Origin of the sequence: Escherichia albertii NBRC 107761 = DSM 17582 (genome assembly GCF_000759775.1) — a bacterium.
GTDB lineage: Bacteria > Pseudomonadota > Gammaproteobacteria > Enterobacterales > Enterobacteriaceae > Escherichia > Escherichia albertii.
Map to the genome: position 1 here is coordinate 1 of NZ_BBMY01000026.1, position 45,394 is coordinate 45,394.

Annotated in this window: 37 protein-coding genes and 16 pseudogenes; 17 read left to right on the forward strand and 36 right to left on the reverse strand. The window is 39.8% G+C overall.

The features are described from left to right. Both EA14781_RS06890 and EA14781_RS06895 read left to right on the forward strand, forming a co-directional pair. On the forward strand, window positions 1-260 hold a 260-nt coding region (locus EA14781_RS06890), incomplete at its 5' end, for an integrase core domain-containing protein (RefSeq protein WP_042335475.1). Between the two features lie 9 nt (window positions 261-269). Then, window positions 270-407, forward strand: a pseudogene (locus EA14781_RS06895) (protein RepA); the annotation flags it as partial. A gap of 242 nt (window positions 408-649) precedes the next feature. Here the strand turns inward: EA14781_RS06895 and EA14781_RS06900 are convergent. Together EA14781_RS06900 and EA14781_RS25380 are read right to left on the reverse strand one after the other, a co-directional pair. Then, window positions 650-1,390, reverse strand: a complete 741-nt coding sequence (locus EA14781_RS06900; protein ID WP_001066936.1) for a tyrosine-type recombinase/integrase — start codon at window positions 1,388-1,390, stop codon at window positions 650-652. 162 nt (window positions 1,391-1,552) lie between these two features. Next, window positions 1,553-1,627, reverse strand: a pseudogene (locus tag EA14781_RS25380) (serine/threonine protein kinase); the annotation flags it as partial. A 520-nt stretch (window positions 1,628-2,147) separates the two neighbouring features. Here EA14781_RS25380 and EA14781_RS06910 point away from each other — a divergent pair. After that, a pseudogene (locus EA14781_RS06910) lies at window positions 2,148-2,429 on the forward strand (IS481 family transposase); the annotation flags it as partial. Window positions 2,430-2,610: 181 nt separating this feature from the next. Here EA14781_RS06910 and EA14781_RS06915 read toward each other — a convergent pair. After that, window positions 2,611-2,802, reverse strand: a pseudogene (locus EA14781_RS06915) (IS91 family transposase); the annotation flags it as partial. A 125-nt stretch (window positions 2,803-2,927) separates the two neighbouring features. Here EA14781_RS06915 and EA14781_RS26150 point away from each other — a divergent pair. Then, a pseudogene (locus EA14781_RS26150) lies at window positions 2,928-3,338 on the forward strand (Tn3 family transposase); the annotation flags it as partial. A 297-nt stretch (window positions 3,339-3,635) separates the two neighbouring features. On the opposite strand, the gene EA14781_RS06925 reads toward EA14781_RS26150, so the two are convergent. The 17 genes from EA14781_RS06925 to EA14781_RS26055 all read right to left on the reverse strand — a co-directional run bounded on the left by EA14781_RS06925 (window position 3,636) and on the right by EA14781_RS26055 (window position 17,568). Continuing rightward, the gene (locus tag EA14781_RS06925) at window positions 3,636-4,256 is read right to left on the reverse strand and encodes a prepilin-type N-terminal cleavage/methylation domain-containing protein (RefSeq protein ID WP_002460910.1); all 621 of its coding nucleotides are present in this window, start codon (window positions 4,254-4,256) and stop codon (window positions 3,636-3,638) included. Window positions 4,257-4,985: 729 nt separating this feature from the next. Further along, window positions 4,986-5,225: a hypothetical protein gene (locus EA14781_RS25175; protein ID WP_000877929.1), complete on the reverse strand. Its 240-nt coding sequence runs from the start codon at window positions 5,223-5,225 to the stop codon at window positions 4,986-4,988. 428 nt (window positions 5,226-5,653) lie between these two features. Continuing rightward, window positions 5,654-6,085 (reverse strand): lytic transglycosylase domain-containing protein, encoded by a 432-nt coding sequence (locus EA14781_RS06940; protein ID WP_000903813.1) that lies wholly within the window; start codon window positions 6,083-6,085, stop codon window positions 5,654-5,656. Next, the gene (locus EA14781_RS22865) at window positions 6,064-6,825 is read right to left on the reverse strand and encodes a prepilin peptidase (RefSeq protein WP_000569540.1); all 762 of its coding nucleotides are present in this window, start codon (window positions 6,823-6,825) and stop codon (window positions 6,064-6,066) included. Before EA14781_RS22865 ends, EA14781_RS06940 begins: the two co-directional genes overlap by 22 nt. Window positions 6,826-6,827: 2 nt before the next feature. Further along, window positions 6,828-7,784, reverse strand: coding sequence for an ATPase, T2SS/T4P/T4SS family (locus EA14781_RS06945; RefSeq protein WP_000377351.1), 957 nt, complete (start codon window positions 7,782-7,784; stop codon window positions 6,828-6,830). Between the two features lie 11 nt (window positions 7,785-7,795). Continuing rightward, window positions 7,796-8,872 carry a type II secretion system F family protein gene (locus EA14781_RS06950; RefSeq protein WP_000517006.1) on the reverse strand — a complete coding sequence of 359 codons (1,077 nt, stop codon included), beginning with the start codon at window positions 8,870-8,872 and terminating at the stop codon, window positions 7,796-7,798. A 6-nt stretch (window positions 8,873-8,878) separates the two neighbouring features. After that, entirely contained in the window at window positions 8,879-10,474 is a 1,596-nt protein-coding gene (locus EA14781_RS06955) for a GspE/PulE family protein (protein ID WP_000550607.1), read from the reverse strand. Window positions 10,475-10,477: 3 nt separating this feature from the next. Then, window positions 10,478-10,966 carry a hypothetical protein gene (locus EA14781_RS06960; RefSeq protein WP_000248231.1) on the reverse strand — a complete coding sequence of 163 codons (489 nt, stop codon included), beginning with the start codon at window positions 10,964-10,966 and terminating at the stop codon, window positions 10,478-10,480. Further along, complete coding sequence (locus EA14781_RS06965) at window positions 10,941-12,167, reverse strand: type 4b pilus protein PilO2 (protein WP_000134689.1); 1,227 nt, start codon at window positions 12,165-12,167, stop codon at window positions 10,941-10,943. The genes EA14781_RS06960 and EA14781_RS06965 overlap by 26 nt, the downstream gene beginning before the upstream one ends. Then, window positions 12,164-13,801, reverse strand: coding sequence for a secretin GspD/PilQ domain-containing protein (locus tag EA14781_RS06970; RefSeq protein ID WP_001252694.1), 1,638 nt, complete (start codon window positions 13,799-13,801; stop codon window positions 12,164-12,166). Before EA14781_RS06970 ends, EA14781_RS06965 begins: the two co-directional genes overlap by 4 nt. Window positions 13,802-13,807: 6 nt before the next feature. Continuing rightward, window positions 13,808-14,206 carry a TcpQ domain-containing protein gene (locus EA14781_RS25970; protein WP_274541326.1) on the reverse strand — a complete coding sequence of 133 codons (399 nt, stop codon included), beginning with the start codon at window positions 14,204-14,206 and terminating at the stop codon, window positions 13,808-13,810. 54 nt (window positions 14,207-14,260) lie between these two features. Next, complete coding sequence (locus EA14781_RS06980; RefSeq protein ID WP_000550485.1) at window positions 14,261-14,857, reverse strand: type 4 pilus major pilin; 597 nt, start codon at window positions 14,855-14,857, stop codon at window positions 14,261-14,263. A gap of 501 nt (window positions 14,858-15,358) precedes the next feature. Further along, window positions 15,359-15,817: a hypothetical protein gene (locus EA14781_RS06985; RefSeq protein WP_000965488.1), complete on the reverse strand. Its 459-nt coding sequence runs from the start codon at window positions 15,815-15,817 to the stop codon at window positions 15,359-15,361. A 4-nt stretch (window positions 15,818-15,821) separates the two neighbouring features. After that, entirely contained in the window at window positions 15,822-16,244 is a 423-nt protein-coding gene (locus EA14781_RS25180) for a hypothetical protein (protein WP_001041494.1), read from the reverse strand. Then, the gene (locus EA14781_RS06995) at window positions 16,241-16,831 is read right to left on the reverse strand and encodes a hypothetical protein (protein WP_002460897.1); all 591 of its coding nucleotides are present in this window, start codon (window positions 16,829-16,831) and stop codon (window positions 16,241-16,243) included. Before EA14781_RS06995 ends, EA14781_RS25180 begins: the two co-directional genes overlap by 4 nt. After that, window positions 16,773-17,282 (reverse strand): type IV pilus modification PilV family protein, encoded by a 510-nt coding sequence (locus EA14781_RS07000; RefSeq protein ID WP_129560742.1) that lies wholly within the window; start codon window positions 17,280-17,282, stop codon window positions 16,773-16,775. The genes EA14781_RS06995 and EA14781_RS07000 overlap by 59 nt, the downstream gene beginning before the upstream one ends. A gap of 88 nt (window positions 17,283-17,370) precedes the next feature. After that, window positions 17,371-17,568: an ANR family transcriptional regulator gene (locus EA14781_RS26055; RefSeq protein ID WP_123058242.1), complete on the reverse strand. Its 198-nt coding sequence runs from the start codon at window positions 17,566-17,568 to the stop codon at window positions 17,371-17,373. A gap of 305 nt (window positions 17,569-17,873) precedes the next feature. On the opposite strand from EA14781_RS26055, the gene EA14781_RS07005 reads away from it, so the two are divergent. Further along, the gene (locus EA14781_RS07005; RefSeq protein ID WP_000906856.1) at window positions 17,874-18,662 is read left to right on the forward strand and encodes an AraC family transcriptional regulator; all 789 of its coding nucleotides are present in this window, start codon (window positions 17,874-17,876) and stop codon (window positions 18,660-18,662) included. A 277-nt stretch (window positions 18,663-18,939) separates the two neighbouring features. Here EA14781_RS07005 and EA14781_RS24175 read toward each other — a convergent pair. Further along, window positions 18,940-19,967 (reverse strand): annotated as a pseudogene (locus tag EA14781_RS24175) (IS3 family transposase); the annotation flags it as partial. A 575-nt stretch (window positions 19,968-20,542) separates the two neighbouring features. On the opposite strand from EA14781_RS24175, the gene EA14781_RS07025 reads away from it, so the two are divergent. Beyond that, window positions 20,543-21,406 carry a helix-turn-helix domain-containing protein gene (locus EA14781_RS07025; RefSeq protein ID WP_000606641.1) on the forward strand — a complete coding sequence of 288 codons (864 nt, stop codon included), beginning with the start codon at window positions 20,543-20,545 and terminating at the stop codon, window positions 21,404-21,406. A gap of 603 nt (window positions 21,407-22,009) precedes the next feature. Here EA14781_RS07025 and EA14781_RS24755 read toward each other — a convergent pair. Further along, a complete protein-coding gene (locus EA14781_RS24755) occupies window positions 22,010-22,387 on the reverse strand; it encodes a hypothetical protein (RefSeq protein WP_129560741.1) in 378 nt (125 codons plus the stop codon). A gap of 59 nt (window positions 22,388-22,446) precedes the next feature. Further along, window positions 22,447-22,596 carry a hypothetical protein gene (locus tag EA14781_RS25185; protein ID WP_002460893.1) on the reverse strand — a complete coding sequence of 50 codons (150 nt, stop codon included), beginning with the start codon at window positions 22,594-22,596 and terminating at the stop codon, window positions 22,447-22,449. Window positions 22,597-23,216: 620 nt separating this feature from the next. Here EA14781_RS25185 and ccdA point away from each other — a divergent pair. The 3 genes and pseudogenes from ccdA to EA14781_RS22900 form a co-directional block, all read left to right on the forward strand. Continuing rightward, the gene (gene ccdA / locus EA14781_RS07030; RefSeq protein ID WP_000813636.1) at window positions 23,217-23,435 is read left to right on the forward strand and encodes a type II toxin-antitoxin system antitoxin CcdA; all 219 of its coding nucleotides are present in this window, start codon (window positions 23,217-23,219) and stop codon (window positions 23,433-23,435) included. A 1-nt stretch (window position 23,436) separates the two neighbouring features. Further along, a complete protein-coding gene (gene ccdB / locus EA14781_RS07035; protein ID WP_024164696.1) occupies window positions 23,437-23,742 on the forward strand; it encodes a type II toxin-antitoxin system toxin CcdB in 306 nt (101 codons plus the stop codon). Between the two features lie 73 nt (window positions 23,743-23,815). Continuing rightward, window positions 23,816-24,022 (forward strand): annotated as a pseudogene (locus EA14781_RS22900) (tyrosine-type recombinase/integrase); the annotation flags it as partial. 184 nt (window positions 24,023-24,206) lie between these two features. Here EA14781_RS22900 and tnpA (EA14781_RS07040) read toward each other — a convergent pair. Beyond that, a pseudogene (tnpA, locus tag EA14781_RS07040) lies at window positions 24,207-24,752 on the reverse strand (IS66-like element accessory protein TnpA); the annotation flags it as partial. Between the two features lie 301 nt (window positions 24,753-25,053). Between tnpA (EA14781_RS07040) and tnpA (EA14781_RS07045) the strand changes: the two are divergent. The 3 genes and pseudogenes from tnpA (EA14781_RS07045) to EA14781_RS07055 form a co-directional block, all read left to right on the forward strand. Further along, complete coding sequence (gene tnpA / locus EA14781_RS07045) at window positions 25,054-25,434, forward strand: IS66-like element accessory protein TnpA (protein WP_001171554.1); 381 nt, start codon at window positions 25,054-25,056, stop codon at window positions 25,432-25,434. Beyond that, window positions 25,431-25,778 carry an IS66 family insertion sequence element accessory protein TnpB gene (tnpB, locus tag EA14781_RS07050; protein WP_000612591.1) on the forward strand — a complete coding sequence of 116 codons (348 nt, stop codon included), beginning with the start codon at window positions 25,431-25,433 and terminating at the stop codon, window positions 25,776-25,778. Before tnpA (EA14781_RS07045) ends, tnpB (EA14781_RS07050) begins: the two co-directional genes overlap by 4 nt. A gap of 49 nt (window positions 25,779-25,827) precedes the next feature. Continuing rightward, window positions 25,828-25,938, forward strand: a pseudogene (locus tag EA14781_RS07055) (hypothetical protein); the annotation flags it as partial. 30 nt (window positions 25,939-25,968) lie between these two features. Here EA14781_RS07055 and EA14781_RS07060 read toward each other — a convergent pair. The 3 genes and pseudogenes from EA14781_RS07060 to EA14781_RS07070 form a co-directional block, all read right to left on the reverse strand. Next, window positions 25,969-27,582, reverse strand: a complete 1,614-nt coding sequence (locus EA14781_RS07060) for an IS66-like element ISEc43 family transposase (protein WP_002460880.1) — start codon at window positions 27,580-27,582, stop codon at window positions 25,969-25,971. 30 nt (window positions 27,583-27,612) lie between these two features. Next, a complete protein-coding gene (gene tnpB, locus EA14781_RS07065; protein ID WP_000624682.1) occupies window positions 27,613-27,963 on the reverse strand; it encodes an IS66 family insertion sequence element accessory protein TnpB in 351 nt (116 codons plus the stop codon). Next, window positions 27,960-28,340, reverse strand: a pseudogene (locus EA14781_RS07070) (transposase); the annotation flags it as partial. The pseudogene EA14781_RS07070 and the gene tnpB (EA14781_RS07065), both read right to left, overlap by 4 nt. 82 nt (window positions 28,341-28,422) lie before the next feature. Here EA14781_RS07070 and tnpA (EA14781_RS07075) point away from each other — a divergent pair. From tnpA (EA14781_RS07075) to EA14781_RS22915, 3 genes and pseudogenes are all read left to right on the forward strand, one after another. After that, window positions 28,423-29,097 (forward strand): IS66-like element accessory protein TnpA, encoded by a 675-nt coding sequence (gene tnpA / locus EA14781_RS07075; protein ID WP_002460877.1) that lies wholly within the window; start codon window positions 28,423-28,425, stop codon window positions 29,095-29,097. Next, window positions 29,094-29,390: pseudogene (gene tnpB / locus EA14781_RS07080) on the forward strand (IS66 family insertion sequence element accessory protein TnpB). The gene tnpA (EA14781_RS07075) and the pseudogene tnpB (EA14781_RS07080) overlap by 4 nt, the downstream one beginning before the upstream one ends. A 105-nt stretch (window positions 29,391-29,495) precedes the next feature. Then, window positions 29,496-29,678 (forward strand): annotated as a pseudogene (locus tag EA14781_RS22915) (IS4 family transposase); the annotation flags it as partial. A gap of 158 nt (window positions 29,679-29,836) precedes the next feature. On the opposite strand, the gene toxB reads toward EA14781_RS22915, so the two are convergent. Beyond that, window positions 29,837-39,343, reverse strand: coding sequence for a toxin B (toxB, locus tag EA14781_RS07085; protein WP_000581684.1), 9,507 nt, complete (start codon window positions 39,341-39,343; stop codon window positions 29,837-29,839). 91 nt (window positions 39,344-39,434) lie between these two features. Beyond that, a pseudogene (locus EA14781_RS22920) lies at window positions 39,435-39,715 on the reverse strand (IS1 family transposase); the annotation flags it as partial. An 82-nt stretch (window positions 39,716-39,797) separates the two neighbouring features. Here EA14781_RS22920 and EA14781_RS24770 point away from each other — a divergent pair. Then, window positions 39,798-40,438 (forward strand): annotated as a pseudogene (locus EA14781_RS24770) (IS3 family transposase); the annotation flags it as partial. A gap of 26 nt (window positions 40,439-40,464) precedes the next feature. On the opposite strand, the pseudogene EA14781_RS22925 reads toward EA14781_RS24770, so the two are convergent. The 7 genes and pseudogenes from EA14781_RS22925 to EA14781_RS25200 form a co-directional block, all read right to left on the reverse strand. Next, window positions 40,465-42,084 (reverse strand): annotated as a pseudogene (locus EA14781_RS22925) (ISL3 family transposase). Window positions 42,085-42,439: 355 nt separating this feature from the next. Further along, the gene (locus tag EA14781_RS25195) at window positions 42,440-42,583 is read right to left on the reverse strand and encodes a hypothetical protein (RefSeq protein ID WP_002460875.1); all 144 of its coding nucleotides are present in this window, start codon (window positions 42,581-42,583) and stop codon (window positions 42,440-42,442) included. Beyond that, window positions 42,549-42,859 (reverse strand): annotated as a pseudogene (locus EA14781_RS22935) (transposase); the annotation flags it as partial. The gene EA14781_RS25195 and the pseudogene EA14781_RS22935, both read right to left, overlap by 35 nt. A 140-nt stretch (window positions 42,860-42,999) precedes the next feature. After that, on the reverse strand, window positions 43,000-43,209 hold the full coding sequence (locus EA14781_RS07125; protein WP_001167899.1) for a hypothetical protein: 210 nt from the start codon (window positions 43,207-43,209) through the stop codon (window positions 43,000-43,002). Between the two features lie 48 nt (window positions 43,210-43,257). Then, entirely contained in the window at window positions 43,258-43,545 is a 288-nt protein-coding gene (locus EA14781_RS07130; protein WP_001270418.1) for a type II toxin-antitoxin system RelE family toxin, read from the reverse strand. Then, on the reverse strand, window positions 43,542-43,793 hold the full coding sequence (locus tag EA14781_RS07135; protein ID WP_001132895.1) for a type II toxin-antitoxin system Phd/YefM family antitoxin: 252 nt from the start codon (window positions 43,791-43,793) through the stop codon (window positions 43,542-43,544). Before EA14781_RS07135 ends, EA14781_RS07130 begins: the two co-directional genes overlap by 4 nt. Before the next feature lie 172 nt (window positions 43,794-43,965). Then, window positions 43,966-44,139 (reverse strand): hypothetical protein, encoded by a 174-nt coding sequence (locus tag EA14781_RS25200; protein WP_001435278.1) that lies wholly within the window; start codon window positions 44,137-44,139, stop codon window positions 43,966-43,968. A gap of 370 nt (window positions 44,140-44,509) precedes the next feature. Here EA14781_RS25200 and EA14781_RS07145 point away from each other — a divergent pair. Beyond that, a partial coding sequence (locus EA14781_RS07145; protein WP_042335478.1) for an AAA family ATPase occupies window positions 44,510-45,394 on the forward strand: 885 nt, incomplete at its 3' end.

Here is a 45,394-nt window from a genome sequence, read left to right on the forward strand (position 1 = left end):
GTGACATAAAGCAAAGTGTCAGTCGGCGGGGAAACTGCTGGGATAATAGCCCAATGGAACGCTTCTTCCGCAGTCTGAAAACAGAATGGGTGCCAGCGAATGGTTACGTCGACAAGGACGAGGCCCGGCAGCAAATTAATGATTACATATTGAACTACTACAACAGTATCAGACCTCACCATTATAACGGTGGGTTGACTCCGGAAGAGTCCGAGAACAGGTACCATTTTTACTGTAAAACCGTGGCCAGTATTACTTGACCACTACAGAATGATGAGAGTAAGGAAAATCAGTTGCCACCTTCACCTGCGGAAAAAATCAGTCCGGAGATGGCGGAGAAGCTTGCCCTGCTTGAAAAACTGGGCATCACGCTGGATGACCTGGAAAAACTCTTCAAATCCCGCTGAACAGAAACTGTAGTCAGATAAGAGAGACTCTTTACTGACTACAGTTTATATTAACAGGTGCAGTGAGTGATGTGCTCACTGTAGTTTATATTCAGTTTCCTGCTGCACTGTCTGTGGCTGAGCTGCCATCTGCCTGTTCCTTACATAAAACACGGCTTACTCACTACAGTTTATCTACCTGCTATAGCTTATGTTATACCTGTTCTGCTTACCTCCGCTTATATAAGGAAGAGCGTATGCTGTCACTTCAGGGGAGGCAGTGTACGCAGGATCTCTGCAGCATCGCGCCCGTCACCTGTGAAAGGCACTGCCAGCGTGGCAGCCATATCCAGCGCAAAAACTCTGGTATAAATCTCCATAGAACGTGGATCCCTGTGACCAGCCAGTGCCTGAATGACTTTCCGGGGCTGGCGGTGATAAAGCATGTGCATGATATAGCTGTGCCGGAAGGTGTGTGGTGTGACCGGAATCGAAAAGTGTACCCCGTCAGCTTCGGCCCGTCTGGCAGCCTGCTTCAGCCAGTTGCGCATGGTTTCGTCGGTCACGGCCCATAATGGTTCACGACGACGGGGCCGGGTGGTGATCATCCAGCTTTCCATCTGCCTGACATAGCTTATATCTGTCAGCGGAACCAGGCGGACCTCATCTTTTGGCGGGCGTCCGCGTCGCGCACGCACTTTTTCGGACAGGATCCGCACAAACGGTCTTACACCATCCAGATCAAATGATTCCGGCGTCAGCATCCGGGCTTCGCCAATACGCATTCCGGTATTCCAGAGGGTGGCGAACAGCATATGGTGACGCTGATCCGGCATATAGAAGAGAAGGGCACTCACTTCCGGGGCCAGCAGGTAGGCCGGTGTGGCCCCCGTGGAAGTGGCCATTCTTCTCAGGGAGAGCGCTGTTGCAAAATCCACCCCCGGCGCAATGGGTAACAGGGAGACGCGTTCTGGTGAATTCTGCAGGGGAATGACATTGTTCATGAGTTATTTTTCACGTAGCACACGCACTGTTTATGGATACAGGTATTCTGACCTGAACGCCCGGATCCTTCCACGACAATAAATCGCAGCGCGCGGATCCTTTTGTTTGATTATCACGCATTATTGCGGGTAAAACCAAATACATAAAGGCGCATTTTGCCGTTAGGATCCCGTCTTAAGCCAGTCATGGTACGGGCTGAGGGCTGGTTTACCGTTTTTGGGAGAATTGGGAGAATTGGGAGAATTGGGAGAATTGGGAGAATTGGGAGAATTGGGAGAATTGGGAGAATTGGGAGAATTGGGAGAATTGGGAGAATTGGGAGAATTGGGGTAATGCCAGGACTGAGAACACAGAGAAAAAGAGATGAAAACGGAAGGTGCACCACGTGAATTCTGGCCTGCTTTCTCCTGTAACCCTGTCATTTTTAATGAAGCGTAATATGATTTGTTACTGCCAGTCATTAATGTCTTGATCTGCAATTGAAGAAATTAATTTACGTATTAATTATGATAGATTTTCATTTCGAGAAAAATACTAAAATTCTTATGTACGAAACATTAGAAGGAGCATCAATATGCTGAGAAGGAAAGACCGTTATCTGGCTAACATCTATTAACAGCTGTTTGCGAATAGGCGATTTCCTGTCTTTAGTTAAGTTGGGGAAGTGCCACTTTTATTTAGAGTGAGTCCAACATCATCAGTTTGTCAACGAAGGAGAGCGCTATTCCAACTATGCTTCGCATGGACAATAATCCAAAACAGGGCGCTTTTATCTCCGGCAGTGGTGTCCTTTCTGTCTGGTTACGCCATAACCTTGAGAATTTCAAAAAACGACTGAAAGCACTGGAAGAAAAAGTCGCCCGTGATGGCATTGAGCTAACTGACAGCCAGATCGCAGCACTGGAGCGTAAAGCCAGTGATGACGAGGCCTGTGGCGAAATCGAAACGGCTCATCCGGGATATCTGGGGTCGCAGGACACGTTCTATGTAGGCAACCAGAAAGGTGTCGGGCGTATTTATCAGCAGACGTTCATCAATAGGAATTAAAACCCCCAAAAGATTAAAAAACACCACAAAACGGATATTTCTTCAACACTCCTTATGCACCATATGAACGGAAACGACTATTAAACAGGATAACACTGATTGATAAAGGGTATGAATGGTGGTTTTTTGCTCCGTTCCCCGTAAAATGGACGCAACTCCCCCTCTGCGGCTCTCAGCCGCAACACTGCATTCGGGCCAGCGGCTCATGCATCATAACCAGCTCTGCCAGACAGTATCCCCGCTTCAGCCCCGTAAACCGCATCTGACTTCCGCACAGGATGCATTTCAGCGGGTCAATCTTCAGTAACCGCTGATACATCCCTCTCCACCTGATTTGCATCGCCGTTTTTCTCACTTGCTTCGTTGTGGGGAAGGTTTTCGTTTACGGGGTTTGGCTGAACGGGCCATATAACCACCTGAAAGACAATGATATTGCCTGTTTTTATAACGGTAATCTCAGACCATGACAAGCCGCAGCCGCCAGGCTGCCTACTCGACATTTTTGGTTATCAGTTTTCACCACGTTATGCAAAATTTAAGAAAATATTTAATGAATTATTTGATGTTATACTGGAGAGTGATAAACTCATTATAAAACTAAAAAAACAATTTAACTTTAAGCTCATTGAACATGAATGAGAAAACATCCAACATATTATTTGTTCTTTAAGCAGAAAAACAACCATTCAAAGTACGGTTGTTAAGAAGTTATCTAATACAGAGCGTAGCAACAAGACATTAGCAGCTCTTCGGGAGTATGACCGAGTTATAAAATGCATATATGTCCTAGATTATGCTGACAATAAAACCTTAAGGCAATTTGTGCAACAAGCACTGAACAGAGGTGAAGCTTATCATCAACTAAGAAGAGCAATAGCATCAGTAAATGGAAATCAATTTAGTTATTGGCACTGGTGGAGCTATTATGGCAAATTATCAGAAAATACTTCGAAACAGAACGTTATAATAATTCATACGCCACAACTAAAAATTCAGCATATTTGCCAAGCTTAACAAACAAATTAAAAAATAAGTTAAATAAGTTTTTTAGACGGTGATCTAATTCTATTGATAAAAATGTACACACAGTTAAACCCGTTTTCATTGTTAACTGTGTACACAGATTTATCTTTTATTTTGGGATACTCTTGCAGTCTGGTATCAAGGGGAAGCCAGTTAGATGTGTAATGTCTTGTTTTAATATCTGAATGTGTATCTTATCTTTATGTTATTACCGTTTTTATTTTTTCCAGCTTCTTCACATGCATTTGATGCGATTGATGGCGACAAGGAGAAATTGGTAGTGTTGCTGGAGGTGCTATCACTCCCATATTCTTTACTGTCTATAAGAATTTTAGTTTTTCCCGCCATTATTGTACCCATGTTTAATGTTGCATATGATATGCATGAGGAGACGCTTTGGACTTGCGTCTCAAGAGAATATGTGTTACTCACAGAACTTTTATCATTTACCCAAAATTGAACCCATTGTCCTGATGGGGTGGTAAACATCTTTGCATTTCCTGGTCCTATCATTGTCGGAATGCCAGAAATAGCAGAAATCGCCTCAACTACTTTATCATTATCCGGATTAGAGCTAATCCCTTTTAAGGATGCAGTGCTGTTGGTATAAAGTTTATTTACTGATGCTGCTATTGTTTGTATTTGTTTAATCCCTTCTTCTAATTTTCGGTTTTCCTGGGCTTGATTATAATAGTACAAAACACCAGAAACAACGACCGCACTGATAGCCAGGACCATTGCCGATTCAATCAGACTTAAACCTTTTTGTGATACGGTGAGATTTTTATATTTCATTTGCGGCTAACCTAACCTAACCTAACCTAACCTAACCTAACCTAACCTAACCTAACCTAACCTAACCTAACCTAACCTAACCTAACCTAACCTAACCTAACCTAACCTAACCTAACCTAACCTAACCTAACCTAACCTAACCTAACCTAACCTAACCTAACCTAACCTAACCTAACCTAACCTAACCTAACCTAACCTAACCTAACCTAACCTAACCTAACCTAACCTAACCTAACCTAACCTAACCTAACCTAACCTAACCTAACCTAACCTAACCTAACCTAACCTAACCTAACCTAACCTAACCTATTATGCGATATATCCTTCCATGAAAAGGATATAAATTTATCAATTTACTGTTTGTTAACGTACAGGAAATTGAAAAACTAAGCGATACCTCAGTCCGCGCCTTATGCCATATGCAACTCTTCGGTTTTCATGTCACCCTGGTATGTTTCTCTCTTCGCGTGATCGATTTTTATACCGTAACAGGCTGTTTTTTATACCCCCGTTACTTTATTCGTACCCCTTATAATGGGGTGTTAGCCAGCCAGACTCGGCATGATTACTGCCCCCAGTCGTCCATGATCCGGGGGGCGCTGGTAACCGCTAATAGGGGTCAGGTGGCACTTTTGCCGGGACCGTCTGTAACGTGGATGCCGGTACCTGCTCCCCGAGGTTATCAGGTTAACTCATATACAAGGGAGACAGAATGACCGAATCCAGCGATTACGAATCCGTCCAAGTCTTTATCCACGAAGGGCCAGAACCAAAGGTAAGGTGGAACGGATGGTGAAATACCTCAAGGAAAACTTCTTCGTCCGGTACCGCCGGTTCGTGATTTTCTTTTGCATGATTGTAGTAATACAAAATACCTGAAGTAATAGTGGCACTTATAGCTAAAACCATTGCCGATTCAATCAGACTTAAATCTTTGTGCAATGCAACTAATTTCTTTGTATATTTCATCTTTATGCTCTATGTGGTTTATCCTTGCAAGGAAAGGATAAAAAAACATGGCAAATTTTCCATAAGGACGTGAAAAGCCAATTCGAGTTTGTGATTCTCAAAGCTAGTTACATTGCTATATTGTATTAATAGTTAAGATCTCAAAATTATCAAAGCATGATTTAGATGCAATTATATTGTAATCATGAGTAAGTTTAAGTATTTCATTATTGATAGAAATGATTTGTTCAAATGTACGAATCATATTCTCGATATCAAGAATATTTATGACATTACAAGAAAATGTATCTGGTGGACAATGTTTAACAAAAAGCCCTCCCAAAAGATGGGCTCGCTTAATATAAGCTTTTTCGATAGATTTGATAGTTAACTCACATTGTTCTTTTTTAGCACTTTTCGACGCCAAAATAACCTCTGCTTAGATGTTTTTATGATCCCATTTTTAAAGAATGTTTATTATAAACTTTCTTTACTTTTTCTATATATCTGTACTTATATTTTGGCGTTGCAGAATGATATCTACCGACACCTTCCCAAACATCCCCCTTCTCTTTTCGTATAGAATGCGCAAGTATCCATGAACCTATATATAAATTGAAACACCCATTATCTTTTAGGGCATTATACGCTTTATCATGTTGGTTATTAAAAAAAGTTTTACTGATAAGTGGTAACCATGCACCAGTATTGATCTGCATGATTCCTAAATCATGAGTTCCATTTTTATTTACGGAGACAGCGCCCGGCCTACCTCCTTCAACTGAAATAACTGCCGCAAGTAACTCTGGTTTCAGACTATTTGCAATAGTAGCGTTAACAAAACAGGTATGTAAGTTATTTATATCACTCGCAATAAGCATATGAAAAATCCAGCAGATAAAGCAGGCCCCATTGGAACAAAAACAGTCCCCTTAAATCGATAGGGAATCGAATATAATAAAAATATAACTGATGAGGTTAGCAAGAAAATCATTACCTCATCAACTCCCAACCATGCACCTGCAGCGCAGGATAGAGCAATATCACCACCTGCCACTACGTCATCTTTTTTCATATGACTTACAATTTTCATTGACAGATACATGATAAAAAATCCTGTACAGGCACCAAGAATCTTTGATTCTGGTTCAGCAAAATAAGAAAAGACAAGCCCTGACCAGAATAGTGGAATGGTTACACAAGCTGGCAACCATTGCTCACGAATATCGATAAAACTAAGAAAAAACAAGCATAGAAATATACTGCATAAAATTAGTGATGTCTGAAAATCTTGTATTTTCCAGAAAATAATCACACAAGTTAATGAACAACATAGCTCTGATAGTGGATAGACTATCGGTATCTTTACATTACAGTTTAAACATTTTCCCTTGCAAAGAAGATATCCGATAATGGGAATCAGTCCCCACCATCTGATCTTTGTATTACATTCATTGCAATGAGAAGGAGGACTGTAAATCGTTAGATTTTCATCTGACTCTTCCCTCCACTTAAGTTGATGTGGTAGTCGATCTACAGCAAGACAAAGAAAGCTTGTAATAACTGATGCATAGAAAAAAACAAAAAACAGCATCATCCATTGTGGAATATGTTCAATCATATCTATTTAACTAAGCTGTTTCCTCTGGACAGAAGAATTTTCTGTGTTTCAATTTCGTTGTTTAACAATTCGAGCTTACCACTTCTTATCTTAGAAGGTATTGATGGTGTCCCATCATTGCACAAAATATTGCATGTAAGTTTTCTCTTACCATTATCGATAAAGTGCAACTCCTGATGTATAACACACAATAAACCATCAGCAATAATGCTACGTACCAGGTCCATCTCTCCTTCAGCTGATGCAATTTGCTGTAGAGCATAGAGAGAGCCCTGTACAGAACTACCATGAATGGTCGATACAACCAGATGTCCATTCACAGCAGCACGAATTGCTTCTTTTGCTGTTTTTGGACTACGAATCTCACCCAAGAAAATGTATCTTGGATTATAACGCATCGCTGAAATCATCGCTTGCTCATAGCCACCGACATCTCTTGCATCCAGTTGATACCAGATACCTTTCGCGTCAGCGCCGTAACTTCCTTGTGCTGGTAGTTCTGGTGGGTCCTCAATAGAAATCAGAATATCACCATATTGTGTTAAAAATTCAGTTAATAAAGAGTATATCGTTGTTGATTTACCTGATCCCGTAGCGCCACCGACCAGGATAAGCCCCTTCATTTTACCCAGTGATTTGAGTGTTGACAGAACGCCAGCAGAGAAACCAAGCTGATCAAGTGCTGGTACAGGTATCTTTAGTTTTCTTAAAAAATAACCAGTTCCACCAACTGTATTAATTACGGTAACACGATATGGAGTTCCAAAATGAGAGTAGAAAAACTCCTTTCCTTTAGATTGACTGAGCACTTTAATGTTGCTTTTTATTTGTTTTATTTCATCATCATAATAACTGTCGACATTAACAATAGGATTATTCTGCCCTTCAAGATAGCGAAATACTGATTTTTCTTCAGTTAACAGAAGGTCTGCGAAAGTTAACTTATTAATACTATCCATAATAATACCTTTTAAAATTGTGCTGCATCACTGATCTGCTGTTGCAATGCGAACATACCTGAGACAATCCACATGAATATGATCCCCATGACAACAATAGCAACATTTTTAAATATAGACATCTGATTGTGTATAAACTCAACACTGTCATCCTGCCATTGTACTGATAATTTATGCAGTATGTCATCAAATCCACCGAGAGCAGCATAAGAGCGCAAGTCCATAATCATTTGCTTTGAAGGAAACATATATTGTGTTGAATAAAGAGCCTCACCCAGATTAATATCGCCATTTAACAATCTGAATCTAATCGCCGACAGGCGTTCCTTATACCATGGATTGGCTGTACGCATTATTATACGTATGGCTTCTGGTGCTGGTACGCCTGATTGCATTAATGCAGAAAGGGATAACAGAAAACCACACCCAAAAACTGTTTTATATATTGACCACGGAGGAAAAGAGTCAAAGTGTTTTCTTATCTTTCCTCTCCAGTATGGCATCGATATAATCACGGCCAGTATTATAAAGACAGATAATACCATAATTGCCAACAGATAATTTTGTACAAAAACAGCAAGGTAATACATCATCTTACCAGCGCCTTGCCATTCCTCAACAGGTAAAATACCTGCGAATGCAGGAACAACTTGTGTACCGAAAATATATAGGTAGAGGCAAGTTGTAAGAACCAGGACTACAGGGTAAATGATGCCAGCCAGTGCACTTTTAACCTTTTTCTTTGTGTCATTTATATAAATGATGTCGTCAAAAGATTTGCTTAAATTACCTGATATTTCCCCCGCAGAAATAATCGAAAGTTCATCTGCAGGTACCCATCCTTTCATCGCATCAGCCAGGCTGGTACCATTTCTTATTGCATTTAACCATGTCAAAAGGACTATTGCCTCAGTAGTTTTTTTCTTTTTCCCATCATCAGTAGAAAACTTGTACAATTCACCCAGTGCAAAGGATACAGGAACACCATTACCTAAATAGCGAGACAATTTTGAAAAAATTCTCATCCTGGTTTTGGAATTAAATTGTATCTTTGTAAAAGATTGTTCTATTTGTGCCAATTTTCCCATTTCATATTACCTACCAAGAGAAAATAAAAACCTTTTCCTTTCCTGAGTTATATCAGTCATTCCAGCTATTCGGTCCATTGCGTCTGCAGCCGTGATATCACCATACAATACTTTTATCCAGGCATGTTCTTTCATGGATAAACCTTTCAGATCGTTAAGCCAGTATGAAATAGCCTCCTGACGTTTACCTTCCGCGATAAGTTTTAACAGATAGCTGTCCGGCTCAATCACTTCAGCAATAATTGTTCTTCCTTTATATCCTGATTTACATGAAGAACACCCGCGGGTGTTGGCAAACCTGACTTTATCTCCATATCCTTCAATAACTATTTTTTCATCTTCGGAAAGAATTCCGCCAGACTCAAGATAGTCGACAAGCGATAAACTACATTCTGAACATAGCTTTTTTACAAGGCGCTGGGCAATCAGACCTGTTATTAACTCAGGGTCAGTCAACTTAAAATTATCCACACCTTGATCTTTAAGACGATCAAAAATTGCAATCGCATTATTTGCATGCAATGAAGTCCACACCTGGTGTCCGGTCATCGCTGCAGTGAATAAAAGATTAATGACTTCTGCATCCCTCGCTTCACCAGGCATAATAATATCAGGATCAGATCGCAATGCTGCTGTTATAGCTTTACGGTATTCTTCACCCCTCTGTTGTTCAGTCTCAACATTAGTAACAGGAAGTTGTGCAGTTCCTTCAATTTCATATTCTGGAGGATCTTCGATACTAATTATATTTACTTTTTGTCTTCTTTCAACATAAAGAAGTTCTAACAGATTTTTCAGTGTTGTGGATTTCCCAGAACCAGTCGGTCCAGAAACTATATTTATACCTATTGGTAATCGCCTCATCCGGGCAAAAGATTTTGCGTGTACAGAATGAAATCCTATATTAACGGGATCTATTGTTTTCTTATCGCTCATTTTCTCCGCATATAAGAATCGGGCGATCATATATCTTCCCCCTTGACCAAGGGGGTTAAATTGTAGACGTATAGCCTGTATTTTTTCAGGCATGTAAAATCTTGTTTTGGACGCAACAATCCTTGCAGCCTGATACATATTTATTTTATAAGTAGCATCAGCATCAGAGGCATTATTATATAAAGATGCCAGTATTGAATGAGCAAGTTCGGCTTCTATCTGCCGTAATAATTGCATATCTCCATCTTTGCGAATATGAATATCAGCTTCCAAATCATATACCTTTATATGTAGATCGCTGATATTCAGTTCACAACATTCAGAGATAAGATTAGATACAACTTGTTCAATTGGCATTAAATCTCGTTGTTGCTTTGTTTCTACTTTTGCTGATTGCTCATACAATAACCTGATATCTTTCAGACTGATTTCAAATATTCTTATATTTGAAATCCCTTTTCGCAACGAAACCTCATATAGCATATGTAATGTTCTCGTACGCGAAAACTCTGAGGAAACAAGAAAATCTCCATTTGAAAATATTAGAAAATGTTTCCTTTGCTCATCTGTGAGTTCAATATCACCACCTTTGGATGTAACAATCCTTGTTACATTACGTCTGAATCTCTCCAGATCTGATGGCGAAGCAGGTACAGGTAAATGCATAACTTATCCTTTTGATAAGAGGAAAACTGTATCTTCCTCCATGGAGGAAAGATCCTGTATTTTTATATTATCTTTATTGATTTTTATTACTTTATATTTTTCAGATAAAACATCACCTTCATTTACATTCTTAAGCCCATTCTCATAGATTTTTGCTCTTAAGCTACCTGCGCCAGAAGACATAATTGCAACTAATTTCACACCTTCTGGTATGAAAGAGTTTACTCCCAGAGACTTTTCTAACGTTCTGTTCTCAATTCTTAGTTTCAACATGAGATTTTCACGTTGAAGTCTCTGGTATTCCATTAGTTCATCTTTATATTTTTCTATATTTATCTCATTGAGAATATCATTTTTTTTCTGTTCTTCTTTATTTACTTCTGTATGCAATGATGCTGTTGCTTCGTTTGCAAAAGAAACATTAGAGAAAATAAACAATGAGATGACAAAATATTTTAGCATGGTGTTACATACTCCCCCAGAATTTACCATCAATTTTCCACTCTCCAGATACATGATCATATTCAATTTTTGAAATAATCAGACTACTGATCTGTTTTAGTATAGGAATTATAAGTAATGGATTAGACAAATTGATCTTAAAGTTAACACTATAAATATCACCTCTGTCACCAGATATTACGGGTTGCCCAATATCCACAGGAAAGAAGCTTTCTTCAAATGAATCTTCAATATATTTCTTTATATCATTAACATTCAACAACATACCATCTTTCATTTTTTCTACAGGATACTTTTCAGTATGTAACCTCCATGAGAATACAGCCTCATCTTTTGATATATTGCTGATGTCAGGATATTCATGTGCGGAAAAAAATTCATTAGCAAATGATAGCCACAAACTAAGACCATCGTTTCTCTTGACTGTATAGGAAATATTTCCCTCATTGCAGATCGCAACTGATTCTGGCATCCATCCAGGTACAGAAGCAGCGGCAACCCGTTTTTCCGTAACAGCATTCATACAGCTTAACATCAGAGATAATGGTTTACTCACTCCAGACCATGGAGTATCCAGAGATTCCAGCTTTTTCTCCAGTACAGGCACCTCGTTAACAGTTATTTCACTTTCTTTATATTCAAGATACCATGAAATACCTGTGTAAAGTAGAAAGAATATGATAGTAACACATAAACCTATCATTAACACAGGAATTAAACTACTTAATCCCGTTTCTTTTATTTTAATTCCCTTCTGATTTATCAGGCTGCCAAGTTCAACAGCCTCCCCTAAACCAGAATCTGCATCACTGTAGATCTGATCCCAGTCAGAATGATACGCAACAAAATTAACAAAGTAGTTTCTTGCTTCTTCCTTTATCGGAAAGGCCTTATCGAAAAGAACCAGTCCTGATTTATTAACACCTAAAACAACCCAGATATTGTCATCTGTGGGTAAGAATAAACAATATGACTGCCCATCAAATCCAATAGCAGAGGCAAGAGAAATCATGCCTCTTTTATGTCCTAATGATTTATCTGCAAGAGCAAACTGTTTAACGCCATTGTTTATTAACTCTACGTATAAATTAGTATTAACGAGAGCCATGTTTTTTTTCAGCTCAAGAGATGCTTCACTACCAGAGAAAGAATCCCCCCATAATAAATTTACAGCATAGACATTACCATCAATGTCTACTGTTCCCGGTATATTCGTCTTTCCCTCTGTCATTGCCCGGCCTTAACGTCAATAATTCTTGGGGTGATGGAAATAATTTTTATCTCTCGACTGTCTTTACCATTTCGTGAACCACCCAGTAATTTAAAGCCTGGTTTTCCTAATCCAGAATCCGAGACTTCATTGCGTTTCTGCTCATAGCCAGCCAGAATCAAGGTATTGCCATTCTTAAGAAGGCTTGACTGAACAAATGTCGTTGAATCCACGTTTGGTAGCTGAATTATTGTTCCATTAACTGTAGCCTGATCAAAACCATCATTACTTCCTACAAGAGAGGAAATAGTGATCCCATATTGCAACAGAATATTTCCATCTTCACCAACTGATGGTAACAGGTTCATCAGAAAACCCGTAGTTACAGATGACGTTGACGCACTGGAAGTCGTCGATGTTTGTCCCATTACTGTTCCAATCTGAGAAACATACGTTCTGTCATTACCAACTTTTAAAGGTACAGGTTGACCGGACATTGTTGTCACCGCAGCAGATGTAACAACGCTTACCTTACCTGAAGTGGCCAACAGGTTTAGTAATACCTGATTGTTTGAATTACCATTTCCGTTCAGGAATCCAGTTATTGTCGGGGTTCCACTTGCAGCAGGGAAATTCGACGTAATAGAACCCAGAACTCCACCATTTCTGGTTAACAATGCCTGCAGAGACATTGACAGATTGCTTACATCAGATGTAGATACAGAGTATACAGCAACATCAATAGTAACCTGACGTTCTAATTGTTTATTCAGCTTTTGAATATACTCACTAACGCGCTTCATATTCTGCGCAGAAGTTCGAACGATTACAGATGATGTACTGGTAGAAAGTGTATATGTACCTTCATCACCAAGAATCAATTTGATTGATTCTTCAATATCTTTCCAGACATCAAGAGATACACTTACATCCAATTGTGAGTCGCTACTGGAGCTACTGCTTCCGGAACCGGAACCGGAACCGGAACCGGAACTATCAGAACTGATCGTATTTTTTGTTGTGTAGACACTGGGTAATACACTAATACTGAAACTTTTCGTTTCTTCTGTCGAAAAAACAAGACGACCATGTTCATAAGTCCAGAACAAATCATAGTTCAATGCAATTTTATCCAAAAATGCGGATAAAGGACCTGTATAATCAATATCCATCTGCATATTTCCTGTAGATGAATTCACGATCAAATTCAGAATATTTGTCCCTGAGCGCTCAGCTGTATCTCCTGTAGCTTTGTTAAGATTATCAGAGATAACATTTGCGTTCGTCGCGGTACCCACATTCGAACGTTTGAAATTCTTTTCTACAGGAATTTTCGTCGCATCCTGAATAAGAGCGATAATATTATCCAACCCCATAGGAATATTTGTTCTGAGAGTCACACCATTTGAAGATTCAAACCTTCCAGGTAAAGGGTCGCCATGAAAAGTCTGTACTTCTTTATGACCGAGATATATACCTTTATTTCTATTAACAAGATCTGTATTTTTAAAAAGAGAAATATTTCTGGATTTTTTCATCTGTAATGCTGAATCATCCAGAATCTGATTAACATCTTTCAAACTCTTATTATAGATGTCTGTACCTGAACACGCCGTTAGCGCCGGTAGCATGAGATATAATCCGATACGCCGCATAAAAAATTATATTCCAGAATCTGATTTAACTAAAATAACTCTATTACCATCAAAAATGTGAACAAAAACCTTAGGCTGAACATTTCCCATTGAAACCAAAAGGTTTTTAATAGCATCATCAATGTTCATGTTTTTGAATTCGGCAGAAGCATTAATTACATAATTACTTTTTGCTTCCCATACCACTTCCCAGCCATTAGATACTGCCCAGTCAGATAGTATACCATACAGAGTTTGGCCTTTTTTTACACTCCAGTTGTTCTTCAAACCGCTCTTAACCTGTTCTGACTTCAACATGCCGTCTTGAGATGAATTATGAGGAGTCAATGTCTGATACGCCTGCACATTACAAGTTATAGCGAATAAAGAAAATATCAACAGACCATATTTTAGTTTATTATGCACTATATATCCTCTCATCCACCTTCCATCTTGTAATAAGATGAAAGGTGGATTTTTTTATTTCATAAAATAAGCTACTTTGTTTTCATTGCCATCAGCACAGCCATCACTACCTGCGGCTTCTGATGGAGTAATAGCGGTTTTTTTCTTTTTACTTCCCCAAGCGTCAGTAAAGCCATTTGTATTACCAACGTTGTCAAGGCCAATACCATATCCGGCAGCTGATGTACCTAAATTTAAAGTTGCAAGGCTAATACAAGCTGATTTTGGTAGCTTGGTAAGCTCAATATAATACCCAAAAGCCGTATTACTATTATTAGCCGGCCCCACATTTAAATCACCACCAAATGGATTTGAAATACCAGTTCCCTTCTTGTAATTATCAGGTATCGCAGAGGAATTTTTAAGAACGTCTGCAGTCAATCCGAGATAACTACTTTGCCCAATATATAGGCCATTAATTGCTGAAGTTGCACTCATTACTTCAGAAATAGCTGATTGTGTTTTATTTGAGTCTGATGCTGACTGATAGTAAAACATAACACCGGCAGTAACTGTAGCTGCCAGAGCCAAAACCATTGCTGATTCAATCAACGATAACCCTTTTTCTTCTTTTTTATTGTTGATTCTCATATGCTTAAAATTTAGGTGCATAACCCAGAACTCCTGATTGTTTAGATTAAACGAAATAAATAACGAAATAAATAATACACGCCTAGCGATACAACTATGTTATCAAAAAAAAAAAAAAAAACACACAAGAGAGGTAAAATGTTATTTTTATATCCACCAGTCAACTCTGTTCGACACATTTGTGCAGGATTTCTTATATACGTCATTCTTAATTGACTTGATAATTTATTAGTTTGCCGCCATCTTATCAGTGCTGAACATGCAGTTAAAGGTATACGCCCTCTCATTCGAATTCTCTCTGTGGGCAATACTTACGGAAAGACTGTCAGAAATAATAATTTACACAGAACGCAGGATAACTTACAGGTTATAAACACAAATAAGTTATACAACTAACAGATGAACAAACTTAACATATTTTTATCTCATTCCTGTCAGCGTATTGCCCCCCCCCTCCCATTCATCAATGGACGAAGAAAAAATGACATCAAAAACCCAAAAATTACTACATGTGTGTCATGATTAATTATCTTTATATTCCTTTTGTATATAAACTCCTTCAGAAGAGAGCTTGCAATAACTGGAAGTCGCATGATCTATAGTTTTCAAATCCTGCACTCCATGTTTTTCATATAAACTAAGCACAGAATCGTAAAGTTTATTATTTGGTTTATAATTATAATAGGTTATTATTTTGCCATTATGGCGACAATGCATAACGTTATTATTAACTGTGTAACCGTCATTCTCCAGCCGATTTTGCAATAATTCAGTGCACGTCGTATTAATGTCTGAACATTTGCCTTTGTGTTCAGTAATAATCTTCCCGATATATTCAGATGATGTTAAAACATCCTCCAGAATAGCTTGCTCATCTGCGATTTTCTTTTGTTTTTGCATATATAAAAACGCATCCATATGCACAGAGTAGTTAATTATGGATATCATAAGTGTAAATAATCCAACCCAAAAATAAAGCATTTAACTATATCCTGAACAAGAGAGCTGCGTTGACAGTACCTGAGGCCGGCAACGAAATCCCGATATCCGCGAGAGACACACCAGCACGAAGAAAAGAAACATATTTCATTTTATTACCAATAACATACCCACATGAATCTTTTACCAACATGCATATCATAAGGATTTCATCAATTTTTTTTTCTCCTTCTCCCATTATTAAATAATAACCACTAGTACTCTCATAGATCTTATACCCCTGCTTTCCCTTGATGTTATTGTATATTTCTATCTGCTCTCTCATTAAGCGCAGTTCATTTGCCACATCTCTTGCAGCATTAAATGTTTTGCTTAAATGTAATATATATGAAGATATATATATAAAAAATAATGACGAAATTAAAACTACACAAACCTCAACAATGCCAATTCCGTTTTGTTTATTCATTCCATTCCTCCGGTATCAATTAAGCATCTCTTAACATAAGAGGTTTCTTTTGGTATTATCGCCATAACTTCAATTTGTTCTTTGCCCGAAAGAACAGGAAATTCATCTAATTTAATTTTTATACGACTATTATAGGAATATACATAATTGCCTTTTATTTGTGCTGTTCTGAAACCTAGAAAACTTACTCCTGCACCCGATTCTTTTGGTTTGTTATCCTTTGTCAAAAGAAGTAACCCATCACCTTTATCCGTTGTATAAATCTTTATGTTTTTGGCTAACATTGAAGTTTTATATTCACCTGGCAAATATTCCTTCAAAGCATCTAATTCAACTTCTTGTTTCGTGTTCGGCTTGTTTTTCGATAAATAAGAATCAAATGCATTCAGATACTGACAAATAATAGTAGAGCGCTCTCGTGATAAATATATTTCATTTTCTGTTTTTGATGTTTGCCACATAAAAAGCATTGCGCTGGATAACAGCGTACTCGCCAGAGACACTTCTATCAGAGAAAGACCCAGTTCATTAATCTGAGAGTAATACTTTTTTATAGAAATGATATGCTGCTTTTCCTTTCGATTCATCTTTTTTTAAAAGCTCATATTTGCTTAATGGCACCGTCCACTCCCCCAGGACAGAGACTATATTATTACCAGAGGGATATCCATAGATAGACGCTGTTCTCTTAACAAACGGTTCAATTAAACCGTTCTCATTCTCACTCCTCTGATAAATTGCAAGTATTTCATATTTATTATTTCCATCAGAGATTTTATCTATTGTTATTTTAAACTTGTCATTGTTGTATTTTTCAATGCTAATTATCTCTTTACAATCTCCTACTGCTTTCTGAGCACATTTATTCTGTATTTTCTGGGATATTTCGTTAAGAAGATTGGTTATTGTTGCTGCTGTATAGTTTTGCACTGTACTACTAATGATGTTACCTATGCTAACTTGTATTCCCATAACAATGACAGTTGAAAGCATTATTACTATCACACTTTCAATTAAAGAAAATCCTTTCTCATTCACTGACAACCTCGGTTGTTAAAATAAAAAGTCTTTCACTTCTTATATAGATAGCATTACAATCGCTCTATTGCCAATAGAACACCAGAATTTAAACTGTTTTCGACTTTGTGGATAAAGTCTCACAAAACATTGACCTGTTAACACACCACTCAATATTATCCCTGAGACAGCAAAGACGCGCTGCTTCCTTCCAGCATTCAGCAGCTGCGTTGTAGTTCATTATCCTCTCAAATTTCGATGCTTTCTTAGCAACATGGTAAAACTTCATATTTTTTCTGTGTCTCATATTGTTGTATATGTCTTTTGATTTAGATAAACCAAACCTTTACTAAAGCTCCTAGTGTAAGACATACTGTACAATAACAAAATGCAAAAAAAAGATAAATAAATGAATTTATCTGCACAGCTTAAAAATACTAAAAATATATCACTTGCTTGTGTTATAATGTTGCACCATACCTCTGTGATACAATTATCACTATTTGCTTATGTTTATATAGAATAGAGCAAGATCGTTCTCAAAAAACACTTTCTTGTAGGCTGCCCAATTTTATAAAAAGCTGATTCATCGGCATGACTCAGGATATATATATGTTGATACCACATTTGGAATCCGATCAGATAAAGATAAATAACGTCAGAGTCCATAAGTACACAATATTGTATACATCAAACTGCATTATGGATATTGACATCTCGGGAAAAACTTTTTTTTGCGATCGCTATAAATTTGTCTTTTTAGAAAGAGGGGTTAACTTGTCTGTCAGGATAAAGAAAATAGACATAGTTCAGAAACCATATTTTGTCATTCGGCTACATGAAGATATTCTTTTCTGTCTGAAAAATGTAATGGTTAACATTTATGGCCTCTCGCCAGAAGCACATGAAAGAACCAGTGAAAGCAAAGTATTAATTTGTGATGAAGACAACTCTTCCAGAGAATTATTTGAAGAAATTCAAAAGAAAGACTTCAGTTTAAACATTGTTCCTGAATTGCTTTATTTTATTTCAAAACAGCAACGCAGGAGAAAAATCGTCGAGTCGATTTATATTTCATCTGTTACTTTTTTTTCGGATAAAATTAGAAGCGCCATTGAAAAGGACTTGTCGAAAAAATGGAAACTGAATATTCTAGCCGATGAGTTCAATGTATCAGAAATAACCATCAGAAAAAGACTCGAAATTGAGAATATATCGTTCAATCAAATACTGGTTCAAGCACGAATGACCAGAGCTGCAACACTTATTCTTGAAAACTCATATCAAATAGCACAAATATCAAACATGGTGGGGATATCTAGTACTTCATATTTTATTAGATTGTTTAATAAACATTTTGGTGTTACTCCAAAACAATTCGTTTCTTACTTCAGAGGATAATATCGATTAGGTTTTTCTTCTGTGCAAACTAAGCGTCCTTTCCAATCTGATAACGAAATGAAAATCTGAGATTCCCTCCCGTTATCGGGAGGGATAAGAAGTTACCTTCATATTCATTCCGTCACAAGCGGAATAGCTAATAAAACTATACACAATTACAGTATAGTAGGGATATAACTTTCTTACGGAAGGAATTGTTGTAAAAGAGTTGACTTCTGGGGGCAGTCAATGCTTTGACTTGCTCCAATATTTCAAGGCTTCGGTTATCACTTAACCCATTACTGGCCTGCTGCCGTAGATATTCCCGTGGCGAGCGATAACCCAGTGCACTATGCGGATGCCATTCGTTATAATGCTCGAACGCCTCTGCAAGGTTCTTTGCTGCCGTTAACCCGTCTGGTTTGGGCATGACACTGATGTAGTCACGCTTTATCGTTTTCACGAAGCTCTCTGCTATGCCGTTACTCTCCGGACTCCGCACCGCCGTGTTCTTCGGTTCAAGCCCCAACATCCGGGCAAACTGCCGTGTTTCATTAGCCCGGTAGCATGAACCATTATCCGTCAGCCACTCTACTGGAGACGCCGGAAGCTCGTTGCCGAAGCGGCGTTCAACCGCTCCCAGCATGACGTCCTGTACTGTTTCACTGTCGAAGCCGCCCGTAGTGACCGCCCAGTACAGTGCCTCACGGTCACAGCAGTCCAGCGCGAACGTGACTCGCAGTTTTTCTCCGTTATCACAGCGGAACTCGAACCCGTCAGAGCACCATTGTTGATTGCTTTCTTTCACGGCCACTTTGCCAGTATGTGCCCGCTTCGATGGCGGTACAGCGGTTTTTCGCTCAAGCAACAGCGCATTCTGGCGCATGATCCGCTAAACACGTTTGGCATTGATCGCAGGCATACCATCAAGTTCGGCCTGTCTGCGAAGCAGAGCCCATACCCGACGATAACCAGACGTGGGCAGCTATCCGATAACATGGTGTATACGGAGAAGTGCATCCATATCATCTGAGTGACGACTGCGGCGACCATCTTTCCAGTCATCGGTTCGTCTGAGAATGACGTGCAACTGCGCACGGCAGCAGCAAGTTCAGAGGCAGGAACGACCTGTTCTCCTGCGGCCACAGCAGTAAGACTTCCCTCCTGGTATTGCTTGCGCCAGAGAAATAGCTGGCTGGCTGCCACACCGTGTTGCCGGGCTACAAGGGAGACCGTCATTCCCGGCTCAAAACTCTGCTGAACAATAGCGATCTTTTCCTGTGTAGTACGCCGTCTGCGTTTCTCCGGTCCTAAGACATCAATCATCTGCTCTCCAATGACTAGTCTAAAAACTAGTATTAAGACTATCACTTAAATAAGTGATATTGGTTGTCTGGAGATTCAGGGGGCCAGCTCAATTGCATATTTAATATTCTTTCTTATACTTTTTTCAAAGTAAACAATCCATGTAAAAATAATGATGCCTGGGCATGTTCTCTTTACATCCAAAAGCCTGTTGTGTTTACATATTAATTTTTTACAGACTGTTAACTTGATGCAAAGAAAACACTATATACATTAACAACACAGATAAAATCACCAATCACATTTTTATGTTTTTTGAATAACTATGCTTGTTTGCATTCAAAAAAAACAATCCAGTTTGAGCCGTCTTGGTTAAATTCGCATAAAAGACATAGATTTCAGCATCAATATAATAGTGAAATCATGAATACATATGCACAGTAATACTAAAGCGAGAGGTATTCTAAAGAAATGGGAGAGCATATGTTAGCTAAATGTGCACTCATAATAATGATTGCACATTTAGCTAAATTAAGGCATTATTGATGAAATCATTAAAACTATTACAAATCTTCAGATGAAGTTAAGGAAGGGGTATGATAAATGAAATGACAATAACTTCTATATTATCATATATTGAAGAAAATATTGAAATCACCTCAATTAATATAGATGCTCTTGTGCAGTATTCCGGATACAGCAGGAGATATTTACAACTACTTTTTAAAAAGATGATTGGACTGCCTGTTGGTAAATATATCCAGAGACGAAGAATAACACGGGCAGCGACTTACTTACGCTTAACAAGCCTTCCAGTATCAGTAATATCTGACAAACTTTGCTATGACTCCCAACAAACATTTTCCAGAGAGTTTAAAAAAAACTCAGGCTATACTCCTTTCCAGTATAGAAAAAATAAACTGTGGATGTTTAAATATCAAACTGGTTGCAGGAATATAAAAACATCATTTCCTATTCCTGAGTTATGTTTCTTGCAAAAAAAGAGTTTCTTTGGCTCATTGATAAAGTATAAAGAGAAAATACCATATACGGGTTCCAGTTCAAATAAAAAATGGGATATTGTTAAGACCTTACTTCCCCACAGCTTATCTTCTTTATTTATATCAAATAACATAATACAAGGTAAAGAAGCCAAAAATGAATTTACCATAAATTCTATAATATGGACAAAAAAGGAATCTTCAAATACTGAAACATCAATAGATGAAGGTATTTATGCGCGCTTTACATATAAAGGAGAGATAGATGAGTATGCCACTTATATCAATAATATCTATATGAACATATTACCTTACTATGGGTTACAAAAGAAAAACTCCCTTGACCTGGAAATAATATCGACAGGAATTGATGGATGCAAAAACTTTGAATATTTCTTACCCGTAGAGAAAAGTGGCATTAACTATATACCCAAAACAAAAGAATTGCATTTTCCGTAAAAGCATATGAGCACCTATTTTAAATAGGCTTTTTTAATGTTATAAACTTATGATGCAAGCAGATTCGAGGTTATAGCAATTGGTGCTTCGGGTCCTCATGTAATAGTAATAAAATACCATATTTCTCAACTCACTCAGGAAAAATAAAACTACTATCGCAGTTGTATGGAAGCAAGGCATTTTTCTGAGCATTTTTTATGTATTGAACTATCTTTTATCTCTTACAGAAACACTGTCTCAATCATTCAATAAAGGAGGCGTTTACCATACAAAATCGATTTCTCTGGTTCTGCTGAACAAATGAATCAAATACGTTTAAAACAGCACGAAAAACTACGCCTTTTATTTACTGCTATCCAAAAAACAGACAGAAAAAATCACAAACGATAAATGAAATTGCCTTCTGTTCATCTCTGGTTACATTATTTCTTAGCGATTGCCATCTGATGTTTACTTTGCATTGTCAACATAAAATAATATTTACTAATAAATAATGCCTCAGTTCTGAATAACCATCAAGCGTTTTGAGTTACAGTTTTTTACCCGATGATTTGAAGAAGCCTGAGTTTTCTTGACATCAGTCACAGACTTACAATATTTATTTTAACATTGTAATACATATCTTACTTTAGTAGGCGTTCCAGCCCCCATTCGTTTACTGACTTGTTCATACAAAGATGATATTTCTGCCGGAGATAAATAGTAAGAAGAACTGCTGGAACCGGATGTTATATTATTACCAACAACAGTGACACTTGTCCTTTCTGCCATTATGGACACCAGATTTAATGATGTACATGCAATACATGATGACAAACTTTGCATTTGAGTTTCAAGAACATATTTATTAGTTCCTTCTGACCACCAAAACTCTGTGTAAATTACTGATGATGTAGAAAAATATTTTGTCGAGTCTGGTTGAACTATCGATACACCAGGGACAACGAAAATAGCCTCAACAACATTATTCAAATTATTCATTTGTGTTGAACCATTTAAATATAATTTATTTATTGCCGCAGAAATTATCTGTATTTGTTTTAACCCTCTTCAAACTTTCTGTTCCCCTGCATATTATTGTAATAATATAACACACCGGATACAGAAGCAACAGAAAGCGCTAATACTATCGCAGATTCAATTAAACTTGTTCCTTTCTCATCATATTGTCTTTTACTTTTATTAACCATATACATCCCCTGCGCATATTATGGTTAATGATATATACTCTATTAAATAAATCACAATTAAAAAACAGGATGAGAACTAATAATATATCTACCAGAGCCATTGTTGTTCTCTAATAAGAAAATGGATGAGAAATCTCTCTATGCCCACATTCTTAACCTGACCTCTCCATGGCAGGTTAAATACCTTACCCTTGATGAAAATGCAGGTTCCGTTACTGTTAGTTCCGGATCCGCGGATCCTTCGCTGCCGCCCGTCGGCCCGCTTTCACATGATGTGGCATCCAGCTCTGCTGACGTGACACTGTATGTTGTGTTTCTTCCCGTATTCCCGAGCCAGTCATCAGCGACAGAAAAGATCGCTTCGCTTATTCACTGATCGTGATTCATTTCCAGAAAATCCTGAATACGATAAAAATCGGATCATGGAAAAACAGTCATCCTGTAATTTAGCATGGTTACTACATTTCCGGCTATTATTGCCATGATCACTTTTTATGTTGGTTATTGATGTGAGTGTTAATAATAGTCTGATAACAATATTCCGTTGCCGGAGACATGCTATAGCGTAATACTGGTGTATACTTAATTGTGTACAGGGAGCATGTAAGATGAGGTGCATTATGAAGCAGCGCATTACAGTCACCGTCGACAGTGACAGCTATCAGTTGCTCAAGGCATATGATGTCAATATCTCCGGTCTGGTAAGCACCACCATGCAGAATGAAGCCCGTCGTCTGCGTGCTGAACGCTGGAAAGCAGAAAATCGGGAAGGGATGGCTGAGGTCGCCCGGTTTATTGAAATGAACGGCTCTTTTGCCGATGAGAACAGGGACTGGTGAAATACAGTTTAAGGTTTACACCTATAAAAGAGAGAGCCGTTATCGTCTGTTTGTGGATGTCCAGAGTGACATTATTGACACGCCCGGGCGACGGATGGTGATCCCCCTGGCCAGCGCCCGCCTGCTGTCAGACAAAGTCTCCCGTGAGCTTTACCCGGTGGTGCATGTCAGGGATGAAAGCTGTCGCATGATGACCACCGATATGGCCAGTGTGCCGGTCTCCGTTATCGGGGAAGAAGTGGCCGATCTCAGCCACCGCGAAAATGACATCAAAAACGCCATTAACCTGATGTTCTGGGGAATATAAATGTCAGGCTCCGTTATACACAGCCAGTCTGCAGCCATGGTACCGGCAGTGTATTCTGCCGGACAGCCTGCAACCACATACGTTCCGCCATTCCTATGCGATGCACATGCTGTATGCCGGTATACCGCTGAAGGTCCTGCAGAGCCTGATGGGGCATAAGTCCATCAGCTCAACGGAGGTCTACACGAAGGTGTTTGCACTGGATGTGGCTGCACGGCACCGGGTGCAGTTTGCGATGCCTGAAGTGGATGCGGTAGCCATGCTGAAAGGGAATATTTAAGTAATTAGGAGAATGATGCTGGCGAACGTCCAGCTCGCCGATGAGGTCTGCTGAATTCAAATTGCTTAGTGAAATGTCTGGATATGCCGCATTTTACCCAGTGCGGCGTACTTTTGGTTACGGATATGATCGAGCCAGCAGTGCTCGCCGCAGCCGAGCGACAGGGCGAAGCCCCGAGTGAGCGAGGAAGCACCAGGGAACAGTACTTATATATTCCGCTTACCAGACTGTCGGGCGGTGTATTTATCTGTTCAGGTATCTGCACTGATGCCGGGATTTTATTATTCGGCTCCGGAGTTAACGTCACGGGAAGTAGCGATGTTTCATGTTCGCCGGTCGGCTGCAGGCCGCTGTTACGCCAGAGATGTCGCCAGTTAAAGAGCAGGTTATCGTTGATTCCGTTCTCACGAGCTATTTGTGCGACACAGGCACCGGGTAAAAGAGTTTGCTGAACAAGTCTCCATTTAAACTCCAGTGAAAATCGGTTCCGGCGGTTTTTCTCTGTTTTCACAGTCTGAGTTACTGTCGGGACTGAAGGGTATCGCCCCGGGAACAGAGCCCGGGCCAGTTGCACGCAGGAATATTCCCCGGAAAGAGGCCAGTCAGTGAATACCTGGTGAAATCGCCTCACCAGAGAAAAAATGGCGGTTTTGCTGATACCGGTCTGCGCAGAAATGCGCGGGTACGACAGTGACTCGTCAAATCTCAGTTGTAGCACACGCAGGATCAATGTAAGCGCCCCATCAGCGACGTCTTGTGAAAATTGTCCTGTCTGGCAACAATCGCGCCCATCTATATTGAAGTGCGCCCCAACGGTTAGACACCAGACCAAAAACTGAGGATGCATGGGAAAGTTTTCATTGGAGTTTAAAAAGGTAGTATCAGAAAAGTACCTGGAGGGAGAGCTGAGTCTGAAATCTGTAGCAAGGATGTACGGTAGTAAGCGTACAGCCTGAACCGTCTGGTCAGAATCTGACGAATTAGACAAAGTGGTGTCCACCAAATAAGTAGTGGGAACCAAAGTGTCAGATATGCAGAAAAATGTGACTCCCGGCAGGCGAAAAGGCTGCCCTAATTATCCTCCCGAATTTAAACAGCAGCTCGTTGCTGCCTCCTGTGAACCCGGGATATCCATCTCAAAACTTGCTCTTGAAAATGGCATTAACGCCAATCTGTTGTTCAAATGGCGACAACAATGGCGCGAGGGAAAGCTGCTATTACCTTCTTCAGAGAGCCCCCAGCTACTTCCTGTGACTCTCGATGCAGCTGCCGAACAGCCAGAATCGCTCGCAGAGGATCCGGAAACCCTCAGTATCAGCTGTGAGGTAACGTTCCGGCACGGGACGCTCCGCTTCAATGGCAATGTCAGCGAAAAGCTCCTGACTCTGCTGATACAGGAACTGAAGCGATGATCCCGTTACCTTCCGGGACCAAAATTTGGCTGGTTGCCGGTATCACCGATATGAGAAATGGCTTCAACGGCCTGGCTGCGAAAGTACAGACGGCGCTGAAAGACGATCCCATGTCCGGCCATGTTTTCATTTTCCGGGGCCGCAGCGGCAGTCAGGTTAAACTGCTGTGGTCCACCGGTGACGGACTGTGCCTCCTGACCAAACGGCTGGAGCGTGGGCGCTTCGCCTGGCCGTCAGCCCGTGATGGCAAAGTATTCCTTACACAGGCGCAGCTGGCGATGCTGCTGGAAGGTATCGACTGGCGACAGCCTAAGCGGCTGCTGACCTCCCTGACCATGCTGTAAATCTCTTTATCCTGGTTGTCACAGAATAAGCCCGGTAAAATACGGGCTTATGAACGACATCTCTTCTGACGACATCTTCCTGCTGAAACAGCGCCTGGCCGAACAGGAAGCGCTGATCCACGCCCTGCAGGAAAAGCTGAGCAACCGTGAGCGCGAAATAGTAAGCGTCAACGGAGCACCGTATTGACGCTTATTTATTGGTGAGTACTACGTTCCATGGCAGGAGTTCGCCAACTCGGTTGGAAGGCCATTCCGGCAGTACGCTCAGAATATGGCGCAGATACGCTTCCGGATCGATACTGTTCAGACGGCAGGTGCCGATCAGCCCGTACAGCAGTGCACCACGCTCGCCGCCGTGATCGCTACCGAAGAACACGTAATTTTTCTTTCCGAGACAGACTGCACGAAGCGCTCTTTCCGCTGTGTTATTGTCCGCCTCCGCCAGACCGTCATCACAGAAGTTGCACAACGCAACCCAGTGCTTCCTGATATACCGGAACGCATCTCTCAGACGGCATTTTTTCGATAACGTGTGTTCTTTCTCCTGCATCAGCTTATACAGGGAAGTCAGTAGCGGTTTACTCTGCATTTGCCTGACCGCCAGGCGTTCAGACACCGGCAACCCGCGTATTTCGTGCTCAATGGCGTACAGTTCACCGATTAGTTTCAGTGCTTCTTCCGCCGTCGCGCTTTTGGTACTGATATATACATCGTGGATTTTGCGCCGTGCATGAGCCCAGCATCCTGCTTCCGTCAACGCGCCGCCTTCACGTTCGGCACTGAACAGCCGATCGTAACCTGCGAACGCATCTGCCTGCAGGATACCCCGGAAGGGACGAAGGTGTTGCTCCGGATGTTTACCCTGATGGTCCGGTGAGTAGGCGAACCAGACCGCCGGAGGTTCTGGCGAACCGGCATTTCGGTCATCCCGGACATACGTCCAGATATATCCTGTTTTCGCCTTCTTCCTGCCCGGTGCCAGTACTTTTACTGGTGTGTCATCAGTGTGAACCTTGCGGGTGTTCATCACATAACTGTACAGGGCATCATTCAGCGGAGTCATTAACTGGCAGCACGCATCAACCCAGTTGGAGAGTAAGGCACGGCTCAGTTCGACACCCTGGCGGGCAAAGATTTCACTCTGACGATACAGTGGCAGATGTTCGCAGTATTTTCCCGTTAACACGCGGGCAAGTAACTCCGGGCCCGCGATACCACGCTCTATCGGACGGGATGGTGCCGGTGCTTCAACGATGCAGTCACATTTTGTACAGGCTTTTTTTACCCGTTCTGTGCGGATCACTTTTAGGGCGCTGCTCACCAGTTCCAGTTGTTCTGCACTGACTTCCCCCAGATAATCCAGCTCACCGCCACACTCCGGGCAACAGCTTTCTTCAGGCTCCAGGCGGTTTATTTCGCGGGGCAGATGCTCCGGTAACGGACGACGATGGCGTGACTGTCGCAACTGGCGGGGAACCTGCGGGTCATCCTCTCGCCCACTGTAACGATCGCTGTCCTGTTCGCGTTGCTTCAGCAGGGCCTCAGCCAGTTCAACTTCACGACGCAGTTTTTCAGAACGGGTACCGAACAGCATCCGGCGCAGTTTTTCTATCTGAGCCCGCAGATGTTCTATTTCCCGTTCATCTTCTTCGATCTTTTCTTCGGCACGTGCCAGCGCAGAACGCAGGAAGGCCTTCGTCTCTTCAACCAGACTCAGTTGTTGGTCTTTCTGACGGAGGGCTTCAGCCTGCTCAGAGAGCAACCTTTCCAGCTCTGCGATGCGAATGAGGTATTTCTGACTCATGACCGTTTTTATAATGCGGTCAGGAGTTTTTTACAACATTGTCAGTGAGTTAAGGCGGGATGTTTTTGGCTGACGCCAGTCCTGCTTATCGAGGAGCATTACCAGTTGCGAACGGGTAATGGATACCTTGCCGTCACGTACCGCAGGCCAGATAAACTGGCCTTCCTCCAGGCGTTTGGTGAACAGGCACAGACCATCAGCATCAGCCCAAAGAATTTTAACGGTGTCACCCCGTCGGCCACGGAAGATAAACAGGTGGCCGGAGAAGGGATTATCATTCAGCACATGTTGTACCTGTTCTCCCAGTCCGTTGAAGAATTTACGCATATCGGTAACGCCGGCAACGAGCCAGATACGGGTACCTGATGGGAGTGAAATCATCTTCCCCTCCCGCTCAGTTCGCGGATCAACACCGTGAGCAGCTCTGGCGATGGATTTTCCAGCGTCATGTTACCGTGATGGAACTCCACCTTGCAGGAACTGGCACTGACTCTGGTCTGAGTGGAAGTGGATAAAGACGGCGCAATGGCCGCCACAGGTTCTTTCTGCTCATCCGGCGTTATTTCTACAGGTAATAATTCAACGCCAGTGTCAGAAGAGGTCGTTACCGGAAGACGCCGCGAAACACGCCCTTCGTTCTGCCAGAGCCTGAGCCATTTGAAAATAACATTATCATTTACGCCATTTTCACGTGCAATCTGTGCAACACAAGCTCCAGGTTGTGATGCCAGTTCCACCATACGAAGTTTGAATTCATTGTAAGCGCCCCATCAGCGACGTCTTGTGAAAATTGTCCTGTCTGGCAACAATCGCGCCCATCTATATTGATGGACACGAACGATGAATTCCCAGACAACAAAAGATATTCCCTGCTTCCGTTCTTATTTGCCTGATGCCCTGCGTTTAAGATTTGAAGATAAACTGACCATCCGGGCCATCGCTCAGCGTCTAGGTCTCAGTCATTCCACAATACATACGCTTTTTCAGCGATTTCTTGCATCCGGTATCGCATGGCCATTGCCCGATTCAGTTTCATTCGCTCAACTTGACGCCATCCTTTATGCCAACAGAAAGAATGAATTAACAGAGCCTCAAATCAGAGAAGGCTCATGGCGAAAAGAACGGCGAACCAGCTATAGCCGTGAATTTAAGGTCCGTCTGGCTAAGCAGGCATTACAGCCTGGTGCTGTTGTTGCCCGGATCACCAGAGAACACGATATCAATGATAACCTGCTGTTTAAATGGAAAAGCCAGTACGAGGACGGCTTACTGAGCGATGATGACATACAGGAATGCATGCCTGTCCCGGTGGCACTGACTGATACGCCGGAGCCGACCAGACCAGTTACAAATCCCTTCTGGCGTAACAAGCCTGATGAGCGCCCTGAGGGGGCTCCCGGAAACGTCCCACGGTGCGAGCTGCATCTTAAATCAGGTGTGGTAAAACTGTTTGACCCTCTCACTCCGGAACTGTTACGGGCGCTAATCCGCGAAATGAAAGGGGGTATCCGATGATAACGCTGCCGACCGGTACCAAAATCTGGATCATCGCTGGCATCACAGATATGCGTTGTGGCTTCAATGGCCTGGCTTCGAAGGTGCAGAACACGCTGAAAGATGACCCGTTCTCCGGGCATATCTTCGTCTTCCGGGGCCGCAGTGGCAAAATGGTGAAAATACTGTGAGCCGATCGTGACGGGTTATGCCTGTTCGCCAAACGCCTGGAACGGGGCCGCTTCGTCTGGCCGGTGACCCGGGAAGGGAAAGTGCACCTGACGCCAGCTCAGTTATCCATGTTACGTTATTGAGCATATCCAGGACTGGCCGGCAAACCGGGTACACGATCTGTTGCCCTGGAAAGTTGATCTGACCTCTCAGTAAATATCAATACGGTTCTGGCGAGCCGCTTACCTGAAAACAAAGGATTACATCTGAGATATCAGGCCAACAGCATTAAAACACGGCGGGTAATCTCGTATCTGACATTAGCGGAGAATGTCTTACGACACTCCCCGCTAATTTTAGGGCGAACAGTGCTGAGCACGGTTCTTAATCATCTCGCCAAAACCTACCAGAATATGGTGTTGGTTTATTAGCGCTGATTTATGGGGAGCCCTCAGCGCTTCGGCGGGGATACGCTCATAAGCACTAACTTAAGGGGTGAACCATCTGAAGAACGCGACGCCTCAGTGCCTCGTTAAGACTATGCCTCGCGTTCTTCAATTGCGTTTATTCCGCATACAGGAAATCAGCGCTACTTATGGGGGGCAATTGCCTTAAGAGTGATAAAGATTATATACTTTTCATAGAGAGACTCATCTATACCGGTAATACTGAAAAATGTATTGTGTTCCAAGAAATTTTTTTGAGTGCGAATATTTTCGCTAACAACAACCGAATTATTCAAAGACGCAATTTTAAAAAATATTTTATATATATCACTATTTTGTTCACGATAGACATCTTTACTAAAAGAATTAAAGCTAAACTCAATATTTTCATAATTAGATAAATTTATTATATCTCCAACAGCTACACTTTCTTTTGTCCAAAAACGACATGTTGAGTATGCATATATAGGTAATGACATCTGAGCTACACAGTCTTTTCCATTATGCTCAGAAACAGTATATATATATCTATTGATAATACTATTCTGTAAATACGAATACACTGGATTTCTATATGCTTCAACCAAACCAAATAAATCATGTGAATATGAAGAAGGAAATGAATTAGAGTAAAGTGGATTATGTAAGATAAAACCTCCATTTTTTAATAAAGTAGGATAAAAAAACAACTTATCATTCCCATTGACTATTTCATGTATCTTTATCCCCATTGGTGTTATATTTATTCTATTATCTGCCAGTTTGTTATCAAGAGGAACTGTTATCAAAGTAAGGTTATATTTCCACCAGTCATTTATAAAATCTTTAAAAATAACTATAATCCCGCCCCCATGAGCTTTTGAGGTTGTTAACAATAAGTCGCCAGAGTTATTTAGATGAAAAATCTTTGATGTTCCTGTCATTACTCCGGACAATACAATATCATTTTTGATGTTGCTATTTAAACTAATGATAGATAATTTGTTTTTCTTTATTGTTTTTTGTGGCACAATAACATTATTAACCACATCCATATTGCTTAAATATTCCTTTGAGGTTCTTATAAACTTTACAAGTTCTTCTGATGGATACAACATTTTATTCCCGAGAACTATTCTAAATGGATGTCTATATATATCATTTGTGAAGTGATCAGGAGAATCACAAATAACAGGATATATATTATTTTCTCTGTCAGAAATACTTGCTTTAGCAAATGAATCTATAAAGTATTTTTGAAGGATAATACGATGTGGTATTATTTGCTTTGTTTCTCTGTTGAGATGAAGAAGCTTAATATGAACATCACCATCAACAATCTGAAAATTATCATATAGATATGAAAATGAGTCTGATATTGTAGCATCTAACTCGGGTTGTGAAAAATAATTAAATCCATCTAATTCCAGATGAGAAATTCTATCTTCAGGTGATACTACGATATCACCATACGTTTCCCATGTAAATTTACTTAACTTATAACTGTTTTTATTTTTTACCTCTAATGCTTCTCTAAAAACATCAATATTGAATGACAACTTATCTGGCTCTATTAGGGAAATAAATTTTTTTTCATTAGGGGCGATATTTAAAGTATTATTATGAAAAGGAGTAAAGCCGCCTCTAATATTATCCCATATATTTGATATATATCCAGATAAGTCATTAAAGTGTAATATGTAAGATGAGAGGTTAGGGTTGTCTAGACATAAAACATAACCGCTATCATCATTATTTGGAATTTTTTTTATTTGCAGATAAGAAGTTTCTAAAATAGCTACATTGATGATATCGTTAATGTCCGGTTTCTTTTCTACATTTAATTTAACCGGTTTCCTACCTATGGACATTTTATAGATATCTGAAATATAGAAAACATCACCGCCAGGCAAATATATCAATGAACGACAGCTATCAAAAGAAGTCATGTTTTTTCGGAACACATTAATGTCTGCCAGTTCATTTGTAGTATTATTTGATATTGATATAACAAATCCTCCTTGATTATCAAAGCTTATAAACATGTCATTGGTGTGATGTTCAAAAACAATATTGCGGAAGTCAAAAGTATCATAATCGCTACTTTCATCAGTAATGTGAATGGTTATAGTTTTACTTCCTGAGTCGAGGAAGGTATATTTTGCCCCATGATTACCATAAATAACACTAGCATAATTAAGTTGAACAGGTAACTCCGTATCAGGAAATAAAATTGTATATGTTAATTTATTGGCTTCAATGTCAACTTGATATTTATCATAAAATAAAGAGCATGAATTATGTATCCCCCAATTAGTTAACTGAATTACATCAAGTGGTAAAGGCTCTTTTTCAGTTTTATTTTTATCCTTCCAGGCAATCATATCTATTGAATAAACAGATAGAGTACTTAGTTCATCATCCCAGTTTGCCATAACTCCATCCGCTGTCTGTATTGTTATATTTTTTGAAAATGTATTTATTTTTTGTAAAGTGTCACTTTCTAAAATCACATCACCTCCATTATATAAGTCCATCTTTATAAACTCTCTTTTATCATCACTGAAGTGGCATTCAATAGATAAGCGAGAGTGCGTCTCACCTAAAATAATATGGTTGCCATTTGATTTTTCTGATATATATATATGCAAATTATCCTGTAGTGTAGCAGGTACAAAATATGTATTGCTTCCTCCTCCAGAATATATAACGCCCCCCCCATTTCCAAGGGAAAATGTATTATCTAGATTATTACCACGAATCTTATCATATCCCAGTTTAGTACCAACAACCGAATTTATACCCTTTTGCGTTATGCTCATAACTTTTCCTGAATAAAAACCAGAGGGATGATGAAAGTTAAAAATTTGTTTCCTCTCATCTGATAAATCCAAATCCAAATTGAAGTCACGTGATAATTGTTCAAAAGAAATAATATTTCTAACACCGGGGGTACATTCTATGTTGTAATCACCAATACCACCAACCATTAATTTTATCCCGCCCGTCCCTCCTGATATTGAAAAATTGTAGTTTTTAAAACGTTCAATCATATGTAGATTAGAGCCAAGCATACCATGTTCAACAGCAGGAATGATTATTGTTAATGGTTCTTTTCCACCAATTACACTACTACGTTGGTTACATACTGTTAATAATGGCTCAGATATTTCATCATCAGTATATGCCCTTGCAATCTCGTAAAAGTAACCAGTGCTACTCAATGTAACTTCTGTATTAGCTCGTAATGTTTCTCCATACCCAAGATATACTGTATTATAAATCCCTTCTGGAATAACTGGATTTTGTGAAGGCCATTGGCGGTTAGAATACCCATTAGCTAATTGAGATTCAGACAGTTCCATTGAATTACATACATCCTTATCTCCCCAACCGAAAATATCGGGTTCACCTGCATCTGAGAGTTTTGTACATGCAAAATTGTATGCTCTAGACTCCATAATTTCTCTGTCAGTCATATCTGGATGACTTCCAATATTCTTCCCGCTATTATATGATTTTTCACCATATAATATCGGAGGATTTTCTCTCATATCTAAATAAATATTACCTAACACCTGATTATTTGATAAATCGATTATACCTGTATCTTTGTTAATGCTTAGAACCTTTGCGCTTCCATTGTCCAGATATTTTTCAGCTTCAAGCCATAACTTATGTCGCTCATTAATTTGATTCACATAAACAGCATAGTTTTTTACTTCATGAGAAAAAATAGTTATCGGAACTATAGCTATTGCCAAAGGAGGATATGCGATTGCGCCTATTGATAAAGCAGTATTTATAGATGAGAAAGATACATCTATAGCTGTTGATATATATTCAATTTGTGTGGTTGCTCTGGCATGATTTAATGAAGAGTCATATAATGACCAAATATTTATGCCTATATCTAGCAAAGGTAATTTTATTACTTTTGCCACATTGCTAAGATAACGCCCAGCGGTGCCACCTATTCTTGACGCGCACACTTCTAAACCAGAAGATATAAATCCTTCAAGCGAGGCACCAGATATACCACCTGGGTTATATACGCGATTATTAGTAAAGGTTAAAATTCCGCCTAAAAATTTGTCTACAATGTTTTTAATATCTGACACTGCTCCTGCATGATCTATTGCGCTAATATTGTCATTTGTTTTTATCATTCGTGCATATTGAACCAAGCCAATAACAGACATAATTGCATCTATATTCATGTGCTCGAGTGCTTCAGATAAACTATTTATCCCCTCTTTAAAAGTTAAGCCAATAACTCTTGTATCTATATCAACACTATAAAGTCTCCCTTGCAGATCAGTTACTGTAACTTCCACAGTATCACTATTTATCTTTGATTCTTTGAAGTTATTAACTGAAAGAACATTTGTTTTAAGTGAAAGGCCTTGCTGTCTTAACTTATTTGAAAACTCATTAAGTAATCCAGATAGTAAGTTTTTTACATGTTCTTTCTGCCGTGAAATAATAGAATGAAGGGGCTGTTGAACTTCACTTATATGTTTAATATCACTTTCAATCTTAACTCTTTTTGTGTTGTCCTGAATGCCTAAAAAATCCACAATATCTTTTATCTTCTGAGTTTGCGCCTCTGACAAATAATGCGTGTTTATATAATGTTGTAAAATATCCCCATTTATTTTCAGACTTTTGATTTTATTTTTTATGGCTGTGCTTTCACTTATTCTGTTGCCATTAATGACCCCTCCAATGTCATAAATAAAACTGACAGGCACTAAATGTCCCATAATATTTAATGAATCTCCAGTTGCGGATAATTTCTCTGGAGTTGTCAAATATATATCCCTTGACAAAGATTCGTTCTGGATAAGAGGAAGTTTAATATACTTCCAATTATTAGGAGACTCACTAAAGTGAATTTTAACAATACCACTTCCATATAAAGATGAAAATTTACCATTGCTCGTTATATTTTTTATAAACGTTAAAGCCTGTGCTAAGGAATGGAAGTCACAATGCCCAAAATTAGGATCGGTTACTCTCCAAAAAGAAGATACTTGTTGTAACGCGAGTGAGTGATATTCTGTTGTTATTAGAATAGATGATATTCGATGCTGGTATAATATTCCTTCAGTTAGTACAGGGTCCTTCAATTCTAGGCTTTCTAACTGTGAGTGTTTTAATCTATTGTTGCCTAACTCATTGGACATTGTAATGATACGTTGTGTTTTTCTTAAAAAGAAATCATCGCGATTAGATAATTTTATATTGTCATTATATTTTGTTTGATATAATGCGCTGGCAGTTTCAATATTGTGTCTCAGTTTTTGATATCTGCTTCCATAACCTCCTGTATCAAGATACAGGAGAGACAAACCAAGGCACTTTCCTTTCGAATCTCTATCAAAAAGAAGACTTTGTGGGTGAAATTCGATATTTGTACTTTTATGCTGCCTTGCTATTGTATCCCATATTGACGCATGAGAGTTATAAAAATCATTCCATGAAAGTAAATTATACTTTGCTTGTTCAACAATTGTATGCAATGCAGGTATATCAGAAACGGATTTATCTATACTATTTATGGCACCAAGATTACTAAAGTCATATGGCTTAACCACTGAAGCAACTGTCATAGCATTTGTTAACTGATGTCCATGATATTCTGTTTTTTTTATTATTGTTGTTATACTGGGACATATAGTCTGTAATAATGGTATAGAAATATCTGCAAATGAATTGCTATTTGTTAAAGTTTTATGTATTTCACTCAACGATAAATATTTATATTTTTTCATTAAGCTTTCAAGATTAAAAACTCTCTCGTCATTAATTAAAAAATCCAAATTCAAAGATGAAAACTTCCCATATATAAAATCTCTATTTGCCTTGTTTTCTAAGATTCCAATGTGAATGTCATATAACATCTCGAAGTAACGATACATGAAAGGCAGCGTTAAATTTTGATTTATAGGTAAAGACAAAAATAAATTCTCATTGTATCTATCAAAATCAACAGAGTACTTAATGCCAATAACTGATGATTTTTGTTCTGTCAACTTCATGAAATACTGTTCTGATACAGATTCACTAATTTCTAATTTTATATCACTCAATATTTTTTTCTGTTCTTCTGATAAGGGAGGGTGCAAGAAGCTGGACACATTACCTGATAAGATATCATAAACATATGGGATTATTTTTTCTATCCAATCAGAATTGGAATTTGTATGCCTTCTTAATAACTCAAATAACTTATCAGATGGAGCTGGGTATACCACGCCGTGAGAATAATGCCCAGAAATTCCGTAACTAGACAATAAGTATTCTGCAATTATGTTGATGTCAGAAAAAACGTAGCCACTTAACTGTAATTTTTCTAATAAACTACCTGGATATGCGTAGTGGGATATATCGAGAAAGGCTATTCGCTCTTTGATATCACTATCTAATTGATGGTAAAGTGCGTTTCGTTTTGTTTCGGGATCTGTTATATATTTGGTTTTTATATCATCAAAAATTGACTTGGAAAATGACAACTCACTTTTAACATAAAATTCAAATTTTTTAAATTGCTCTACCGTTGATAAATCTCCCCACTCATGTTGATGGCTTCGTATTATCTCAAATGATTCATGACCTGATATAATAGAATTTTCGATGTTGTGTATAATGCCTGATAGTTTATCCCTCTCTTTAATATATGCATTTGTAGTTATGATTCTTTTATAACCATCATCATCCAACATCGAAAATAGTTCTTTTATTTTTAATTTTGCATAATCTCTTAAAGCTTCAGCATCTTCCGTAGATAAGTGTTTTTTGTTTTCGTTTATATAAGAGTCTACTTTTTTAGTCCATAGAACACATGATATAACCTCTCGGAGGAATACATTTTTTTCCATTGTTGAATTGTACCAAACAATGATTTTTGTCTCGACATCATTACGCGAAAATAACTTCATTGCGCTAAGTAAATCATCTTGTTTTTTACTATAAAAATCATAAATAAAATTAATTGTATTTTCAGGTTCAAATGTGTTTGAAGTTACATAATTAGCTAATTGCAGCTGTAAAGTCCTTATAGAGCGCAAGGCTAACGGATTCTCTATTTTGCTGCTTATTGCATATAATTCACGATCTAGCCTTATTAAAAGTTTAACATCAATATTAGACGATGTTAACAATAAATTTATATCTTTAATGAGGTCTTTATTAATCTCAGTAACATATTGTATGCTTTTATTATCCCATCCATGAAAAAAAACTCGCGAGTCGATTTCATAGTATAGGGAGGTAGGTAGTTTTTCAGGTATATGACAGTTTATTTTTTCAAATAGAATTTTATTAATATCATTATTTCTGACAGCCCATGAGCTTTCATCATCCGGTGTAATATCATTAACACCAACACTCACTGGATTCAGCCAGTTAAAACTTTTATTTTCTTCATCTGAACTTGCATATACACCCACAAAATTCATATCACTTAATTTATTATCTTTAATATGTACTTCACCTATTCGCCCTAGAGATTTATAGTATTTTTTCATTTGTCGCATAATCATGTCTGGGCCAGATATATTTAGAGTGCTGACTACATAAGGAATTGTACCGTCCTGTCGATATTCAGAAAACAAACCGTGTTCTAAATATTTTTTTACAGGTATTCCACCTACTTCCACATTATCTAAAGACTTTAGATCATTTGTGGTATAAAAGAAATTATTATAACTTATATTATCTCTGATGCGCTGAAGTTCTAAATATTGTTTTTTCTGTCCTGATTGAATAAAATCAATACACTTACTTCCCTTGTGAGTTAGCATGAAATTATTATTCCCTCTAATATTCCAGCTGTTTTCTGTCCATTTTTGATATCTTTTAAAAATTTTAAACGTATCTCTGACAACTGTTGTCTCAACTGGTTTAAAATAATTATTTATAGTCAGCTTTTCTATTTCACTCAATATGGTATTTAACTGATTACGTGTTTTTTCATCTAAACTATCATGTTTAATTGAGTACTTTTCCCCTTTTATTAGTGACAGAATAGCTTCTGATAAAATCCTTCTTAGTTCTAAATCTTCAAAAAACCTATTGCCATCACCTTTTTCATTTATTATCTGTGACACTTCATCTGAATATGCAGGAAGAATATCAGTATCGGTATAAATCCCGCCATACTCTTTCAATATATTCATTCTTATCTGATCTGATGCAGCGGCGTAGTTCCATCTTAATAGCATCTCTTGTTGATAAAAAAAATAATCTTGTGGTTTTTTAAATGATTCCAATGTGTTAATATCTTTCAGTTGAAATCTATCACCAAATTTTTGAGATATAATGTCTTTTAATAAATCTATATCTTTTTTGTTTTTCTCTACTGTAGATTTAAAGTCATTTTGAATGTCTGGTGAAAGTTTTAAAACAGCAGTTAAAAAATTAAGTCTGGATGTATCATCAGTATTTGATATTCCGTTTGATATACAATATGTAAAATAGTTATCTTGCATACCTATCATTGACTCAAGAAAAAAAACATTGAATTTTTCCTTAGTTTCTCTCGTTAATGATTTGTATCTATTTTCAAGTTCCTTCACCCTCTCTCTTGTTTCATTAAAATCTACTGTTTCATTTTGTATGTTTTGTATTTTTAATATCACATCATTCATTTCTTCCGCTAAATGAGGATTGGTTTTTCTCAAACGTATAATTGCATAATTCATGGCTATATTTTTTAAAATCCCACTAAACTTGGCTGCACCAAAAGCATTGGGATCAATCCAGAGTAAGTAAGTATAATCTTTATATGTCTTTAAAAAAGCTGTTATATATGACGATGTATTTTCAGGCGGTGCACCTGCAACCCATACTGCATGTATAAATGGCTCTATGTCTACTTTATGTGACTGATACTCTATCCCTAATAAATTTATTATTTTAGATACATTGTCTGATAATTGTTTATTTTCTTTATGATCATTTATCAATGATGATAACAGTTCTCCCTGCTTAACTAATATTTCTATACCTTTTCGGCTATTTTTAGTTTGCATATTTTCATATGAATGTATGATGTCATTGAGTTCACTTATTTTCTGAAATGGAATGGTATTTCTATCAACTCCATTTAACAGCTCATTAATTATCCAACTTTGAGAGGTAGTTGTTGTTTGATCTTCAATGCCTCTTGTTTTTCTTATTTTAATGTATTCGTCTATGGTATCACTTTTTTTTAAATGATTGATGCTTTTTGGTTGTAATAGCTCCTTCCTTTCAGACTGATGTATAGTAGGTAGCGTTGGACTGGGGGATAAACTATTTTCATCATCACGCGAAGGAAAATAGACACTACCATTAAACATGCTATATAGTAATCTGGCAAGATTACATAAAAAAGATGTTTTCCAATTTCCAGAGTTAATTACGATATGTCTATCATTATGTATGGAGCTGTAATTTCTAACTTCATCTGAAATCATTTTTCCTATCAAAACAACATCTTCTGTTGAGTTTTTCTGCTTTACGAGCGAGCTGTAAAATTTTAATCTGGATGAGATGTCATCATTTTTTTTATAGGTAAAATTCCTTTTTATCTCTTGAATTTGACTATGTTTAACATCAGTATTAGGATTTTTATCTCTTGTATTGTTAATTGCTTTATCTAAAAAAGAACCTGGATGAATCATATGTATACTCTCTAGTTATGCAACAATTAATGAATTCTGATTGATGACAAACTCAAATGTATTTTGATGTTGTTATATAATATAATGTGTTTTATATGGTTTGGTGATAAGTCAAATTAGTATAAAATATATTTTCCGATAAAGCACCGGTGATTTTTATGAAATTCTACAGAGTGCGGGAAACAGATAGCCCTGCGGACCAGATGTTTGATTAATATTCTCATGCGCTCAATATGCTGAATAAAAATAGATAAGTCTCCTTCTATAACATCTCTGATGTGACTCCCCCATTCGTCAGTGGTCCATATACCAATGGAAAAAAGAGGTAAGCAGCGCCAGCAATTCACAACAGGTTTCATCTGTCCGGTGTCCAATGCATGGCAGAACACTAATCTTACTCAGCACTAGTGGACACACGGATAAATGAGTAAACGTTCAGTTAGAGGTGATTTACATGGCAAAAACAGTATCAACCAATAAAAAACCCCGTAAACAGTATTCGCCTGAAGTTTGCGGAACGTATAGGTGTTGCTGCTGCAGCCCGTGAACTCAGCCTGTATGAATCACAGTCAACAACAAAATTAGTAGACTTCCTCTGAACGTAAGCTGGAGATGTCTACCGAGATTGCATGTCTCAAACGCCAGCTGGCGGAACGGGATGAAGAGCTGACCATCCTCCAAAAGGCCGCGATATACTTCGCGAAGCGCCTGAAATGAAGTATGTCTTTATTGAAAAACATCAGGCTGAGTTCAACATCAAGGCAATGTGCCACGTGCTCCAGGAGGGCCGCAGCGACTGGTATATGAGGTATCAGCGGCGGACAAGGATAAGTACATGTCAGCAGTTCCATCAGCACTGCGACAGCGTTATCCTCGCGGCTTTTATCCGGTCAAAACAGCGCTACGCTGCACCACGCCTGACGGATGAACTGTGTGCTCAGGGTTACCATTTTAACGTAAAAAACGTGACGGCAAGCCTGTGCCGTCACGGACTGAGGGCAAAAGCTTCCCGGAAGTTCAGCCCCGTCAGTTACCGCACACAGCCTGCCTGTGTCAGAAAATCTGCTGGAGCTGTCAACGATGGATGAAAAGTGGTTCTTCCGCAACCTGAGTGGAGATTTTCATGCCAGCGGACTCATGACCCTCTGCCTGAGTAGTTCAAATCCGGCTCGACCATACATCTGGCGTTTCAGCATCTTCAGGCGATTTACATGACCTTCGACAACACCATTACTCCAGCGACTGCTGATTGCCTCACATATAGCCGCAGTATCGGCTTCCATCCCCGCCGCCACGCGCCGAAGTTCTGCTGAACCGCTTTCGTGGACTCGAGTGAACCAACTGCTTAGCAGTGATTTATTTTGGGTTTTCAGAATACGGTAGAACTCGAGTACCAGTTGCTGTGCTATTTTCAGCTCCGGTTCTTTTTCACACATCAGACTAATAAATCGGGAAGCATAATTTTCTTCACCCCTGATTATTCTTCAGGGCATCAACCAGCGGCTTACCCGGGACACTGAAGGGAGTCTGGCGGCAGTAGTAACCGGTGGGATCCAACCTTTACGCCATTTGGCAACAGCATCCCTGACGATGTTTTCACTGCCTGTAACCCCCCGGGCCACCATTTCCCGCCATATCCGGCTGGCGTTATAATTACCACTTTCTCGTTGCTCTGTTAACCACTCCCTCCATGGGTCCAGAAGTCCTCGCTTTGGAGGCCGGGTTGACATTTCAGGGAATGTTCCTGAACGCACCCAGCGACTGACTGTCACACGCGACAGGCCTGTAATACGGGATGTTTCCCTGAAACTACATCCCTTGTTATGCAGGGTCATAACCTCTGTCCAACGCTGATGCCGTTTTTTGCGGGTTTGCTGTTTAAGACGTTCCGGACAACGGAGCGATGTGGCAGGTACAGACAGTTCAGGCTCAGGTGATTTCTTTGGTGACAACTCACTGGCAACAAGACGTATCAGAGGCATATGTCTGTACATCATTCGTTCAGGCGCATCGCCAATATTTTTTAGCAGATGCCATCGATTGGCCACCTGTCAGGCCTGAGGAGCACCTTCACGTGCTGCTGTCGCACAGACTCCACTGCGATCACGCGAGACAACCTGTATTTCCGAATATTTTCTGAACCAGGTCTCCAGCGTACGCTGATCGCAGCCGGGAAGCAGGACGAGGGGACGGTGAGCATCAAGATTGACGATTAACGTACCGTAACAGTGGCCCCGATGCCACGCCCACTCATCAATACCGACATGGGGCGGGCCTGACAGTTTCGTCTCCGGAGTATTGATAACCCTGCGATGAAGAGTATCTGCACTGCAACGGAGACCCAGTGCCGTTGCTGCCCGTTTCCCGGCCTCACCTCCGGCTATTAATCCCAGTTGACGCTGTAAATTTTGTAACGCCTGTGAAGACTGCAGATATGAACCACCGAAGGGAACACACGACTCGGCAAAAATTTTTCGTGAACAAGCCGGGTTACTGCAGTACCAGTGGCGGACGGAAAATACAAGCCATAGCGTCTGCCCTGAGCAGGGTAGATGCTGTATCCGGTGCCGACGACAACTATGAACAGAGTCGCTACTCTTAAAGCATTCAGGACATTGTGCTGTTTTGCGTTTTCCGCGGAGATGGAGGGTTATACCGTCAGAGCTAATAATTTGTCGACTGCATCGCCATCTGCAAGGTAACTGTAGAAGTGTCTTAAGAGACTGCATTGCGTTGCCCATAACTTAAAACAGCTTAGATCCTTATTTACCAGAAAGTTTCATCCATTTTCTTCCTCCCAGGTTGCAGAAGAACCACTTTTGCACCGTTCGTGACAGGAGCAGGATGTTTACGCCAGTGACCAGAACCAGAAGTGGGCGCGAGACATCACGTACTTACGTACGTGATGAAGGCTGGCTGTATCTGGGAGTGGTCAATGTCGCCACATATGTCGGTATAAGAGACCCCGGAACGAATGCTACCGCATGTCATTAGCAAAAATGACAGATAGATATACTTCAATTTGAACCTTAACAATTAGCATGGGAATGCTGTCAATTCTCTATATGCAAAAATGGCATCTGAATCGCTCATGATTTAGCCCCCTTTGTCAGGGCATAAAGTGTTCCCGGCAGATGACTCGGTGAAAAAAGTGGTGTGGCTGACAATCCAGTCTGCGTCCCAGAAATGGACGATGATGCGGCTCTCAGCCGCACCACCGCATTCGAGCCAGTGGTTCATGCATCAGTATCTGTGGTAGCCCCGCTTCAGCCCCGTAAAGTGCACCTGACTTCCGCACAGTATGCACTTCAGCGGGTTAACCTTCAGTAACTGCTGATACATCCCTCTCCATGTGATTTGCCTCGCTGTTGTTTTTCCCACTGTCTCCGTTATGGCATACACCACCTCTTTCAGTAAGCGCTGTTTCGCCGGACTCAGGAAACCTTAATACCTCACCATCTGGAACCTCTTATCCGCTACATGCCACGAGAACCTTTCCATGAACTCATCACAACTGAAGTGGTCAACAAAAACTGGCCACCGAGTTAGAGTTTTTCCAGTATCGATTTTCCGATTCGTTTGGGGGTAACCCACCGTTATATTCGTGCGGTCTCGTTCGTCTCACTAATCGTAACTGTAATCATCAATACTTCACTTTAAAAAGGAACTTGATCCATTGAAACAAGCTCTTCGAATTTCTCTAAGGCATCATTCCGGAATTTATTTACCTCGTTCCACTTAGATAAATCTGATTCCTGACGCACAATGAAACTTGTCAGTCTTCGCCAAAAATTCAGGGGGCCTACTGCCCAGTTGAAAAACATTTCTGCCTGCCATTGATCTTTGGCATCTATTGCTTTCTGCATATCTTCTGTAATTGATTTTTTTGCTTTATATTCATTTTATCACCAGCATTATCTCATTCTTTCACTGGCAAGATTATAAACGTCACTGCGCTCACGTTTACCCACTGCTACAACAGCGATAATTAATTGTTCGTCAATCACCTGATAGACCAGGCGAAAACCTGACGCACGTAATTTTATTTTGTAGCAGTTCTTTATCCCGCGCAGTTTTGCGGAAGGAATATGCGGATTGTCACAACACTTTTTTAGCTTTTTCGCAAACTGTTGCTGAATAGCCTTGTCCAGTTTTTGCCACTCTTTCAGCGCATCTTCCCTGAATTTTACCTGATACCTCATAGGTATTTATCCAGGTCTACATCATGCAGCGGTTGGTTGCTGCGTTCGGCTACCAGTTTAACCAGCTCCTGATCGTCCAGGGCATCGAGCATCTTTTCGTACAGCTCTGCGGGTACACAGTAGAAAGCAGGCTGATTACGGTTCAGGATAGCGACCGGGAAACCATCACCGGCGCTGACTGTCGCCATCGGGTTTTTCTTCAGCTCGCTGACACTGGCGCTTGTATCACTGAGAATAATGTTAGGCATAGGCCACCTTTCAAGACTATTTAACCAGTCTCAAAGATACTCCTTACATGACCTGTTAACAAGTCTTTTGTTGTTTTTTGTACAGATGGACAGAATCACCTGAACGTCCAGGTAGTGCGGGAATTAAACAAGGGGCGTAAAAAAGGCCGCTTGCGCAGCCTGATAGTGGCATTCAGCGCTGATAGAGCCGAACCCACTCGATGATCTCGTTAAGCTGGTCGTTATCCAGTTCCGCGCAGTTCGCAAAAATCGCTTCCGCCACGCCGCCCATACCTTGTTGTCCGTTGTCAGTAAGGACTTGCCGCCCCGTTGATGTGACAAACTGTTGAGCCTTGATTTCCATCATATTATCCCTGTTTGAGCGCTTTGCCGTGGCATCACTATACTAGGGGAGATCTCGCGTTGCCAGCAGAACTGGACGGAATAACCTGAACGTCCATTCTGGCATGGCATCAATGGATGTCCGTTCTGTGCCAGAGGTGGGCGTCACCCACCCGTATCCTAATATGACACTCTGACGCGCCCAACGGTCTTGTCTAACCCTTCGCCTGCTCAGAGACAATGTCTAACTATGCGGTTTGATGTGAATGGTGACTTGCAACGTGCGATAATTTAATGGCGATGCAAAATATATTGTACGTCTTTCATGTTTGTGTACAATGTGATTGAACTTTGTACGCAATATATGGGCAGGGAATCTATCTCAGAGGAAAACTATGAAACGAGATTACGGTAGTGTCGGTACCATAGCGCTCAGAGCAAGTGCTCTACTTCAGGCCATGAGTCGGGATATTGAGGAGCAAAGAAAAGAATTCAATCTGACAGAGTATCATCAAACATATACTCGTAATGCGGTCGCAAAATTGCCGAAGCTGAGCCGACGCATCGTAGAACTGGCCGTTAAAGAAATGGAAGAAAGTGGCTATGAATTTAATAAAAAGCGGGTAGGCAACGTCGAGCAATATGCATTAACAATTCAGAACGTTATTGATATTTACGCTCACCGACAGATACCAAAATATCGCGATGTTCATAAAGAACCTTACGTAATTTTTGTCGTCAACTTGAAAGGTGGGGTTTCAAAAACCGTCAGCACAGTAACGCTGGCGCATGCACTACGAGTACATCCGGATTTGCTGCGTCATGACCTTCGTATCCTTGTGATCGACCTTGACCCGCAGGCGTCCAGCACTATGTTTTTGGACCATACCCATAGTATTGGTACTGTCCTTGAAACTGCCGCCCAGGCAATGCTAAATAATCTCGATGCTGAAACACTGCAAGAAGCGGTTATCCGACCCACTATGATTCCTGGCGTTGATGTCATCCCTGCTTCTATTGATGACGGCTTCGTAGCAAGCCAATGGGAGTCTTTGGTTGCTGAACACCTTCCTGGTTTTAAGCCTTCTGAAGTACTCAGGAAAACCATCATTGACCGTATCGCTGATGATTATGATTTTGTCTTTATTGATACTGGCCCTCATCTTGATCCATTTCTTCTCAATGGCCTGGCTGCGAGTGATTTACTTCTCACTCCTACTCCCCCGGCGCAAGTTGATTTCCATTCAACTCTCAAATATTTGACTCGTTTACCTGAAATG

Coding starts and splice junctions, on each gene's coding strand:
- EA14781_RS25200 (WP_001435278.1), bottom strand. CDS start 44,139: ATGATGGAAATCAAGGCTCAACAGTTTGTCACATCAACGGGGCGGCAA.
- EA14781_RS07130 (WP_001270418.1), bottom strand. CDS start 43,545: ATGAGGTATCAGGTAAAATTCAGGGAAGATGCGCTGAAAGAGTGGCAA.
- EA14781_RS25195 (WP_002460875.1), bottom strand. CDS start 42,583: ATGAACCACTGGCTCGAATGCGGTGGTGCGGCTGAGAGCCGCATCATC.
- EA14781_RS06995 (WP_002460897.1), bottom strand. CDS start 16,831: ATGAATCGAAAGGAAAAGCAGCATATCATTTCTATAAAAAAGTATTAC.
- EA14781_RS06925 (WP_002460910.1), bottom strand. CDS start 4,256: ATGAAATATAAAAATCTCACCGTATCACAAAAAGGTTTAAGTCTGATT.
- EA14781_RS06940 (WP_000903813.1), bottom strand. CDS start 6,085: ATGCTTATTGCGAGTGATATAAATAACTTACATACCTGTTTTGTTAAC.
- EA14781_RS07135 (WP_001132895.1), bottom strand. CDS start 43,793: ATGCCTAACATTATTCTCAGTGATACAAGCGCCAGTGTCAGCGAGCTG.
- EA14781_RS07125 (WP_001167899.1), bottom strand. CDS start 43,209: ATGCAGAAAGCAATAGATGCCAAAGATCAATGGCAGGCAGAAATGTTT.
- EA14781_RS25185 (WP_002460893.1), bottom strand. CDS start 22,596: ATGGTTAATAAAAGTAAAAGACAATATGATGAGAAAGGAACAAGTTTA.
- EA14781_RS22865 (WP_000569540.1), bottom strand. CDS start 6,825: ATGATTGAACATATTCCACAATGGATGATGCTGTTTTTTGTTTTTTTC.
- EA14781_RS06950 (WP_000517006.1), bottom strand. CDS start 8,872: ATGGGAAAATTGGCACAAATAGAACAATCTTTTACAAAGATACAATTT.
- tnpA (WP_001171554.1), top strand. CDS start 25,054: ATGCAGAAAAATGTGACTCCCGGCAGGCGAAAAGGCTGCCCTAATTAT.
- EA14781_RS06955 (WP_000550607.1), bottom strand. CDS start 10,474: ATGCATTTACCTGTACCTGCTTCGCCATCAGATCTGGAGAGATTCAGA.
- ccdA (WP_000813636.1), top strand. CDS start 23,217: ATGAAGCAGCGCATTACAGTCACCGTCGACAGTGACAGCTATCAGTTG.
- EA14781_RS06960 (WP_000248231.1), bottom strand. CDS start 10,966: ATGGTAAATTCTGGGGGAGTATGTAACACCATGCTAAAATATTTTGTC.
- EA14781_RS06965 (WP_000134689.1), bottom strand. CDS start 12,167: ATGACAGAGGGAAAGACGAATATACCGGGAACAGTAGACATTGATGGT.
- EA14781_RS07060 (WP_002460880.1), bottom strand. CDS start 27,582: ATGAGTCAGAAATACCTCATTCGCATCGCAGAGCTGGAAAGGTTGCTC.
- EA14781_RS06900 (WP_001066936.1), bottom strand. CDS start 1,390: ATGAACAATGTCATTCCCCTGCAGAATTCACCAGAACGCGTCTCCCTG.
- EA14781_RS25180 (WP_001041494.1), bottom strand. CDS start 16,244: ATGAATAAACAAAACGGAATTGGCATTGTTGAGGTTTGTGTAGTTTTA.
- EA14781_RS07025 (WP_000606641.1), top strand. CDS start 20,543: ATGATAAATGAAATGACAATAACTTCTATATTATCATATATTGAAGAA.
- EA14781_RS26055 (WP_123058242.1), bottom strand. CDS start 17,568: ATGAGACACAGAAAAAATATGAAGTTTTACCATGTTGCTAAGAAAGCA.
- EA14781_RS24755 (WP_129560741.1), bottom strand. CDS start 22,387: ATGAATAATTTGAATAATGTTGTTGAGGCTATTTTCGTTGTCCCTGGT.
- tnpB (WP_000624682.1), bottom strand. CDS start 27,963: ATGATTTCACTCCCATCAGGTACCCGTATCTGGCTCGTTGCCGGCGTT.
- EA14781_RS06980 (WP_000550485.1), bottom strand. CDS start 14,857: ATGCACCTAAATTTTAAGCATATGAGAATCAACAATAAAAAAGAAGAA.
- toxB (WP_000581684.1), bottom strand. CDS start 39,343: ATGATTCATCCAGGTTCTTTTTTAGATAAAGCAATTAACAATACAAGA.
- EA14781_RS06945 (WP_000377351.1), bottom strand. CDS start 7,784: ATGGATAGTATTAATAAGTTAACTTTCGCAGACCTTCTGTTAACTGAA.
- EA14781_RS07005 (WP_000906856.1), top strand. CDS start 17,874: ATGTTGATACCACATTTGGAATCCGATCAGATAAAGATAAATAACGTC.
- EA14781_RS06985 (WP_000965488.1), bottom strand. CDS start 15,817: ATGCTTTATTTTTGGGTTGGATTATTTACACTTATGATATCCATAATT.
- EA14781_RS06970 (WP_001252694.1), bottom strand. CDS start 13,801: ATGCGGCGTATCGGATTATATCTCATGCTACCGGCGCTAACGGCGTGT.
- EA14781_RS25175 (WP_000877929.1), bottom strand. CDS start 5,225: ATGAAATATACAAAGAAATTAGTTGCATTGCACAAAGATTTAAGTCTG.
- tnpB (WP_000612591.1), top strand. CDS start 25,431: ATGATCCCGTTACCTTCCGGGACCAAAATTTGGCTGGTTGCCGGTATC.
- tnpA (WP_002460877.1), top strand. CDS start 28,423: ATGAATTCCCAGACAACAAAAGATATTCCCTGCTTCCGTTCTTATTTG.